The sequence below is a fragment of the Paraglaciecola sp. genome (genome assembly GCF_039964565.1).
Lineage (GTDB): Bacteria > Pseudomonadota > Gammaproteobacteria > Enterobacterales > Alteromonadaceae > Paraglaciecola.
The window spans coordinates 1-57671 of the sequence record NZ_JBDVXF010000045.1; the positions used below are offsets into that span (position 1 = coordinate 1).

60 protein-coding genes, 2 tRNA genes and 1 rRNA gene (1 of these 63 running past the window's edge) are annotated in these 57671 nt (G+C 41.6%); 17 read left to right on the forward strand and 46 right to left on the reverse strand.

The annotated features are described in order from the left end of the window. Positions 1–120 precede the first annotated feature (120 nt). From ABJK37_RS21800 to ABJK37_RS21810, 3 genes are all read right to left on the reverse strand, one after another. Positions 121–197, reverse strand: a tRNA-Ile gene (locus ABJK37_RS21800). 18 nt (positions 198–215) lie between these two features. Beyond that, positions 216–291, reverse strand: a tRNA-Ala gene (locus tag ABJK37_RS21805). Positions 292–491: 200 nt separating this feature from the next. Further along, positions 492–2024 (reverse strand): 16S ribosomal RNA (locus ABJK37_RS21810). A gap of 493 nt (positions 2025–2517) precedes the next feature. Here ABJK37_RS21810 and ABJK37_RS21815 point away from each other — a divergent pair. Continuing rightward, on the forward strand, positions 2518–3297 hold the full coding sequence (locus ABJK37_RS21815; RefSeq protein WP_348358263.1) for a hypothetical protein: 780 nt from the start codon (positions 2518–2520) through the stop codon (positions 3295–3297). 64 nt (positions 3298–3361) lie between these two features. On the opposite strand, the gene rplQ is transcribed toward ABJK37_RS21815, so the two are convergent. From rplQ to ABJK37_RS21915, 20 genes are all read right to left on the reverse strand, one after another. After that, positions 3362–3763, reverse strand: coding sequence for a 50S ribosomal protein L17 (gene rplQ / locus ABJK37_RS21820; protein WP_007625660.1), 402 nt, complete (start codon positions 3761–3763; stop codon positions 3362–3364). A gap of 40 nt (positions 3764–3803) precedes the next feature. Beyond that, positions 3804–4793 carry a DNA-directed RNA polymerase subunit alpha gene (gene rpoA, locus ABJK37_RS21825; RefSeq protein WP_215927687.1) on the reverse strand — a complete coding sequence of 330 codons (990 nt, stop codon included), beginning with the start codon at positions 4791–4793 and terminating at the stop codon, positions 3804–3806. 22 nt (positions 4794–4815) lie between these two features. Next, entirely contained in the window at positions 4816–5436 is a 621-nt protein-coding gene (gene rpsD, locus ABJK37_RS21830) for a 30S ribosomal protein S4 (RefSeq protein WP_007634242.1), read from the reverse strand. 24 nt (positions 5437–5460) lie between these two features. Then, positions 5461–5850, reverse strand: a complete 390-nt coding sequence (gene rpsK / locus ABJK37_RS21835) for a 30S ribosomal protein S11 (RefSeq protein ID WP_215927685.1) — start codon at positions 5848–5850, stop codon at positions 5461–5463. Positions 5851–5862: 12 nt separating this feature from the next. Beyond that, positions 5863–6219 carry a 30S ribosomal protein S13 gene (gene rpsM / locus ABJK37_RS21840; protein WP_215927682.1) on the reverse strand — a complete coding sequence of 119 codons (357 nt, stop codon included), beginning with the start codon at positions 6217–6219 and terminating at the stop codon, positions 5863–5865. A gap of 124 nt (positions 6220–6343) precedes the next feature. Beyond that, the gene (rpmJ, locus tag ABJK37_RS21845) at positions 6344–6460 is read right to left on the reverse strand and encodes a 50S ribosomal protein L36 (RefSeq protein ID WP_081587621.1); all 117 of its coding nucleotides are present in this window, start codon (positions 6458–6460) and stop codon (positions 6344–6346) included. Between the two features lie 37 nt (positions 6461–6497). Beyond that, positions 6498–7817, reverse strand: a complete 1320-nt coding sequence (gene secY, locus ABJK37_RS21850; protein WP_007625681.1) for a preprotein translocase subunit SecY — start codon at positions 7815–7817, stop codon at positions 6498–6500. 5 nt (positions 7818–7822) lie between these two features. After that, a complete protein-coding gene (rplO, locus tag ABJK37_RS21855) occupies positions 7823–8257 on the reverse strand; it encodes a 50S ribosomal protein L15 (RefSeq protein ID WP_215927680.1) in 435 nt (144 codons plus the stop codon). A 3-nt stretch (positions 8258–8260) separates the two neighbouring features. Continuing rightward, entirely contained in the window at positions 8261–8443 is a 183-nt protein-coding gene (gene rpmD / locus ABJK37_RS21860) for a 50S ribosomal protein L30 (RefSeq protein WP_215927678.1), read from the reverse strand. A 6-nt stretch (positions 8444–8449) separates the two neighbouring features. Continuing rightward, the gene (gene rpsE / locus ABJK37_RS21865; RefSeq protein WP_215927676.1) at positions 8450–8953 is read right to left on the reverse strand and encodes a 30S ribosomal protein S5; all 504 of its coding nucleotides are present in this window, start codon (positions 8951–8953) and stop codon (positions 8450–8452) included. A gap of 9 nt (positions 8954–8962) precedes the next feature. Beyond that, entirely contained in the window at positions 8963–9316 is a 354-nt protein-coding gene (gene rplR, locus ABJK37_RS21870) for a 50S ribosomal protein L18 (RefSeq protein WP_215927674.1), read from the reverse strand. Positions 9317–9328: 12 nt separating this feature from the next. Further along, positions 9329–9862: a 50S ribosomal protein L6 gene (gene rplF, locus ABJK37_RS21875; RefSeq protein WP_348358270.1), complete on the reverse strand. Its 534-nt coding sequence runs from the start codon at positions 9860–9862 to the stop codon at positions 9329–9331. Between the two features lie 10 nt (positions 9863–9872). Beyond that, the gene (gene rpsH / locus ABJK37_RS21880) at positions 9873–10265 is read right to left on the reverse strand and encodes a 30S ribosomal protein S8 (RefSeq protein WP_215927670.1); all 393 of its coding nucleotides are present in this window, start codon (positions 10263–10265) and stop codon (positions 9873–9875) included. Positions 10266–10277: 12 nt separating this feature from the next. Continuing rightward, positions 10278–10583, reverse strand: a complete 306-nt coding sequence (rpsN, locus tag ABJK37_RS21885) for a 30S ribosomal protein S14 (protein WP_215927668.1) — start codon at positions 10581–10583, stop codon at positions 10278–10280. A gap of 11 nt (positions 10584–10594) precedes the next feature. Next, a complete protein-coding gene (rplE, locus tag ABJK37_RS21890) occupies positions 10595–11134 on the reverse strand; it encodes a 50S ribosomal protein L5 (protein ID WP_215927666.1) in 540 nt (179 codons plus the stop codon). Between the two features lie 16 nt (positions 11135–11150). Beyond that, entirely contained in the window at positions 11151–11465 is a 315-nt protein-coding gene (rplX, locus tag ABJK37_RS21895; RefSeq protein WP_215927656.1) for a 50S ribosomal protein L24, read from the reverse strand. Between the two features lie 11 nt (positions 11466–11476). Next, positions 11477–11842 (reverse strand): 50S ribosomal protein L14, encoded by a 366-nt coding sequence (gene rplN / locus ABJK37_RS21900; RefSeq protein ID WP_158971317.1) that lies wholly within the window; start codon positions 11840–11842, stop codon positions 11477–11479. Between the two features lie 290 nt (positions 11843–12132). Continuing rightward, complete coding sequence (locus ABJK37_RS21905) at positions 12133–13491, reverse strand: DUF4397 domain-containing protein (RefSeq protein WP_348358273.1); 1359 nt, start codon at positions 13489–13491, stop codon at positions 12133–12135. A gap of 160 nt (positions 13492–13651) precedes the next feature. Continuing rightward, positions 13652–15292 carry an AMP-binding protein gene (locus tag ABJK37_RS21910; protein WP_348358275.1) on the reverse strand — a complete coding sequence of 547 codons (1641 nt, stop codon included), beginning with the start codon at positions 15290–15292 and terminating at the stop codon, positions 13652–13654. Positions 15293–15536: 244 nt separating this feature from the next. Continuing rightward, positions 15537–16427, reverse strand: a complete 891-nt coding sequence (locus ABJK37_RS21915) for a LysR substrate-binding domain-containing protein (protein ID WP_348358277.1) — start codon at positions 16425–16427, stop codon at positions 15537–15539. A 106-nt stretch (positions 16428–16533) separates the two neighbouring features. Between ABJK37_RS21915 and ABJK37_RS21920 the strand changes: the two genes are divergently transcribed. Continuing rightward, complete coding sequence (locus ABJK37_RS21920; RefSeq protein WP_348358279.1) at positions 16534–16878, forward strand: hypothetical protein; 345 nt, start codon at positions 16534–16536, stop codon at positions 16876–16878. A gap of 70 nt (positions 16879–16948) precedes the next feature. Here ABJK37_RS21920 and rlmB read toward each other — a convergent pair whose 3' ends face one another. From rlmB to ABJK37_RS21940, 4 genes are all read right to left on the reverse strand, one after another. Further along, positions 16949–17686, reverse strand: coding sequence for a 23S rRNA (guanosine(2251)-2'-O)-methyltransferase RlmB (rlmB, locus tag ABJK37_RS21925; protein ID WP_348358281.1), 738 nt, complete (start codon positions 17684–17686; stop codon positions 16949–16951). A 5-nt stretch (positions 17687–17691) separates the two neighbouring features. Then, a complete protein-coding gene (gene rnr, locus ABJK37_RS21930; protein ID WP_348358283.1) occupies positions 17692–20067 on the reverse strand; it encodes a ribonuclease R in 2376 nt (791 codons plus the stop codon). A 139-nt stretch (positions 20068–20206) separates the two neighbouring features. Further along, positions 20207–20833, reverse strand: a complete 627-nt coding sequence (locus ABJK37_RS21935) for a tetratricopeptide repeat protein (protein WP_348358285.1) — start codon at positions 20831–20833, stop codon at positions 20207–20209. 112 nt (positions 20834–20945) lie between these two features. Then, positions 20946–21182 carry a TIGR02647 family protein gene (locus ABJK37_RS21940; protein WP_348358287.1) on the reverse strand — a complete coding sequence of 79 codons (237 nt, stop codon included), beginning with the start codon at positions 21180–21182 and terminating at the stop codon, positions 20946–20948. A 249-nt stretch (positions 21183–21431) separates the two neighbouring features. On the opposite strand from ABJK37_RS21940, the gene fre reads away from it, so the two are divergent. Further along, positions 21432–22130 (forward strand): NAD(P)H-flavin reductase, encoded by a 699-nt coding sequence (gene fre, locus ABJK37_RS21945; protein WP_348358289.1) that lies wholly within the window; start codon positions 21432–21434, stop codon positions 22128–22130. Between the two features lie 68 nt (positions 22131–22198). Here fre and trmL read toward each other — a convergent pair whose 3' ends face one another. The 6 genes from trmL to ABJK37_RS21975 form a co-directional block, all read right to left on the reverse strand. Then, positions 22199–22663: a tRNA (uridine(34)/cytosine(34)/5-carboxymethylaminomethyluridine(34)-2'-O)-methyltransferase TrmL gene (gene trmL, locus ABJK37_RS21950; RefSeq protein WP_348358291.1), complete on the reverse strand. Its 465-nt coding sequence runs from the start codon at positions 22661–22663 to the stop codon at positions 22199–22201. Positions 22664–22766: 103 nt separating this feature from the next. Then, on the reverse strand, positions 22767–24170 hold the full coding sequence (locus tag ABJK37_RS21955; RefSeq protein ID WP_348358293.1) for a GAF domain-containing sensor histidine kinase: 1404 nt from the start codon (positions 24168–24170) through the stop codon (positions 22767–22769). Positions 24171–24297: 127 nt separating this feature from the next. Beyond that, positions 24298–25254, reverse strand: coding sequence for an alpha/beta fold hydrolase (locus ABJK37_RS21960; RefSeq protein ID WP_348358295.1), 957 nt, complete (start codon positions 25252–25254; stop codon positions 24298–24300). A gap of 86 nt (positions 25255–25340) precedes the next feature. After that, positions 25341–25772 carry a CBS domain-containing protein gene (locus tag ABJK37_RS21965; protein WP_348358297.1) on the reverse strand — a complete coding sequence of 144 codons (432 nt, stop codon included), beginning with the start codon at positions 25770–25772 and terminating at the stop codon, positions 25341–25343. A gap of 139 nt (positions 25773–25911) precedes the next feature. After that, positions 25912–27318: an ATP-binding protein gene (locus ABJK37_RS21970; protein ID WP_348358299.1), complete on the reverse strand. Its 1407-nt coding sequence runs from the start codon at positions 27316–27318 to the stop codon at positions 25912–25914. Beyond that, a complete protein-coding gene (locus tag ABJK37_RS21975; protein ID WP_348358301.1) occupies positions 27315–28010 on the reverse strand; it encodes a response regulator transcription factor in 696 nt (231 codons plus the stop codon). The genes ABJK37_RS21970 and ABJK37_RS21975 overlap by 4 nt, the downstream gene beginning before the upstream one ends. 149 nt (positions 28011–28159) lie before the next feature. Here ABJK37_RS21975 and ABJK37_RS21980 point away from each other — a divergent pair, with 149 nt between their 5' ends. Beyond that, entirely contained in the window at positions 28160–28981 is an 822-nt protein-coding gene (locus ABJK37_RS21980; RefSeq protein WP_348358303.1) for a Spy/CpxP family protein refolding chaperone, read from the forward strand. Positions 28982–29310: 329 nt separating this feature from the next. Continuing rightward, positions 29311–32499, forward strand: a complete 3189-nt coding sequence (locus ABJK37_RS21985; protein ID WP_348358305.1) for a glycoside hydrolase family 15 protein — start codon at positions 29311–29313, stop codon at positions 32497–32499. Positions 32500–32553: 54 nt separating this feature from the next. Here ABJK37_RS21985 and ABJK37_RS21990 read toward each other — a convergent pair whose 3' ends face one another. Beyond that, positions 32554–32961 carry a methylglyoxal synthase gene (locus ABJK37_RS21990; RefSeq protein ID WP_348358307.1) on the reverse strand — a complete coding sequence of 136 codons (408 nt, stop codon included), beginning with the start codon at positions 32959–32961 and terminating at the stop codon, positions 32554–32556. 57 nt (positions 32962–33018) lie between these two features. Beyond that, positions 33019–34164: an acetylornithine deacetylase gene (gene argE, locus ABJK37_RS21995; protein ID WP_348358309.1), complete on the reverse strand. Its 1146-nt coding sequence runs from the start codon at positions 34162–34164 to the stop codon at positions 33019–33021. Positions 34165–34497: 333 nt separating this feature from the next. Here argE and argC point away from each other — a divergent pair, with 333 nt between their 5' ends. The 7 genes from argC (at position 34498) to ABJK37_RS22030 (ending at position 42094) form a co-directional block, all read left to right on the forward strand. Further along, the gene (gene argC / locus ABJK37_RS22000; protein ID WP_348358311.1) at positions 34498–35514 is read left to right on the forward strand and encodes an N-acetyl-gamma-glutamyl-phosphate reductase; all 1017 of its coding nucleotides are present in this window, start codon (positions 34498–34500) and stop codon (positions 35512–35514) included. A 2-nt stretch (positions 35515–35516) separates the two neighbouring features. Next, complete coding sequence (gene argB, locus ABJK37_RS22005; protein WP_348358313.1) at positions 35517–36320, forward strand: acetylglutamate kinase; 804 nt, start codon at positions 35517–35519, stop codon at positions 36318–36320. A gap of 2 nt (positions 36321–36322) precedes the next feature. Beyond that, on the forward strand, positions 36323–37252 hold the full coding sequence (locus ABJK37_RS22010; protein ID WP_348358315.1) for an ornithine carbamoyltransferase: 930 nt from the start codon (positions 36323–36325) through the stop codon (positions 37250–37252). Positions 37253–37335: 83 nt separating this feature from the next. Continuing rightward, positions 37336–38583, forward strand: coding sequence for an argininosuccinate synthase (locus ABJK37_RS22015; RefSeq protein ID WP_215927599.1), 1248 nt, complete (start codon positions 37336–37338; stop codon positions 38581–38583). After that, entirely contained in the window at positions 38583–39953 is a 1371-nt protein-coding gene (gene argH / locus ABJK37_RS22020; protein WP_348358317.1) for an argininosuccinate lyase, read from the forward strand. Before ABJK37_RS22015 ends, argH begins: the two co-directional genes overlap by 1 nt. Positions 39954–39965: 12 nt before the next feature. Then, positions 39966–41276: an amino-acid N-acetyltransferase gene (argA, locus tag ABJK37_RS22025; protein ID WP_348358319.1), complete on the forward strand. Its 1311-nt coding sequence runs from the start codon at positions 39966–39968 to the stop codon at positions 41274–41276. 128 nt (positions 41277–41404) lie between these two features. Beyond that, positions 41405–42094: a peptidylprolyl isomerase gene (locus ABJK37_RS22030; RefSeq protein WP_348358321.1), complete on the forward strand. Its 690-nt coding sequence runs from the start codon at positions 41405–41407 to the stop codon at positions 42092–42094. A gap of 87 nt (positions 42095–42181) precedes the next feature. On the opposite strand, the gene ABJK37_RS22035 is transcribed toward ABJK37_RS22030, so the two are convergent. From ABJK37_RS22035 to zwf, 5 genes are read right to left on the reverse strand one after another with little or no spacing between them, the layout of a single operon-like run. Beyond that, positions 42182–42823 carry a bifunctional 4-hydroxy-2-oxoglutarate aldolase/2-dehydro-3-deoxy-phosphogluconate aldolase gene (locus ABJK37_RS22035; RefSeq protein WP_348358323.1) on the reverse strand — a complete coding sequence of 214 codons (642 nt, stop codon included), beginning with the start codon at positions 42821–42823 and terminating at the stop codon, positions 42182–42184. A gap of 5 nt (positions 42824–42828) precedes the next feature. After that, complete coding sequence (locus tag ABJK37_RS22040) at positions 42829–43782, reverse strand: glucokinase (RefSeq protein WP_348358823.1); 954 nt, start codon at positions 43780–43782, stop codon at positions 42829–42831. 1 nt (position 43783) lies between these two features. Next, the gene (gene edd, locus ABJK37_RS22045) at positions 43784–45604 is read right to left on the reverse strand and encodes a phosphogluconate dehydratase (protein ID WP_348358325.1); all 1821 of its coding nucleotides are present in this window, start codon (positions 45602–45604) and stop codon (positions 43784–43786) included. A 25-nt stretch (positions 45605–45629) separates the two neighbouring features. Then, a complete protein-coding gene (pgl, locus tag ABJK37_RS22050; protein WP_348358327.1) occupies positions 45630–46322 on the reverse strand; it encodes a 6-phosphogluconolactonase in 693 nt (230 codons plus the stop codon). Continuing rightward, complete coding sequence (zwf, locus tag ABJK37_RS22055) at positions 46322–47812, reverse strand: glucose-6-phosphate dehydrogenase (protein ID WP_348358329.1); 1491 nt, start codon at positions 47810–47812, stop codon at positions 46322–46324. The genes pgl and zwf overlap by 1 nt, the downstream gene beginning before the upstream one ends. Positions 47813–48096: 284 nt before the next feature. Between zwf and ABJK37_RS22060 the strand changes: the two genes are divergently transcribed. The 5 genes from ABJK37_RS22060 to ABJK37_RS22080 all read left to right on the forward strand — a co-directional run bounded on the left by ABJK37_RS22060 (position 48097) and on the right by ABJK37_RS22080 (position 53677). Further along, positions 48097–48948 carry a MurR/RpiR family transcriptional regulator gene (locus ABJK37_RS22060; protein WP_348358331.1) on the forward strand — a complete coding sequence of 284 codons (852 nt, stop codon included), beginning with the start codon at positions 48097–48099 and terminating at the stop codon, positions 48946–48948. Between the two features lie 269 nt (positions 48949–49217). Continuing rightward, a complete protein-coding gene (gene pyk, locus ABJK37_RS22065) occupies positions 49218–50651 on the forward strand; it encodes a pyruvate kinase (protein WP_348358333.1) in 1434 nt (477 codons plus the stop codon). A gap of 185 nt (positions 50652–50836) precedes the next feature. After that, positions 50837–52012, forward strand: coding sequence for a saccharopine dehydrogenase NADP-binding domain-containing protein (locus ABJK37_RS22070; RefSeq protein ID WP_348358335.1), 1176 nt, complete (start codon positions 50837–50839; stop codon positions 52010–52012). A gap of 546 nt (positions 52013–52558) precedes the next feature. Next, positions 52559–52975: an MAPEG family protein gene (locus ABJK37_RS22075; RefSeq protein WP_348358337.1), complete on the forward strand. Its 417-nt coding sequence runs from the start codon at positions 52559–52561 to the stop codon at positions 52973–52975. A 54-nt stretch (positions 52976–53029) separates the two neighbouring features. Beyond that, on the forward strand, positions 53030–53677 hold the full coding sequence (locus tag ABJK37_RS22080; protein WP_348358339.1) for an SDR family oxidoreductase: 648 nt from the start codon (positions 53030–53032) through the stop codon (positions 53675–53677). 226 nt (positions 53678–53903) lie between these two features. On the opposite strand, the gene ABJK37_RS22085 is transcribed toward ABJK37_RS22080, so the two are convergent. The 6 genes from ABJK37_RS22085 to ABJK37_RS22110 form a co-directional block, all read right to left on the reverse strand. Then, positions 53904–54290, reverse strand: coding sequence for a DUF3592 domain-containing protein (locus tag ABJK37_RS22085; RefSeq protein WP_348358341.1), 387 nt, complete (start codon positions 54288–54290; stop codon positions 53904–53906). 133 nt (positions 54291–54423) lie between these two features. Next, positions 54424–54891 (reverse strand): nuclear transport factor 2 family protein, encoded by a 468-nt coding sequence (locus ABJK37_RS22090; RefSeq protein ID WP_348358343.1) that lies wholly within the window; start codon positions 54889–54891, stop codon positions 54424–54426. 65 nt (positions 54892–54956) lie between these two features. Beyond that, positions 54957–55736: a PhzF family phenazine biosynthesis protein gene (locus ABJK37_RS22095; protein WP_348358345.1), complete on the reverse strand. Its 780-nt coding sequence runs from the start codon at positions 55734–55736 to the stop codon at positions 54957–54959. A 132-nt stretch (positions 55737–55868) separates the two neighbouring features. Further along, entirely contained in the window at positions 55869–56594 is a 726-nt protein-coding gene (locus tag ABJK37_RS22100; RefSeq protein ID WP_348358347.1) for a DUF2470 domain-containing protein, read from the reverse strand. Positions 56595–56612: 18 nt separating this feature from the next. Continuing rightward, positions 56613–57401, reverse strand: coding sequence for an ABC transporter ATP-binding protein (locus ABJK37_RS22105; RefSeq protein ID WP_348358349.1), 789 nt, complete (start codon positions 57399–57401; stop codon positions 56613–56615). Beyond that, on the reverse strand, positions 57394–57671 hold the end of the coding sequence (locus ABJK37_RS22110; protein ID WP_348358351.1) for an iron ABC transporter permease. It continues 814 nt past the right edge of the window; the window shows 278 of its 1092 coding nt (coding positions 815–1092); the start codon falls outside the window, past its right edge; the stop codon is at positions 57394–57396. The genes ABJK37_RS22105 and ABJK37_RS22110 overlap by 8 nt, the downstream gene beginning before the upstream one ends.

Genomic DNA, 57671 nt, shown 5'->3' on the forward strand with positions numbered 1-57671 from the left:
ACAATTAAGGTTTAAAAAACCTTAATCAATAAATACTGCTTGATACATTAAACAGTACACATTGATTAAGGTTACTTAATCTTATTAAAACCAAGAGCTTCAATTTTCGCTATGCGAAATTGGTAGGCTTGGGCAGACTTGAACTGCCGACCTCACCCTTATCAGGGGTGCGCTCTAACCAGCTGAGCTACAAGCCTATTATTGCGCAAGCAATTTGGTGGAGCTAAGCAGGATCGAACTGCTGACCTCCTGCGTGCAAGGCAGGCGCTCTCCCAGCTGAGCTATAGCCCCGTTCTTACTTCGTTTTTTCGTCCTATGCTGCGTCTTCGTCGTCGCTCATTCAGTCATGTACTGATGTACACTCCTTCACTCGCTTCTCCTGCGACTTGCCTAGAACAAAAAATCTCGTAATAACGAAATCTCTCGGTTCTCTTCATCAAAACAAAACAATCTGTGTGAACACTCAACGAAGCAAACGTTCGCCGTAATAGTAAGGAGGTGATCCAACCCCAGGTTCCCCTAGGGTTACCTTGTTACGACTTCACCCCAGTCATGAATCACAAAGTGGTAACCGTCCTCCCGAAGGTTAGACTAGCTACTTCTTTTGCAACCCACTCCCATGGTGTGACGGGCGGTGTGTACAAGGCCCGGGAACGTATTCACCGCAACATTCTGATTTGCGATTACTAGCGATTCCGACTTCATGGAGTCGAGTTGCAGACTCCAATCCGGACTACGACGAGCTTTAAGGGATCCGCTTACCCTCGCAGGTTCGCTTCCCTCTGTACTCGCCATTGTAGCACGTGTGTAGCCCTACTCGTAAGGGCCATGATGACTTGACGTCGTCCCCACCTTCCTCCGGTTTGTCACCGGCAGTCTCCTTAGAGTGCCCAACTTAAGGCTGGCAACTAAGGACAAGGGTTGCGCTCGTTGCGGGACTTAACCCAACATCTCACGACACGAGCTGACGACAGCCATGCAGCACCTGTATCAGAGTTCCCGAAGGCACCAATTCATCTCTGAAAAGTTCTCTGTATGTCAAGAGTAGGTAAGGTTCTTCGCGTTGCATCGAATTAAACCACATGCTCCACCGCTTGTGCGGGCCCCCGTCAATTCATTTGAGTTTTAACCTTGCGGCCGTACTCCCCAGGCGGTCTACTTATCGCGTTAGCTGCGCTACTCACGGATTAAATCCACAAACAGCTAGTAGACAGCGTTTACGGTGTGGACTACCAGGGTATCTAATCCTGTTCGCTACCCACACTTTCGCACATGAGCGTCAGTCTTTGGCCAGGGAGTCGCCTTCGCCACTGATGTTCCTTCTGATATCTACGCATTTCACCGCTACACCAGAAATTCCACTCCCCTCTCCAAGACTCTAGTCTGCCAGTTCTAAATGCTATTCCCAGGTTGAGCCCGGGGCTTTCACATCTAGCTTAACAAACCGCCTGCGTGCGCTTTACGCCCAGTAATTCCGATTAACGCTCGGACCCTCCGTATTACCGCGGCTGCTGGCACGGAGTTAGCCGGTCCTTCTTCTGTTGTTAACGTCACATCTAATGGGTATTAACCATCAAACTTTCCTCACAACTGAAAGTGCTTTACAACCCGAAGGCCTTCTTCACACACGCGGCATGGCTGCATCAGGGTTTCCCCCATTGTGCAATATTCCCCACTGCTGCCTCCCGTAGGAGTCTGGACCGTGTCTCAGTTCCAGTGTGGCTGATCTTCCTCTCAGAACAGCTAGAGATCGTCGCCTTGGTGAGCCTTTACCACACCAACTAGCTAATCTCGCTTAGGCCACTCTCTGGGCGGGAGCCGAAGCCCCCTTTGGTCCGTAGACGTCATGCGGTATTAGCTATCGTTTCCAATAGTTATCCCCCACCCAAAGGCATGTTCCTAAGTATTACTCACCCGTCCGCCACTCGACATCATCTAGCAAGCTAGACATGTTTCCGTTCGACTTGCATGTGTTAGGCCTGCCGCCAGCGTTCAATCTGAGCCATGATCAAACTCTTCAATTAAATATATAAATATGAATTTTTTTGGTGAACGCTCACTTCGTGAGTGTCCACACAGATTGTCTTGTTCTAATTGTTAAAGAGCATGCTAACTTCGTTAGCGGCTTAAGATGTTGTCCGTAGACCCTCTTAAGCGGGAGGCGCATATTACGCTATCTCCATTTGATGTCAACAATTTATTTAAAATAATTTCAAATTAAATCTCGCTGCATCCCGCATCAAACATAGCCTTGGCTAATTAGCAACTACTTAGAAATTCTAACTCGTTGCCAGAGTCCTAAGTGGTCTCCCTTGAAGCGAGGGCGCATTATAGAGATAACAGATATCCATGCAAGCTTTTTTTGAAAATTAATTGTTTTTTTGTATTAACTGACTATTTTTGCGTCTAGGTGCTTAAAGTGCATTCAATTATGTTAGATTGAATTATATATTGGCGATGATGTCTTAGATTATTGTTTAGCAAAGTTCTGATGTTGTAAACATGGGCGAGATAAAGATGAAAAATATTGTCGGGTTAGCGTTATCATTTAGTTCATTTGTTCTGATAGATAGTGCCTTAGCGAGTACCAGTACAGATGTGAAGGGATCCGCAAACATTCCTAATGAAATGAATGAAAGGTTTCTTCAAGTACAAGTAGAACAAAATGTCACCATTGGTAGAGCGATTAAAGCCATAGTGGGCCACTATCCGCAAAAAGCAGCGTCGATAGTAGATACAGCATTAGATTTGTATCCACAAAAATATAAGGAAATTATACACGCAGCGATATCTGCCCAGCCCACTTTAGCTGAAGAAGTGGTAAAGCTTGCATTAAATAAAGGAATAAGTAGTTGTACAAGCATAGTGGAAACAGCCATTAATGCCGACCCGAGTTATATTGACTTTGTGGTGACAGCCGCAGCCGATTCAACACCTGAAGAATTAAATGAAATAGTCAGGATTGCGGTGATTACCGAACCAGACTCGGCAGACTATATTGTACAATCCCTAGCGAAAGCACATCCCAGTAAGATCGTGGAAATATTGCAATCTGCAATAGGAGCAGTCCCTTTTGTTGGAGAGTATGTAGTTGAAGCACTACTAGCAGTATTTCCCAACGATGCTGAAACAGTTATCACTGCAGCAGTTCGAGAATCAAGTACAGAAAGAGAGCAAATAAGAAAAATAATCGAAACTGCACAAAACTCAGGTGTCAGCATAGAAGATTTAGAAACGTACGCGATAAATGGCGGAGCCACTACGGAAGAGCTTTCTCAAGCATTAGAAAACAAATAATAATTTTGTTTTAAAAATAAAAAAGCCAGACTTGTGTCTGGCTTTTTTAATTCAGTACGGTTGTTTATTCCGCTTCTGTCTCTTCAATCTCTTCGACTGCTTCAACTTCAGGGCGATCAACCAATTCAACATAAGCCATAGGTGCTTTATCACCAGTACGGAATCCACACTTCAAAATGCGGATATAGCCACCTGGACGCTCTTCATAGCGAGGTCCAAGTTCGTTGAACAATTTACCAACAACTTCTTTATCACCAGTACGAGCCATTGCCAAACGGCGATTAGCTACACTGTCTTGCTTAGCAAGTGTGATTAGAGGTTCAATTACGCGACGCAATTCTTTCGCCTTTGGTAGAGTTGTTTTAATTAACTCATGTTTTACCAAAGAACCAGCCATGTTTTTAAACATAGCTTGACGATGACTGCTGTTACGATTTAACTGACGACCACTTTTACGATGGCGCATAGTTTTATCCTTCTTTACAAATCAGGTTTAAAAAACCTAATTAATCTTTTTCAGCGATTGACTCTGGTGGCCAGTTTTCTAGACGCATGCCTAGAGACAGTCCACGAGAAGCTAGCACATCTTTAATCTCTGTAAGAGACTTTTTACCTAAGTTAGGAGTTTTTAACAACTCAACTTCAGTACGTTGTACTAGGTCACCAATATATTGAATGGCTTCGGCTTTCAAACAGTTAGCTGAACGTACAGTTAGCTCAAGGTCATCAACTGGACGAAGTAAAATCGGATCAAATTCCGGTTTTTCTTCTTTTTCAACTGGCTCAGAAATATCACGCAATTCCACAAATGCGTCTAACTGCTCAGCTAAAATAGTAGCTGCGCGACGAATTGCTTCTTCCGGATCAATTGTGCCATTTGTTTCCATATCGATGATCAACTTATCAAGGTCAGTTCGTTGCTCAACTCGAGCAGACTCAACATTGTAAGATATACGATCAACAGGGCTGTATGAAGCATCCACTAATAAACGACCAATAGGACGATCATCTTCTTCTGAAGAGCGACGAGTTGATGCAGGAACATAACCTCGACCCATTTCTACTTTAATACGCATGCTAAGTTCAGCTTCGCCAGTTAAAGTACAAACCACATGGTCAGGGTTAACAATTTCCACATCGCCATCATGCTGGATATCACCAGCTAATACTGGGCCCGCACCGGATTTCACTAAAGTTAGTGTTGCTTCAGTTTTGCCTTCAAGACGCACGGCTAAACCTTTAAGGTTAAGCAATATCTCAATAACATCTTCCTGAACGCCTTCTTTGGTGCTGTATTCATGCAACACACCATCGATTTCAACTTCTGTTACAGCACATCCTGGCATTGAAGACAATAAGATGCGACGCAACGCGTTACCTAGCGTATGGCCAAACCCACGTTCTAAAGGTTCAAGTGTGACCTTTGCGCGAGTTGACGAGACGTTATCAATTTCAACTAATCTTGGTTTTAAGAATTCAGTTACAGAACCCGACATTGTTTCCTCTCTTCTTTAAGCTTTACTTAGAGTAAAGTTCGACGATCAACTGTTCGTTAATATCTGCAGACAAATCAGTTCTTTCAGGAACACGTTTAAATGTGCCTTCCATCTTTTTATTGTCTACTTCAATCCAAGTTGGTTTTTCTCTCTGATCTGCTAGTTCCAATGCAGCAACAATACGTGCTTGCTTTTTCGCTTTCTCACGAACTGAAACAACATCATCAGCAGAAACGTTAAAAGAAGGAACGTTAACAACTTTACCGTTAACCAAAATGGCTTTATGGCTCACTAGTTGACGTGCTTCTGCACGAGTACTAGCAAATCCAATACGGTATACTACATTGTCTAGACGCTGCTCTAAAAGCTGTAACAAGTTTTCACCTGTATTGCCTTTTAAGCGTGCTGCTTCTTTATAATAGTTACGGAATTGCTTTTCCAATACACCGTACATACGACGTACTTTTTGCTTTTCACGTAACTGAACACCGTAATCAGACAAACGGCCACGACGGGCGCCATGTTGACCAGGTGCGGTATCTATTTTACATTTCGATTCGATTGCTCGAACGCCGCTTTTAAGGAATAAATCTGTTCCTTCGCGACGGCTAAGTTTGAGTTTTGGACCCAAATATCTTGCCATGATCTTTCTCCAACTGTCCGTCGATTAAACGCGACGTTTTTTCGGTGGACGACAACCGTTGTGAGGAATAGGTGTCACATCGGTAATATTAGTGATTTTATAACCAGCAGCGTTCAAAGCTCGGATCGCAGATTCACGACCTGGACCTGGGCCCTTAACGAACACTTCTATGTTTTTCAAACCGTAATCCTGAGCGGCTATTCCAGCGCGTTCAGCAGCTACTTGCGCAGCAAAAGGGGTAGATTTACGTGAACCACGGAAACCAGAACCACCTGATGTTGCCCATGACAGAGCGTTGCCCTGACGGTCAGTAATAGTCACTATTGTATTGTTGAAAGAGGCATGAATATGAGCCATACCATCAGCAACTTGACGTTTTACGCGCTTACGCGTTTTGGTTGGTGCTTTAGCCATAATATCCCCCGCTTATCGTTTTATTGCTTTGCGAGGACCTTTACGGGTACGCGCATTAGTTTTAGTGCGCTGACCACGTAGAGGAAGACTACGACGGTGGCGAATACCACGGAAGCAACCTAAGTCCATCAAACGTTTAATACTCATTGATACTTCACGGCGAAGGTCACCTTCAACTGTGAACTTAGCGACTTCATCACGAAGCTTATCAATCTGTTCTTCATCAAGATCTTTAATCTTGGTTGTCTCTGCAACACCAGCAGCTACACAAATGCTTTTCGCACGTGTAGAGCCAACACCGTAAATTGCTGATAAAGCAATTACTGTATGTTTGTGCTCAGGGATGTTAATGCCAGCGATACGGGCCATTAACAGTACTCCTCATATTTAATAGTCATCAGCCTAAAAAGCCCGATAGGATACTTACCCAACGACTAAATTGCAATTAAGGATTGAGGCGCTAGAGTATCTAGACGACCCCCAATCCAGTCGATTAACCTTGCCTTTGCTTATGCTTAAGGTCAGAACTGCAAATCACACGCACAACACCGTTGCGCTTAACGACTTTACAGTTACGGCAAATCCGCTTGACGGATGCACGAACTTTCATTTCATCACTCCGTAAATCGCTAACTTATCGACTAGGTCTAACGACCGTAGCCTTTAAGATTAGCTTTTTTAAGAACAGACTCATATTGATTAGACATCAAATGGGTCTGCACCTGCGCCATGAAATCCATGATTACCACTACCATAATTAGCAATGATGTACCGCCAAAATAGAACGGAACGTTCCAAGCGATTAACATGAACTCAGGCACTAAACATATAAAGGTTATGTAAAGTGCACCAGCCAAAGTTAGGCGTGTCATCACTTTATCAACATATTTAGATGTTTGTTCACCTGGACGAATACCTGGAACAAAAGCGCCAGATTTCTTTAAGTTATCTGCTGTTTCGCGAGGGTTAAATACCAACGCAGTATAGAAGAAACAAAAGAAAATAATCGTCGCAGCATACAACATCACATACAAAGGTTGTCCAGGGGACAACTGCAGCGCTACGTCTTGTAACCAAGACAACGACTCATTCTGACCAAACCAATTTGCAATAGTGCCCGGAAACAAAATAATACTTGATGCAAAAATTGGAGGAATAACACCTGCCATGTTCACTTTCAAAGGTAAATGCGTGCTTTGTGCAGCAAAAACCTTACGACCTTGTTGACGCTTAGCATAATTAACAACAATTCGTCGTTGACCACGCTCTACAAACACCACAAAGTAAGTAACGGCAATAATAATTACGCCTACTAACATCAAGAACAATAAGTTCAGTTCACCTTGTCTTGCTTGCTCAGCAACATTACCTAATGCTGAGGGCAAACCAGAAACAATACCGGCAAAAATCAGAATAGAGATACCGTTACCAATACCTCTCTCTGTAATTTGTTCACCTAACCACATTAAGAACATAGTTCCCGTGACTAAGCTTATCCATGCTGTAAAGTAAAAACCAAAACCAGGGTTAATCACCAAACCTTGTATAAGATTTGGCAAATTCGTCGCGATCCCAACTGCTTGGAAAGAAGCCAACACCAACGTGAAATAACGTGTGTATTGACTAATTTTACGACGTCCGGCTTCGCCTTCCTTTTTCAGCTCCATCATCGGTGGATGCATATGAGACATCAACTGAATAATAATTGAAGCTGTAATATAAGGCATGATGCCTAGGGCTAGAACTGACGCGCGTTCAAGAGCACCACCGGAGAACATGTTAAACATTTCTACGATTGTACCTTTCTGTTGCTCGAATAACTGAGCTAACACCGCAGCGTCAATACCAGGAATAGGTACGTAAGAACCCAACCTAAATACTATGATCGCACCAAGTACGAACAACAATCTTGATTTAAGCTCGCTCAAGCCGCCTTTAGCGCTTGAATCCTGTCCTGGTTTAGCCATCTAGCCTATTCCTCTACTTTACCGCCAGCTGCCTTGATTGACTCAAGAGCGCCTTTTGATACCTTTAAACCACTAACCGTTACGGCACGTGAAATTTCACCACTTTTCATCACTTTAACGAACAACATTTCTTTTTTAACAAGACCTGCTGCTTTTAAAGTTTCAAGTGAAACCACATCGCCTTCTACTTTTGCAATTTCGCTCAACGTAACTTGGTCAGAAACCATAGATTTACGAGAAGTGAAACCGAACTTAGGAAGTCGACGTTGGATTGGCATTTGCCCGCCTTCAAAACCAGGTTTTACAGAACCGCCTGAGCGAGACTTTTGACCTTTGTGACCACGGCCACCAGTTTTTCCAAGACCAGAGCCCATACCACGGCCCACACGTTTACCAGAATTTTTTGCTCCAGGTGCAGGAGCCAAAGTATTTAAATACATCTCTTACTCCTCCACTACTTCAACCATGTAAAATACACGGTTGATCATGCCACGGACAGAAGGGGTATCTTCTAATTCACGAACATGACCGATTTTGCGTAGACCTAAACCTGTAAGCGTTGCTTTATGTTTAGGTAGACGACCGATAGAGCTTTTTGTTTGCTTTACTTTAATCATCTTTGCCATGTTCATTTACCCCAAAATTTCTGATACAGACAATCCACGTTTAGCAGCAACTGATTCAGGCGAATTCATTTCTGTCAACGCATTAATAGTTGCACGCACAACGTTAATTGGATTGGTAGATCCGTAACATTTTGAAAGTACGTTTTGTACACCCGACACTTCAAGTACTGCACGCATCGCACCACCGGCGATAATACCAGTACCTTCAGATGCTGGCTGCATGTAAACTTTAGAGCCTGAGTGACGACCTTTTATTGGGTGCTGTAGCGTGTTGCCATTAAGATCAACAGTCACAATATTGCGACGTGCTTTTTCCATAGCTTTTTGAATCGCAGCAGGCACTTCACGTGCTTTACCGTAACCAAAACCTACACGACCATTTCCGTCACCTACTACTGTCAAAGCAGTAAAGCTAAAGATACGACCACCCTTAACTACTTTAGATACACGGTTGACGGCAATTAGCTTTTCTAACAGATCACCACCGTTTTGAACTTCTACTTTAGCCATAATTAACTCCTAGAACTGAAGACCAGCTTCGCGAGCTGCATCAGCCAATGCTTTAACACGACCGTGATATTTAAACCCACTACGGTCAAAAGCAACTGATTTGATGCCTTTTTCAATAGCGCGTTCTGCGATCGCTTTGCCAATAGCTGCTGCTGCCGCTGAATTACCTGTGCCTTTAAGGCTACCAGCTAGTTCAGTTTCAACTGTTGAAGCCGACGCCAATACTTCAGAACCACTTGGAGCGATTAACTGAGCATATATGTGACGCGGTGTGCGATTAACAACCAAGCGATGCGCAGCCAATTCACTAATTTTTTTACGTGCACGAGTAGCGCGACGTAAACGAGCTGATTTTTTATCCATCGTACTAACTCCTTACTTCTTCTTAGCTTCTTTACGACGCACAACTTCATCAGCGTAACGAACACCTTTACCTTTATAAGGCTCTGGCGGACGGTATGCGCGGATGTTAGCTGCAACCTGACCTATCAACTGCTTATCAACGCCTTTAACGATGATTTCAGTTTGACTAGGAGTTTCAACAGAAATACCTTCAGGCATTTCGTATGCTACAGGGTGTGAGAAACCTAGCGTCAAATTTAGTTTTTTACCTTGTGCTTGCGCACGGTAACCAACACCGTTTAACAACAATTTCTTCTCAAAACCTTCAGCAACACCAACAATCATGTTGTTCAACAAAGAGCGAGCGGTACCAGCTTGAGCCCAACCATTTACTGCACCTTCACGAGGTTTAGCAACCAATTGGTTTTCTTCTTGTACTACTTCAACCGCTTCGTTAAACACACGAGTAAGTGTGCCATTTTTACCTTTAACTGTGATTTCTTGACCGGCAATAGAAATTTCTACACCAGACAACACATCAACAGGAGCTTTTGCTATACGTGACATTTGATTCCCCTTACGCTACGTAGCCGATGATCTCACCACCCATACCCGCTTTACGCGCTGCACGGTCAGTCATCACACCTTTAGAGGTAGACACGATAGCTACACCTAAACCACCCATTACTTTTGGCAACTCATCTTTTTTCTTATAGATGCGTAGACCAGGGCGACTTACGCGCTCAATGCTCTCGATTACTTTTTTGCCTTCGAAGTACTTTAACGTTACTTCTAATACCGGCTTTACGTCACCAGACACAGCAAAATCAGAAACATAACCTTCTTCTTTAAGCACTGCTGCAATAGCAACTCGTACTTTAGATGAAGGCATAGTGACAGAAACCTTGCTAGCCATCTGGCCATTACGTACGCGGGTAAACATATCCGCGATAGGATCTTGCATACTCATATTAGCTACCCCTTACCAACTGGCTTTTTTCAAGCCAGGCACTTCACCGCGCATCGCTGCTTCACGCAACTTGATACGACTCATGCCAAACTTGCGTAGGAAACCATGTGGACGACCTGTAATGTTGCAGCGATTACGCTTACGACTTACAGATGAATCACGTGGCAGTTGTTGTAGCTTAAGAACAGCGTCCCAACGTTCTTCGTCAGAAGAGTTGACATCGCTGATAGTTGCTTTAAGTGCTGCGCGTTTTGCTGCGAACTTAACAACTAGCTTCGCACGTTTTACTTCGCGCGCTTTCATTGATTCTTTTGCCATAACCCTACACCTTACTTTTTAAACGGGAAGTTAAACGCGCTTAATAAAGCGTGTGCTTCCGCATCGGTTTGTGCGCTGGTAGTGATAGTAATATCCATACCGCGTATCTTATCCACTTTATCGAAGTCGATTTCAGGGAAGATAATTTGCTCACGAACGCCCATGCTATAGTTACCACGACCATCGAATGACTTAGGATTTAAGCCACGGAAATCGCGGATACGAGGAATTGCTATTGAAACTAAACGTTCAAAGAATTCCCACATACGTTCACCACGTAGGGTTACTTTACAGCCAATCGGATAACCTTCACGGATTTTAAAACCCGCTACAGATTTGCGAGCAACAGTTACAATAGGCTTTTGACCTGCAATTGCTTGCATGTCAGCCGTGGCATTTTCTAATACCTTCTTGTCCGCTACCGCTTCACCTAAACCCATGTTTAAAGTGATTTTATCAATCCGAGGGACTTGCATGACGCTTTTGTAGTTGAACTGCTTAGCAAGTTCCGCTACAACTGTGTCTTTATAGTAATCATGCAGTTTCGCCATCGTACTCTCCAATTTTTTAAACTAGTTCGCCGTCTGATTTGAAGAAACGTACTTTCTTCTCACCTTCAAGACGGAAACCCACACGATCTGCTTTACCCGTTTTCGAGTTGTAGATCGCTACATTTGATACGTGAATCGATGCTTCTTTCTCAACAATACCACCCGCTTCACCCAATTGAGGGTTAGGCTTTGTGTGTTTCTTGATAATGTTCACACCTTCAACGATTAGACGGTTAGCCGCAGGAATAACTTTAAGCACTTTGCCTTGTTTTCCTTTGTCTTTACCTGCCAAAACGATGATTTCATCATCACGACGAATTTTATTAGCCATATCGTGACTCCTTATAATACCTCAGGGGCTAGCGAGACAATTTTCATGTTATTCACACGAAGTTCTCGAGTAACCGGACCAAAGATACGCGTACCAATCGGTTGCTTGTTTGCATTAAGCAAAACAGCTGCGTTGCTGTCGAAACGGATCGAAGATCCATCAGGACGACGAACGCCTTTTCTAGTACGCACCACCACTGCAGTTAGTACATCACCTTTTTTTACTTTACCGCGAGGAATTGCTTCCTTTACAGTAACTTTAATGATGTCACCAATATGTGCATAACGGCGATGCGAGCCACCAAGAACCTTAATACACTGAACCCTGCGAGCGCCAGAATTATCGGCAACATCCAGGTTAGTTTGCATTTGGATCATGTTAGTGCTCCGCTATTAAAATTAAGACTCTCCCGAGTCGTTTCACTGCAAAAAAACAGCACTTAGCTGCTTTTTTATACATACCCCAGTTAAAAGGGCGCGAAATACTAACAGAAAACACTATGCAGCGATAGTGCAATATTCAAAAAATACTAATAAAGATGGCGTTTTGTCTCTCAGGGCGTCATTTAACCAAAGAGTGTGTATGCAGGACGGATAATTCAAGGCTATGTACTTTTTATTAAATAAAAAAAAAGCCTCCGAAGAGGCCCTTTTACGCTAAGTTAAGATCATTTGAGTATAGAAATCTTGAAACCTGTAGCCGAGTCATCTGTTTTTTCAACTGTGATGATATAGTTAACTTCTTCATTAATACCTAACAATTCAGTTCTATCGAGAAGTATCTGAGTATCATTGCTATCATCAAATACCGCAATCAATTCATAGAAGTCGCTAGGTAAAATAATACTTCTACTTTCTTCGAAGTCCAAACCAGCAACTTGGTACTCAGCACTTTCAATGGTTTCGTCTTGACGGACAAAATAGAAATCAATGTCAAAATAATCAGGTACTAAGTTTACTATTTGTAATTGATGATCGAACACTTGTGGCAAGTTACTCTCTTTAAATGAAATTGAGTTGAGCTGAGCGTCTTCATCTCGATACAGGATGATGGCCTTACTCTCACCTTGATTCAAGGTTACTAATCGATTGTTGAATGCTTCGTCATCTAGCGTAGCTGTTAGTCGATAGTCGCCAAATTCAACTTCATTAAAAGCGCTTACAGTATTTGCACTCAGCGTGGTATCAACACTGGTACCGTCGTTTCCGGCTAGACTTAGACTGACGGCTGTTTCGTCATCTAAACTGTTGTATATGCGGTATTGGCCGGTGGCGTCTTCATCTGCGTAATTGGCTACAGCAGAAGAGTTTATAATTAAATCTACCACTACGTTATCTTGAATTGCACCAGAAGTGGTTCGTAGTACTAGTACATATTCGGTGTCGAAGGCAAAACTAATAGTCGCGCTTTCATAAAACGGTTCATTTGAACCCGGTTCTGTTAGATAGAGAATATATTCACCTTCTTCAAAATAATCACTATCTGAATCTGGGTCCCAATAATCTAACTCATCAAACTGTTGGTAGTTGATAGTACCTAATGGGCTAGCTGCGCTAAATGGTTCACCTGCAGCACTCATATACAGGTCATATCCCGCCGTCCCCGTTATAACTGAAGTAGCAAATAAGCGAAAATGATCTTCAAGGTCTTCACGAGTAAAACGATTAGCAATAAAAGAAGGGGCTTCATAGTCACCACTTAAAATCATTAGTACTTTTTCACCATCGGATAGGTCAACTGTGACCTCTTCCAACGTCACTTTTTGATCATCAGCGTCGATTCGGTAAAACTCCAAGTCTACATCACCGCTTTCTGCAGTAATGAGCCCCGAGGCATCGCCATAAGTAGCCGTACCAAGTGTATTCCCATCTACTTCTGCAATTAATGTCGCGGCGCTATTTGCTGAACCATTATAGAATTGTAAATATGAGTCAACGAATTCTGTGTCATTGTTGTCGCTTGAGCTTCCACAAGCACTGAGTAACAAAATGGAAAGAAGGGAAATGGGTTTGAACACTTTTTTCATAGGGGTTTCCAACATTAACGAAATTATTCATTAATAGTAAGGAAAACACAGCCTTAAGTTCGGCGCTTTACGCAAGCTTTACAATCTTTACAAATCTTTACGATTTCATTGCTTGGTTACGCCGAACTATTTACAAATGGCACTCCATATAAGGTTGTTTTTATTGTTGCTTCGAAATTTTGCCTCGCAGCTCCCCATTTATTAAGCTATCGTATTGCTCTTCAAGGTTATGCCTTTTTAACTTAAGGGTAGGAGTCAAAAGTCCATTATCAACAGTCCACTCATCTTTCATGATTACAAGATGGTCGAGCACAGCATGGCTCTCAAGCGTTGCATTTACTTCATTTAAGGTAGCCAACAAACTCTGTTCAATCTCATCTGCATCTTGCTTCAAAGCCTCTAAAGACAATACCACCAATCCGATAGGTTGCTTCAACTGCGAACCAGTTACGCATACTTGTTCAATAGATGAGTTAGCCATCAATTTTGATTCGATAGGAACTGGGGCTATATATTTGCCTTTTGCGGTTTTGAAGATCTCTTTTAGTCGACCGGTAATTTTAATGTACCCATCACTATCAATAGAACCTTTATCTCCAGTCTTCAGATAACCATCTTCTGTTAACACCTCAGCAGTTTTCTCTGGCTCTAAGTAATATTCTTTCATATTACAAGGCCCTTTAACTTGGATTTCGCCATCTTCAGCAATACGTATATCTACACCTTTATACGCTCTACCAATACAGCCGATTTTATCTGCTCTAAACGGCACACAACTTGTGCCATAAGCACTGTTTTCTGTCATCCCCCAGCCTTCAGAAATGTTAACACCAATCTTTCTGAACCATTCTAAGGTAGAAGCAGGAATAGGCGCTGAACCACTGGCGCAAAGTCGGGCTTTACCTAAACCTAACTTGGTACGGATTTTTTTACTGACTAAACCCGACACAACCGGTATCCGTAGCAAAAAGTCGAGTTTCTTTTGTGGCATGTTGGCTAACACCCCCATTTGGAAGCGAGTCCACAAACGAGGTACAGAAATAAACAACGTAGGCTCTGTCGCATTCACATCTCTAGAAAACGTATCCAAAGATTCTAAAAAGTTAATTCGCATACCCGAGTAAAAACTCGCAATCTCTACCAATACTCGTTCAGTAATATGCGCTAAAGGTAAATAACTAAGTATGCGGTCATTTTGATCCACTGTTAACTCGTCTAATGAATTCGACGCAGCCCAGCATATAGACTCATAGTTATGAACTACACCTTTTGGGTTACCTGTACTACCAGAGGTATAAACTATGGTCATTATCGAATCTAGCGCTGGGACGGGCTTATCCATATAGGGTTCAGCTTGTAATATTTCATCCCATTGTTTGTCGGCAGGAATGTTAGGATAGGGAAATGCCAACTTAGTAATATTTCCATCAATCGCTGCGACTTGTTTCTCAGTATCATCTAGTTTACCCACAAATATTACAGGGCATTGAGCATGATCCAATACATAACGAATAGTCTTTTCTCCCGCTGTGGAATATATAGGCACAGAGACATGGCCTGCCAACATGATAGCCAAATCCGTTATGAACCATTCGGCACAGTTTTTTGACAAAATGGCGATATTACTACCTTTAGGTAATTCCATTGCTAGCAAGACTGCCGCGACCTTTCGAGCTTGAAGCGCAGTTTCGCGCCAAGTAAAGTCTTTGGTGACACCTTCAACAGGCTGCTTCAAATATACAGTTTCTGGATGCGTTTCTTCCCATTGATAAAACATTTCTAGGGGTGTTGCTAATGTCATGTTAAATACCTAATGTTATGTCTGATGGTATTTATAACTATTGTGAGGGGATAGATCAATCGTTGATTCATAACAAGTTGTTAACGAATAAAAAAGCATCTTAACAAGAGATCGTTATCAAAGTCTGCACCAGTTTTTTTGGTTTATACTTTCCAATTTATTTCAATTATAGAAGCGCAACTTTTAATCCAAATTTATAGAAAAACAAGGCTCTCTAGCATCGAGTTTACTACCTTTTTTTAAATTAATTAATTTCCTGCAACGCTTCGATTAACCATTTTTCAAATAACTGAACCTTAGGTTTCTTGAAATGATGACTAGGCGCAACTAAGTAATACGAATAAGCACTAGGATGGCTAAATTCAAAAAGAGGCATTAATTGTCCCCGCTGTATTTGCTGATATATTAAATTGTAACGCAACACGGCGAATCCTTGGCCAGCTAGGGCTGCATCTATAATAGTGACTGTAGAATCGTCAACCTCTAGAATTTTTTTAAAGCTATTTTCCTGAAGGTTGTTCCTTGTTAAGAATACTTGCCATGCTTCTCCCGTAACAGGACCACTTTCTTCTAAAAGAGGTAACTTACATAATTTTTGAGGCGTTAAATCAGGTTCAATTAAACTCGGATGGCATACCAAAACGTATCTGTCATTTAGAAGAAACCGGCTTTCTAACCCCAAATAATTGCCTTTGCCAAAACGGATAGCAAGATCAATGTCGGTGCCAGAAAAATCCCTGAGTGTATTGCAGGGTTCAAGCCTAACTCTGATTTCAGGATGCTGTTCCTGGAAAAACTGTAATCTTGGTACCAGCCATCGGGTTGACAAAGATTCTACAACCGTGACGTTGAGAACGTCAGGATTAGCGTCCTCAGACAGCAGTGCCACCCCCTTATTAAAATGCTCAAAACCGGCTTGAATATGCGGCAAAAAGCGCTTTCCTTCTTCTGTTAGCGAGACTTGTCGTGTTCCCCGATTAAATAGCTGAACTCCAAGGTGAAGTTCCAAAGTTTTAATATGTTGACTAATAGCAGCTTGTGTTACGAATAATTGCTCCGCTGCGACTTTAAAACTTAAGGTTTGTGCAGCGCTTAGAAAGTATCGCAAAGAATTCAATGGCGGTAATTTTGGCAAACCTGCCTCCATAGTTAAGTTTTTCTAAATCATATTTAAGTTTTGATAGTTTGTCTAACTGTAAACCGAGTCTTATATTTGGTTTCCCAACAACAGGAGAATCCCAATGAACAAGCACCACTTCAAAAATTATGGTTTATTAAAAGTATTCACAATAGCTTTAGCACTACTTCTTACTTCGAATAATAGTTTAGCTGAACTTAATCAAATACAAAAAGTGTATACACAAAAAGGCTATCCGTACGGAGGATTAGTAGATCGTTCCGAACAAGTCACAATATTGTATACAGTCAGCTCAGATACCATCAGCTGTCGAGTGGAAGTCGCCTACAATGGTCAAATTTGGAAAGGTGAACAGAGAAATACAAGCTTAAACAAATTCACTCAAAAGCCTTTGCATTCTTGCTTGGACCGAGAACAAGCGAAAAAGCTACTAGCAAAAACATTTTAAATTATTGTGTATTTTCATTTATACATCCAGGGCTGGGAGCACCCCAATGGTACTCCCATTTTATTTTCTTTTAGGCTCTCTGCCTAACAATCTCATATAAGCACACCCCAGTCGCCACAGAAACGTTGAGACTAGAAACTGAGCCTGCCATAGGAAGCTTAATCAATTCGTCACAATGCTCTCGCGTTAAGCGCCGCATACCTTTACCTTCAGCTCCCATAACCAGCGCCATAGGTCCATTGAGTTTACAATCATAGATATTATTTTCGGCTTCACCTGCAGTGCCCACTATCCAAACTCCTGCATCTTGGAGATCTCGCAGCGTTCTAGCTAGGTTCGTTACTTGTACCAACGGAATTACGTCCGCTGCGCCACACGCGACCTTTCGTACCACCGGAGTCAGGGCCGCGGACTTATCTTTTGGCACCACTACAGCATCGACACCAGCTGCATCGGCAGTACGTAAACATGCTCCTAAATTATGAGGATCGGTTACACCGTCTAAGATAAGCAGAAAAGGTAATTTACTCGACTCGACAAGTGTCGCTAAATCATTTTCATTGTATTGCTTAGCAGGTTTTACTTTAGCGACCACACCTTGATGTTGCCCCCCCTCTACTTTGTCATCTAGTGTTTTACGTTGACAGAATTGAACTGATGCCCCAAAACGTCGCGCTTGACTAACAATATCGTGAATACTTTTGTCGTCTCTGCCTTTAAGTACAAATAGTTCAATTAAACGCTCAGGTTCGCGCGAAATAACAGATTCTAGAGCGTGAATACCATATAACCATTCTTGTTGTGCCATAGGCGTTATTTCCTCTTTCTAGATGTGCTTGTTGGTTTACTGCGAGCCGTTTTCGACTTGGATTGAGCGCGACTTTTACGCGTCGCAGGATTTTTAGTCGACTTAGTCGCGGATTCTGGTTTAGCCGTTGTTTCTTTCACATTTCGGCCTGATTTCTTAGCCCGCGAAGGTTTCCTTGCCGCTGTTTTTTTAATTTTTTTACGTTCAGCGCCATCCAACAAAAAATCTATTTTTCGTTCATCTAAGTTAACTGAGGCCACTTTCACCTCAACTGGATCGCCTAAACGATATACGGTTCCAAAACTCTCCCCAATTAGATGCTGTTTCACTTCGTCGTATCTAAAATAATCTTTCTCTAAAGAAGTAATATGTACCAAACCGTCAATATGGAATTCAGTCAATCGAACAAAAAAACCAAAGTTAGTGACTGATGCAATCACACCAGAAAACACATCACCTACATGATCCAGCATAAATTCACATTTAAGCCAATCAGACACATCTCGAGTCGCATCATCTGCCCGGCGCTCTGTCATCGAACATTGCTCACCTAGGGCTTCGACTTCGTCAGCAGTATACACTTTACCGCCAGATTTACTTTTACGCTGGTTTTGTTTATCGATAATGCCTTTTAACGCTCGATGCACAACGAGGTCAGGATACCGTCGAATAGGTGAAGTAAAATGAGCGTAAGCTTCTAGGGCTAAACCAAAATGGCCAATATTTTCATGGTCATAAACGGCTTGTTTCATAGACCTCAACAACATAGTTTGAATCAGTTCTTGATCCGCTCTTCCCTGAACTTTTTCAATCACCGCCGTGAAATCTTGTGGCGATACATCGTCATGGCCTATTTGGTGAGTAATTCCGACTTCTGAAAGATAGGATAAAAACGCTCCAAGGCGATCTGAATCTGGTTTGTCATGAATACGATACAACGCTTCTGCTTGATTCTTCGACAGTGTTTTTGCAGCCGACACGTTTGCTAAAATCATACATTCTTCAATTAGCTTGTGCGCATCATTGCGAGTTACTGGCACAATATTGTCAATCTTACGCTGCGCGTTAAAGACAAACTTGCTTTCCTGAGTTTCAAATTCGATTGCACCTCTTTTATTACGAGTGCGTTTCAAAGCGCGGTACATATCATGCAAGTTTTTAAGGTGGGGCACTTGTTCTGCATAACGCTTATGCAGCTCAGGATTACCTTGCAAAATATCCCATACTTTGGTGTAAGTTAGCCTTGCGTGAGAATTCATTACAGCTTCGTAAAATTGATATTCCATTAACATGCCTGTTTTACTTATGGTCATTTCACAAACCATACATAAACGGTCAACTTGAGGATTAAGGGAACACAAACCATTGGATAATACCTCAGGCAACATTGGGACTACCTGTTCAGGAAAATATACAGAATTCCCTCGATTTTGTGCTTCACTGTCAAGCGCCGTTCCTGGTCGCACGTAGTAACTTACATCCGCAATGGCCACCCATAATTGCCAGCCACCATCATCTAATGGTTCGCAAAACACTGCATCGTCAAAATCACGTGCATCTTCACCATCTATGGTTACCAGTGGTAACTGCCTTAAATCTACACGACCTTGCATCGCTTCTTCAGGGACTTGCTCATTGAGCCCCTGCACTTGTTTCGCTACCCCTTTTGGCCATTGATGCGGAATATCAAAGGTGCGAAGCGCCATGTCAATTTCCATGCCGGGAGCCATATGTTCCCCCAACACTTCGATAATTTTACCAATAGCATTGACTCGTTTTCGAGGACGTTGAACAATTTCTACTACAACGATATGCCCTTGTCTGGCTCCGTTGGTTTGTTCTTTGGGTATCATGATTTCGTGATTAATGCGGCTGTCATCAGGAATAACCACACCCACATTATTTTCAAAAAAGTAACGTCCTACAATGGGCTCTGAACGAGGTTCAACAATTTTAGCTATTCTGGCTTCTTGTCTACCGCGATTATCTGTACCGCTTTCTTTAACTAGCACTACATCACCATGTAACACCATAGCCATTTGTGCATTATGAATAAATAGGTCTTTTTCGCCGTCTTCGCGTTTTAAAAAACCGAAACCATCTCGATGACCAATTACTCGACCTTGTATAAGATCTTCGGTCCTAAGTTTTGCGTATTTTTTGTCACGATTGAATTCAACTTGTCCTTCACGCTCCATTGCACGCAGTCGACGTTGAATGCCAATACGACTGTCCTCATCTTTCGCATCAAGTAACTGACAAAATTCTAAGAAAGATAATGGCCTTTTAGCCTTGACTAAAAGTTCCAGTAAATACTCGCGGCTAGCTACCGGCTTTTCGTATTTTTCTTTTTCGCGTTGGTAAAATGGGTCGTCGCTCATAGGGCGAAGAATTTCCTGACTAAATATTGTATGGCTGCAAGTATAACGAAATGAACACACACAAATGTGAATTTTTTCAGGCTATATGTGTATTTGTAGAAAACTGCGTTCCATAGGTTCGAAATAGAGGTGTGGTTAATTAGAAATTAAGGGGTCTTCTTGCATTACGTACCGCTTTGGGATGCATCAGTTTTTCTAAACCTTGCATACATTGTGCAATTTTAGCGTGAGTTGGCTTGTCTGCGGTAATTGCATTGTACAACCAATGATAGGCATCTTCATAATCATAAGGGCTTCCATATCCCTCAATGAATAATTCCGCCAATTGAATTTGAGCCTTCAAGTGTCCTAATACAGAGGCTTCACGCAAAAAAACCACTGCCTTTTCTTTATCTTGTTGAACCAGCTTTCCCTGAGAATAATAGCGACCTAATTGCTCTAATCCGGCAGACAATCCCTGCTCTGCTGCTTGATGCATAAAGTGAACACCTCGTTCAGGGTCACTGTCGACACACACGCCCCAGGCCAACATATCTCCCCACAAAAACTGATAGCTAGGTATTTTTAAGACTTCTGCTCGAGCCTGAATATCCTGTACTAACTGGCAATTGTCTAAAACTACTCGGCTCAAATGTTCATTTTTGTTAATTAAACCAAGTAACTCATCCTGCGAATATAACTGGACAGCTTTAATTTCATCTGCTGAATGAGCAGACATGGCAGAAGCTAAGGCAAAACAGATTAATAGTGATTTAAATAAATGCATAACAAAAACTAGTTTTTACAATTCTCTATGTATCGGCAACCGCGGTGAAATAATAAATATTTAGGGCAATAACCCCTAAATATTTATTAGATTAAAAGTTACATTCTCTTTGCTATTTATCGGTCAACGCCATTCGTACAATTTGAGCATGCTCGAATAAATCGTGACCTAGGTCGGTTAGATATCCACCATCTGGCAAAGTCACGATCCCCTTGTCAAACAGCCTTTTAGCCGCTGCAATCACGTCAGCTTCAGCATCATGATGAATTTTTAATCCTTGCATTAAACTCTTGTTTGGAAACTTCAGCAATAGGTTTAATTCTGCAATCATATCAGACGTAAATGTCATTTTTATTCCTCTTAAATTGGGCCCTTAATTTCCGTAAACAGAATGGGCTTGAATTAGGTTTAAGTGGAACATCACGCTCTTTTGCAGAACTCCCACTAAAAACCTAGCACTTCTCGTTAATTACAACTCGTATAAAATCAGTCAGTTGTTTATAATCCACTGCTTGAGCCTAAAGCCCAAACCGATGAATATCAAAGGTTATTTCAAATAATCGTATTCAAGTAGTATTAATTTAACCAGAAGAATTCCATGCAAATAATTCAGTGTAAGGTAGAAAAAGTTGAAGCCCTTACAAATACCATTAAACGTGTTGTATTAATTCCAGAACACTCACTTAATTTTGTTGCCGGCCAATACCTGCAAGTAGTGATGGGCAAAGATGATAAACGCCCTTTTTCAATCGCCAACGCCCCGAGAAAAGATGGCACGATTGAGTTGCATATAGGTGCTGAACCTGGAAATCATTATTCAGGTCAAGTCATCGAAAAAATGCTTAAAGATAAATCTATCCAAGTAGAAGGTGGATTAGGAAAAGCCTGTCTTAGTCAGACCGATACGCAAGCAACTATATTGTTGGCAGGGGGCACTGGATTTTCTTATGTTTACTCGATCTTGCAACAAATACTCAGTCAACCATTACAGGCTCCGGTAATATTATATTGGGGTACACGCACACTGAATGACATGTATGCGTTTGAGGAACTTACAACACTTGCTAATCAACACCCCTTATTTACCTTTATTCCAGTAATTGAAACTCCTGAACAGGATTGGGCAGGCAAAACCGGGTGGGTGCACAAGGCCGTGCTAGAAGACATTGCAGACTTATCGACTTACCAAGTATTTGTTGCTGGACGTTTTGAAATGGCGAAAGTGGTACGCGACGATTTTACTAAACAAGGATTGCAAATGAGCAACTTGTTCGGCGACGCTTACGCGTTTATCTAAGACTAAACAAAAAGAACCCACCCCATAGTAGTATGGGATGGGTTTTAGCGAAATTTACCTGAAAAGATTTACACGGCGCCGTTAAATTCCATCTGCCGCCATGCTTCATATACAAAGACAGACACTGCGTTTGACAAATTCATACTGCGACTTTCCGGTAACATAGGGATCCGTACTCGTTGTTCTGGTGGCAACGACTCAATAATTTCATTAGGTAAACCACGCGTTTCAGGACCAAACAATAACGCGTCACCTTGTTGGTACTCTGCTTCTGCAAAAAAGGCTTTACCTTTAGTGGTGCACGCAAATATCCGTTTAGGTGAACGACTCTCAATATACGTTTGCAAATTGGGGTAACGCCGTACCTTTGCAAATTCATGATAATCGAGACCTGCTCGACGTACTTTTTTGTCATCCCAATCAAATCCAAGGGGTTCAATTAAATGTAAGCCAAAACCAGTATTGGCGCATAGACGGATAATGTTACCGGTATTTGGGGGAATTTCTGGCTGGTAGAGAACGATATCAAGCATAAGGAAACTTTCGATTATTGGTAATCAATCGATATTAACAAAAAAATAGCGAAACAGTTTAGGGTTTAGCCCCTAAGCTAAGTTATTTAGGTGTGCAACCTCGTTAAACACTTTTAGGGATCGTCATTTTGTACCTAACGCCGACAGGGGAATCAACCAGCTCTATTTGACCTTTATAGATATTGCTAATGATGTTACTGACGATATTTAATCCTAGCCCCATTTTTCCTGAGCCCCTTTGTGTAGAAAAAAAGGGTTGAAATACCTTCTCGGCTTCCTGTTTGTTTATACCCCTACCATTATCATGATAAGTCACATGAATATTCTGGGGATCTTGCACTACAGAAATGAATACCTTACCTTGCTGATTTTCGAATCCGTGAGATACCGAATTATCAAGTAATTGTGACAGTAGTTGAAAGAATGAAGCCTGAGAAACACACACCACACCATCTTCCACTTCACTTTCTAGGACAACCTTAGGATATTTAAGGCGAGTGTATTCGCTAAATTGTTCGATAAATTTTGGCATCTCAAACTCGCATACTTGATCTACCACTTTTTCAGTATCTATTTCAGAAAACCGTTCCAATAAATCTGAGGCACGAGTTAAGTTATTGAAGGTTAAATCAATAGAATTTGACAAAGCATTCAATGCTTGCATCGCACTACTTTTGCTTAGTCTCCCTTCAGCTATATCTTTTGACAACGATGTGACAATTTGACTACTACTTGAGTTAGAAGTGATGGCTACACCCAGCGGTGTATTAATCTCATGAGCGATTCCCATCAGCAACATAGTGGTGATGTTGGCTTTTTCGGCATTAATATCACGCAAATTCGCCACTTTTTGTTGTTCTAATACTAAAGACAAATTTTTGTTAGCTTCAATAAGTTGGGTGTTGCGTTCATCCACCGTCTGACTCAATTGTATATTCGCATCAAGTAGTTCCTGCCTATTACTAAAGTTTTCGAATACAATAGCGGCTAAGTTCGCACAGGTTTCAATATAAGCAAGGTCTTCTTCTGTCGGCGCATTAGGGTATTCGTAATACATTGCAAAAGTACCATAGACTTTTTCGTGACTACCCATAATTGGCTCTGACCAACAAGACTGTAGGCCAACGCTTAACGCTAAGTCTTTATACTGCGCCCAATTAGGGTCTGAATTAATATCTGTGACAATGACGCGTTTTTTTGAAAACGCAGCGGTTCCGCAGGATCCGACCCCCATCCCAATTTTCAATCCATCTAAAGCGTTGCAATAATCAGTAGGTACCGAGACTGTCGCAATAGGATGTAAGGTTGCGTTTTCTTGATCGAGTAACAGCACTGAACTTTTCATCTCAGGATTGTAGATTTCGGATTTTTCACATAGCAATTTAAGTACAACTTCAATACTGTCGCCTCTGGCAACACTACGTAGCACTTCAGAGCGTCCCGCTTCCAGCTCGATAGCTCGTTGTAAATAATCTAAATCATCTCGACTAATATTTATTTTAGGCATAAATTTCAGTTTGTTTATATAATGTTACGAAGCGAGTTTTATAACGACTCGATTCTGCTGTAACGATTGAAGAATGAAACAAGGAATTCTTCTAATACCACCAAATATAGCTAACTGATGTATACCATTACTCCTTGAAGAAATCCAAAATAGCAGTCAAACAAGGTACTCTAAATTTGTCTTGTTCTGCTAACAATTCATGTTTTGCACCTTCAATCACTTGCAGTTTAGCATGGCGCATTTTTGCCACCACTCGAGTTTGTCGATTGTTATCTACAACATGATCCGCTCCCGCTTGAATCACTAAGGCAGAAATAGGGAAGCGCTCCACATTCAGCTCAATTTCATTCATTGCCTCGCCAGCCACTTTAAGCCAGTGCCCAGACACACCACCTAGTTGAACTCGTGTTGCATGTTGGTATTCCTGACGAAAGATTTTATATCTAACTTCGCTGTGGGTGAGCTCGTTAGCAGAAAATGGCAGGCTATCATAATTTTTTTGCCCCCAAAAATAGCTTTCTTTTGAATGAAGGATAGCGTGTAGCTCCAATAAAAGATTAGCAAACCAACTCGGTAAAGCAGGACGAATGCCAAACATTGGGGCCGAAAAGGCAACTTTGTGAAACAACTCAGGGTAGCGTAACACTGTCAAAGCACCTATCGCCCCTCCCATCGAATGACACAACAAATTCGGTTTATGTTGTGACTTAGGTGTGACTATCTCATCAATAAACTGTTTCAAGTCATCAACGTAGTCATTAAAACTCAACACATAACCAGTATGTGGGTTATCTAACATACGTCCTGATACCCCCTGGCCTCTGTGATCATGTATAAATACCGAATAACCATTTTGATAGAGATCATAGATTAGCTCCTTATATTTGATCGCACTTTCAATTCGTCCAGAGGCAATCACTATGCTACCAATTGGATGAGAATGCAGCGCAACAACATAGGCAATTTCTACTTTATCTATGCCTGCAAAAGATCCCTGTTGCACGATATTTTGCCAAAAGGGCTCAATGGAGGAGAGATACACTGACTCTAGATTATCTTCAGCGCACAGTGAGTATTGAGACATCTAAAAATCCTACTATTAGATTTAATATAAAACGACTATGGGTATATCAGCGCAGGCTTTTTAAATACCACTGTTATAGAGTTGTTCTATTGGGTTTTATTAAGTTTTTTATTGTGGTTGGCTTCAATCACTTTGAGGATATCACGCCAACTTATAATTCCAACAGGAACGTTCTCTGCATTCACTATTGGTATACAGGAAATATTGTGGTGATTAAACAGGCTAATTGCTTCATATACATTGGCGGTGGGTGCTAGCGAAATAGGTTTTCTACTCATGATTTGGTGCACCTTTTTATTCAAGGTATACTTATCATTGGGTTTTTCTTGAATAGTACCAATAAAAGGGCTAATTGATTTAAGTAAATCACGGTCTGATATTACCCCGTAAAGCTTAGCGTTTTCTACCACCAACAAATGATGGAACTTAGCATTCTCAAAAACATGTTTGACCATTTTCAGAGTGTCGTCCATAGTCACAGTCACCACAGCTTTACTCATGATTTTCTCAACTAACATCTCCTCCCCCGCCCCCCTTTAAAATAATTCGCCCAATAAGGTAACCCTACCACTGAATCAGTTGCAATAAAAAGCGCCGAGCTTTTTAATTCCCATTACTACAAACCTGCACACGCAGCTGCAATTTAACCTTTGCCATTTAACTTTTATCATAAGGTATGGATATCTTCACACGCAACCCACCTTGAGGTTTATTGCTGGCCTCTATAAAACCTTGATGCTTAGCTATGGCACGTTGGGCAATTGCCAAACCTAATCCTACGCCACCACTGTTTCTATCTCGAGCAGTAGATTCGCGATAAAAGGCTTCAAATATTCTATCCAATTGACTTTCTTCGATACCGTTTCCATCATCTTCGATTATCCAAACTACGCAATCTTGTTGTTTTGAAACAGAAACTTCGATGAGATGATTTGAGTAGTAAATGGCATTACGTAAGATATTTTCAATTGCACTGCATAATAACTGTGGCTCTGCATAAATACTGATATTTTCTCCAACCTGATAAATTAACTTTTTATCTTTTTGCGCAGCTTCAAATTGTGCATCTTCCATAAGAGGAGTCATTATTTTTTCAAGACTAACCGACTCTAAATTTTGAATAGGCTGTTTATTATCCAGTCTAGATAACAACAATACTTGAGAAATCATCTCTTCAATTTTTAGTGACTCTTTTTCGATTCTTTCTAACGCGGCCAACATATTGGCCGACATATCAGACTCATTCTGTTGCTGGGCAATGCCAATGGACAACTGCAAACGAGTCAGAGGAGTACGTAGTTCGTGCGAAATATCTGCTAATAATCTCTTCTGACTGCTAAGTAAACTTTCGACCTGTTCAGACATATAATTGAAATCCCGCCCAAGTTGACCAATTTCATCTAAACGCTTACTCGTTTTAGCGACACGTACTCCCATTTCACCTGCTGCCATTTGTTTAGATGCGAGGCTGAGTTGTGCGATTGGATTGAGTAGACCACGTACAAACAAATAACATAGCCCCATACTGATGGTGATCAAAAACAGAATAAAAATCCCCGGATATTCGTGACGCACCACACGTAAACTACCACCCGGTCTAGGGGCGACCATAAATAGCATGTATTTAGCTTTTTCTATCGTTATTATGCCTGGACCAACAATAGACAGGCCTGCGACATCCAAGAATAGCGGCGAGCTCTGCAAATTAAAATCATCAAACATTTCGTTTTTAAATCTTCTGCTCCTAGCCACGCTATGCACAATTTCCCGTGTCGCTGGATCAAATAAAACTAAACTAAAACGGTTTCGGCTACTGACTTTATTTAACAACTTTTTAAGCTCGAAACCTTTTTCGCTCCTATCAATTTGTTTTTGTATTTTATTCGTCAATATTCTTAAATCTTTATGCTGCATTGAATTCAATGGACGATAACTAGCCTCAGAACCTAGTTGGTTAGCTAACCAAATTGAACTAATAAAGATCAATAAAGTGGCTAACCAAAACCACAAAAACACCTTAAAGAATAAACTCTTAGCTGGATTGAACCGACTTAGCCGTATCATGCAGGCACCACATACAGATAACCAGCGCCGCGATGAGTTTTGATTTTTTCTTCAGGACTAAAAACAGCTAATTTTTTGCGAAGATTACTCACATGCATATCTATACTGCGGTCAAATGCCGCCAGTTTTTTACCCAACACTTTTTCACTGATGTCTTCTTTACTGACTAAACTGCCGCTATTGACCATTAAAAGATGTAAAATTGAATATTCGGTACCGGTTAATTCGACAATATTGTTTGCACAGGTCACCTGCTGCGCCGCCGGGGAGAGTTCAACATTACCTAAAATTAAATTTTGCTGCACATTGCCGCTTGGTAATAAAGCCATTCTACGCACCAATGCTTTTATTCTTGCTGACAACTCTCTGTGATTAAAAGGTTTAGCTAAATAATCATCGGCACCCATTTCTAGGCCAAATATTTTATCGTAATCATCTCCCTTAGCCGTCAGCATTAACACTGGGGTAAGGTGACTAACTCGGAGTTTTTTTAATACTTCAAAACCGTCTAGTTTAGGTAACATGACGTCCAATAAAATAAGGTCGTAATGTTTGTTAGAGGTCGCTAAACTTAAACCGGCTTCTCCATCATGGGCCACATCTATTTCGTATCCTTGGGGTGTGAGGTATTCTTTTAATAACTCGGTTAACTCCAAGTCATCGTCGATAAATAATAGTTTTTTAGCAGGCATATCTGTCCTCAAGTATTCGAAAGCTGATGACACTATAACTCAGTGTATATTGTCCAACATGGTGCATTTACACAAGCTTTACATTCCCTTTGCGTTTCTTTGCATTACATTCGCTAGACTTACTAGCAACTAAACAAGAGGACGAAAATATGAGAACTTTTAAGACGTTAGTTAAAACTACATTAACACCTATTGCGCTATGTTTAACGCTTGCCATAGCAGCACCTACATTGGCTAAGAAAGGACATCATCAAAAGCATGATGGAATGCGACAAATTTTATCTGAATTATCTTTAACGGATACTCAAAAGCAAGATATCAAACAGATTTTAAAACAAAACCGAGAAGACCGAGACGTATATAGCGCCGATGGAAAATCATTGCAAACAGATCTTCGTAGCTTAGTTCAATCCTCAGAGTGGGACCAAGAAGCGGTAGAAAGTGCTATCTCTCAACGTCAATCTCTAATGCAAGAAAAAGCACTACAACGAGCAACCAGTAAGCACCAGGTTTGGAACTTATTGACCGAAACTCAACAAGCTGAATTTGTAGCACAGCTAGAAGCTCATAAAGCCAAGCGGGATGCCAAAAATTCCGACAGAAAAGGAAAAGGTAAGCGAAAAGGCAAGATGCTAAAACGTCTTGATTTATCTGATGCGCAGCTTGCCTCTGTAGAAGCCATTAAAACGGCAGAGAAGGAAAATAGCAAAGCAATCAAGACTAAATTACAACAGTATAAACAAGCTGAGCAGTCACTAATTCAAAGTGCAGAATTTAGTGCTGACACATGGCAAGCCCTTAACAGTGAGTATCAATCTGACTTTGAGGCTATGGCTCTACTAAAGACCAAAAGTAAACATGATATTTGGAATGTTATGACTTCGGAGCAACAAACCAAAATGATAGAAAAATTTGAAAAGTTTAAGAACAAAAAGAAGGGTAAAAAACACCGTAAACAAGAATCTGTTTAAATAACGAACCCATCTTTAACAACCGCATTTATTGCGGTTGTTTCATTTGTAGAGGTAGGGATCGCCCTTATAAAATATCGGAAAATATCTACCTAAAACACCTACAACATTGCTTAGGTAAGTTTTTGCCTTAATAAACCATATTAGATGGTACTTCACTGCTTAGACTAATTTAACGTCATTGCTCCAGGATATATCAAAATAATCCATCTCCAAGTTGGCTAAAACATCAAATAACGCTGGCTACCAGTTACATTAGCGATCAATAATTTAGGCTAATAGTTAAACTAAACTTTCTTGAATAGATTACTGGGCGATAAGGAGCCATTATGCAAGACATCGAATTACGAACCAGTCTTGAGCAATATTATGGCCAAATTCAATCGGTCATACTCGATAAACAACACCCAATATCAGGTCTACTCCCCGCCAGTACAGCGGTGACCGTGCATGGTAATTACCAAGATGCATGGGTTCGCGACAACGTCTACAGTATTTTGGCTGTATGGGGCCTTGCTTTAGCTTATCGTAACTTAGACGACGACGGCGGACGAGGTTTCGAACTGCAACAACGCACAGTAAAATTGATGCGCGCGTTGTTGCGTTCAATGATGGCGCAGTCGGCTAAAGTTGAAAAATTTAAGAAGAGTCGACAACCCATAGACGCGTTACATGCCAAATACGATACGGCCACTGGCGATAGTGTTGTGGGTGATGATGAATGGGGGCATTTGCAAGTCGATGCGACGTCTGTGTTTCTATTAACTCTAACTCAAATGATTGCCTCTGGACTAGAGATAATCTGGACCAACGAAGAAGTCAGTTTTGTACAAAATTTAGTGTATTACATTGAACGGGCTTACCGCACACCCGATTTTGGTATTTGGGAACGAGGAGCCAAAAGTAATAGTGGTAATGTGGAGTTAAATGCCAGTTCGCTAGGCATGGCTAAGGCCGCCTTAGAGGCACTATCTGGCTTCAATCTATTTGGTGCAAAAGGTTCACAATCTAGTGTTATACACGTCATACCTGACAATATTGCTCAGTCTAATATTACCTTAACTACCATGTTGCCTCGGGAATCCAATACCAAAGAAACCGATGCGGCCTTACTTAGCATTGTTGGCTATCCCGCTTTTGCAGTCGACGATCCGGTGCTTGCAGACAAAGTGCGTAACGATATTATCAGCAAATTAGAAGGTAACTATGGGCTCAAGCGTTTTTTGCGAGACGGGCATCAAACCTCTCTCGAAGATGAAGGCAGGTTGCACTACGAAGAGCAAGAATTGAAGCAATTTGAACATATCGAATCGGAGTGGCCGCTGTTTTACACTTATTTGTATTTAGACGCTATTTTTCGCGATGATAGCCAACAAATAGCCCATTATCGCGCTAAACTTGATGCGGTTTTGGTAGAGCAAAATGGTCAAAAGTTATTACCTGAATTGTATTTTGTTACTGAAGATTGTGTCGAACAAGAGCGTTTAAATCCTGGCTCACAGCAACGTGAGCCCAATGACAACGTACCTTTGGTATGGGCGCAAAGTTTGTATTTGCTAGGATGTTTGCTCCAAGACGGACTGTTACGTCCGGGGGATTTGGACCCTCTCGGTCGCAGACAATACAAAATACCTAAAAAGCCAGTCGTCCAGCTTATGTTTTTAGCTGAAGACCCAGTATTGCAACAAGAATTAGAAGCTCATGGCGTGCCAACTCAAGCTCTATCGGATATCTCACCGGTACAGGTCTACCGCCCTGAAGATATTGCAAGCATACATGCGCAAATAGGTAAATGTGAAGTATTGGGGCTTTCTGGACGCACGCCTAGAAAACTTAAAAGCTTAACCACCAGCCGTGTCTATATGATGGGCAAACAAAGAGCAATTTGTCTGACACCTTCATTTATTCAGCGCGACTTTTTCCTCAGTTACGATATTGAATTTTTGGTGCGGCGTTTTAAGTCAGAGCTTAAATATCTGTACCGCAATTGGACAGAGTTAGGCAGACCAACGGTAACAGTTCTACTCACTCACAACTTATTGGATACCGATCGCACCACCTTTTATGCCCTGATGAAAGAGATAGCCAGCGGTGAAGTAGACTCAATTCCTGTGCGTCACGACATTATGGCTCAGTTAATCAACACTGCCGCGGTTGAACATGTTGAGTATTTAAAGGATCTCACCTTACCAGAAAGGCCACTAGACAACCTCATGTCTCAATCTTGTGTATTGACCTTAGCGGGCAAACACAAACAATTGTCACCGAACGAAGAACTTGACATTGCCTTGAGCAAGGACATTGGTCTATTACAAGGGAAGTTGACCGAAGCCACTAACTTGTATCAACAAATTGCGTTGCTAACAAAGTTGGTTGAGCTACAAGCTATAGATTCTACAATATCACTTCATAACCAAAGACGAAGTTTGCATGACTTAATTGAAGAGGTGTATGCCCAAGCAGGACGATTGCGACTTTGGTCAGTATTGCGCCAAGCGGCAGGGTTACTTGGTAAAATTGATGGTGACATTGGTTTAGCTGTTGGTGATTTACTTGTTGCTCAGAAATTTATCCAAGTGGGTCGCTCCTATCACGATGAGTCCTTGATAACACGACCGTTAACTGACGAAGAATTGATGCAGCGGGTCGTGCAATTTTGCCGTGAAGATGTCCGAGATCAAGTCCTTACTCAAGAAGTACTGTTGTATCTGGGCCTATTAATTAAAGCTAGACCTGAATTATTCCGCGAACTATTAACATTACGAGTGAGTCTGTTGATAGTGTTGCTCACCAGTCAAATTACTAGAGCTAATAACACCACATCAGACGAGGCCTATGAAATATTAATGGATATGCCTCCTTCTGAAATTCAATCACGCTTAGAGGCAGTATTAGAGAACTATCAAACCCTAGCAGATCTTCCTCAAAAACTCGAAGCGCTACATGCCCAAGGTAATGTTGAAGAACTCAATTGGCAACAAAACTTGGGGTTAGAGCAGCTAAAAACACCTAATGATGGTTGGTTAGCCTGGCGCCAACACCAAGGCATACTCGACCGTCGATCTGCGGACTTTCTAGCTCAAATTTGGAGTGTTTTAAAACACACTAGCGGGCTAGTTATTGGCAACAAAATGGATAAACGCAATCGACTTAGTAGTGACTTAGTGTTGAGCGATATGACCGAGGGAGAGCAAGCATTCGCATTATTAATCGAGCATATGTTTAATAATATTCACTCTGCTGAGTATCGACAACTCACCATTGAAACACTCACAGCCTTAGCTAGTTTCTTCAAACAAAATCCTAGTTTAAAAGTGGAGGAAGCCATTGTAATTGACGTAACTATCGGCCATGCGGTCAATCTAGCTTACGTTGAGGAATTTCCAGAAAGACAACAGCACTATGATGAACATAAAAGTCATGCGTGGGAGCGTTTTTATCAACAATCTCCAGCTCATAGCACAACCTTTATCATTTCGGCCTTGAATCATCTGTTAACTGTCCGGCCAGTTGAGTAAAACTTTAAATGCCACTGAGCTTTATTCACTAACGCTCAGTGGTATTCTATGCTTTCACAAATTTGGAATTTCGCGCTGATATTCTTCACCTGTAAACGCAGTTGAAGTCATTAGCATATCTGCTGTCGACACATTACAAGCGACGGGTACATTCCACACCGAGCACAATCTTAATAATGCTTTTACGTCAGGATCATGGGGAGCCGGATTAAGAGGATCCCAAAAAAATATCAAACAATCTAACTTCCCTTCTGCGATTAGTGCGCCTATTTGTTGGTCCCCTCCTAATGGGCCACTCTTAAAACAGTGAATTGCGAGTCCTAGTTCTTTTTGTAATAAACCTCCGGTAGTGCCGGTTGCGACTAATTTATGTTTACTCAATTCAGTTTTATGCACCAAAGACCACTTAATTAAATCTGGCTTTTTATGATCATGGGCAACCAAAGCGATAGTTTTTTGCATTTTGTTTCAAACCTTAATTCAAAAAATTTCAATCTAGCATTTATATAACAAGCTGGGTTAGCAACACACTTTGTGAATCATTTGCTGCAAAATATGCACCGTTGGATTAACGTAGTCCAACGAAATAAATTCGTCAGGTTGATGCGCTTGATTAATGCTACCTGGCCCTAAAACAATGGTGTCGCAGCCTAGTTGATTAATAAATGGGGCTTCAGTTGCATAATTGGCACTTTGAAATTTTTTACCTGTGAGTTGTTCAGCTAGCGCTAAAATATTTTGTTCATCTCGGCACGCAAAAGCAGGGGCTGTTGGATACATCAAATCCAAACTTAGGCGATTGGGATATTTGATTTTTACTGGTGCTAATGCTTCGTCAATTAATGCAAGCGCTTGCTCATCGCTCAATTCTGGCACGGCGCGCAAGTCAAAATTAAGTTTGCAGTGTCCACAAATTCGATTTTCACCGTCGCCACCATGAATATGCCCTAAATTCATAGTGACATGGGGTACGCTAAACGCCTCGTCATGAAACTTCGCTTTTAATCGGTTTTGTAAATCCATTAGCTGACCAATCGCCTGATACATTATTTCAATGGCATTCACGCCTTTGTCAGGGTCGCTAGAGTGCCCTGCTTTTCCTTGGATATTTAAACTTTGGGCGATATGTCCTTTATGTTTATAAATTGGAACGAGTTCTGTTGGCTCACCAATAATCGCCATATTAGGCTTTATTAGCTGTTGCTCGGCAAAAAAACGCGCCCCAGCCATTGACGTTTCCTCGTCAGCGGTGGCAAGTACATACAAGGGTTTTTTCAATTTATTGAGGGGAATAGTTTTTAACGCCTCAAGAATGAAAGCAAAAAAACCTTTCATATCACAACTACCTAAGCCAAATAATTTTCCATCTGCCTGTTTGACTTTAAATGGGTCAGACTGCCAAGCCCCTTCATCAAAAGGTACAGTGTCTGAGTGACCACAAAGCAGTAATCCCCCTTCACCGCTGCCTATTTTGGCTAACATATTAAATTTATTACGAGTACTAGGTACTTTCTGAATAGTTATGGAAAACCCTAGTTCGCTAAACCAACCCGATAGCATCGCTATTAATGGCTCATTTGATTGATCTATTTTTTCATCAAATGCACTAATTGACGGGCATTCAATGATTTCTTTATAGTGTTCTAAGAAAGATAAATTTGGCATAAACACTCAATTAAATAATTATTCACTTTTATTGCATAAATATATAACACATGACATTATATAGGCCAATCAAAATCGACTATTCGTAAATGTCGATTATTGAAGACACTTATTACTTTAACTTGTTTTGGTTAGATAACGTATATGTACCCATTTATATTCCAGTTTATTTCCCTGCCTAGCTTCGCCAGCTTGTTGTTTCGACGATAGTCGATGCTGTAGCGTATAGCTCACTCTTTGCTTTAAACTAACTGTTTGAGCAAAGAGTGCTTTTTATTTTTATCCTCATAATTTAGTACAATGCTCACATTGAGCCTTTAGAGAAAATTTCCAATGATCAAAACCTGTATTATCGGAGCCAGTGGTTATACTGGCGCTGAATTGGCCGCTTTAGTCCATGGCCATACTCAATTTGAATTAGCCGCTTTGTACGTTTCCAGCAATAGTGCAGATGCGGGGAAATCTTTGGGAGATATTCACCCACAGTTTTTTAATCTAATAACACTACCTCTTCAGCCTATAGATGAGAACAATTTATCAGTCTTATCTGACAGCTTTGATTTAATATTTCTAGCCACCCCGCATGAAGCTAGCCATAAGTGGATGAAAGAGTTGTGTGGCAAAAAAGCCATAATAATGGACTTATCTGGTGCTTTTAGGATCAAAGACAAAGTCAAATTCGCTGACTATTATGGCTTTGAACATCACGCTGATAAGCTATTAGCACAAGCCGTGTATGGCCTAGCAGATTGGCATCAAGAACAAATTAGTGACGCAAACTTGGTTGCGGTACCGGGATGTTATCCAACGGCTTCTTTAACTGCGCTCAAGCCTTTACAGAAAAATGCCTTAATTGATAGCACTCATCTACCCATTATCAACGCAGTATCCGGCGTCTCTGGAGCTGGTAGAAAGGCTTCATTAAACAGTAGCTTTACGGAAGTAAGCTTGCATGCTTACGGAGTGTTAGGCCACAGGCATCAACCAGAAATTGCCGATTATTTAGGTACTGAGGTCATTTTTACTCCTCATTTAGGTAATTTCAAACGTGGTATCTTGGCAACCATTACCATTAAAACTGCAGATAAGGTAACGGAACAACAAATAGCAGAGGCGTATCAACAAGCTTACCAAGACAATCCAATTATAAGGCTCAGAAACACTTGGCCTAAAATAGATGATGTAGTAGGTACACCATACTGTGACCTGTTTTGGAAATTGGACAATAAAACTGGCTATTTGGTGGTTACTAGTGCCATAGATAATTTATTAAAAGGCGCAGCCTCACAAGCATTACAATGTGCTAATTTACGTTTTGGTTTTGACTCACATATGGGATTAGTGAATTAACAATGAGTAATAAAAATATACTGGTCATCAAGGTGGGTGGCGCATTTATGCAGGCAGAGGATTCTGCTCTGGCATTGCTAACGACAATCCGCGAACTGCAGCAGAATTACATTGTAGTGTTGGTTCACGGTGGTGGTGCCATGGTGGAAGAATTATTGTTTGCACTTAATCTTAGCAGTCAAAAAATCGATGGTTTAAGGGTCACTCCCAAAGAACATATGCCTTACATCACGGGTGCGCTTGCTGGCACTGCGAATAAACAGCTTTGCGGATTAGCTATCAAAGCCGGCATCAGTCCAGTTGGACTCAGTTTGTTAGACGGAAAGATGTGTAAAGCAAGTATTATGCGTGAAGAATTAGGAGCTGTGGGTTCAGTTGAAGCGGGGGATGCTACGTTGTTGAAAGCTTTAGCAGCCACACATATGTTACCGATTATTAGTTCAATAGGTGCGGATAGTGACGGAAACCTACTTAATGTAAATGCAGACCAAGCTGCTACAGTTATAGCGCAATTATTGGACGCTGAGTTATTGCTGTTGTCTGACGTACCAGGTGTTTTAGACGCCAATAAAAATTTAATTGGTCAGTTAGATTCCGAGCATATAAATTCTCTCATTGCACAAAACGTAATCCGTGATGGTATGATAGTCAAAGTCAATGCCGCATTGACGGCGGCTAATAGCTTAGGTCAAAGCGTGACTATTGCCAGCTGGAAAGATTCAGAAAAGCTGCTAGGTTTGTTGCAACAGCAAGCAATAGGCAGCAAAATCTCCCCCCAAACAAATACACCTACTAACAAGGCTTGATTATGAAACAAGATCTACTTTCATTTAGAGATTGGACCGCAGACCAATTACACAGTTTATTAGCTTTGGCTAAAACCATAAAAAGTAACCCTGCGGGATATCGAACAGCTCTAGATGGCAAATCGATAGTTGCCTTGTTTGAAAAACCTTCATTACGCACCCGAGTAAGTTTTGATATTGGTATCAATAAGTTAGGTGGTCATATGGTGTATCTTGATAGCCAATCCAATAAATTGGCAGGTAGGGAAGATGTCAAAGACATGGGTGCCAATCTAGCTTGCTGGGCCGACGCTATTGTCTCTCGAGTATTTGCCCACAGCACTTTAGAACAATTGGCTGAGTCAGCTAGCGTACCTGTAATCAATGCACTGTGTGATACATACCATCCCTGCCAAGCCGTAGCGGACTACTTGACTATTAGTGAACATTACGATGATTTAAGCCAAGTAAAGTTAGCCTACATTGGTGATGGAAACAACGTTACTCATTCATTGATGTTAGTCGGCGTCGCCCTTGGTTGCGAAGTTATAGTGATTACGCCTAAAGGATACGAAGTGGATCCTAAGATAATCGAGTTGACCGAACAACGTGCAACGCTATACGGCGGAAAGTTAACTGTCAGTACCGATGTTAATGCAGCTCTAGGTGCACAAGTATTGTACACAGACACATGGTTATCTATGGGTGATGACACACCTCTAGCTGAAATAAAGGACACATTTTCTGGCTACGAAATTACCGAAGAATTAATGGAAAAAACCGGCGCCGATTACGTTATGCATTGTCAACCTGCGCATCGCGATCTAGAAATCAGCGGCAGCTTAATTGACGGTGAGCAGTCCTTGTTAATGCAACAAGCTGAAAATAGAATGCATGGCCAGAATGCGGTTTTAGTCGAGTTGTTAGCAAAAGACTTTGAACCTAGAAACTAGCGTTAAACAAATTGTAAAAACAAATAATGGGTAAAGGATGAGTAATTCATCGCTTTATTAAAAAATTAAAGATAGGAAACATCATGGCAATTGCAAAAAACAAACCCATCAAAAAGGTGGTACTAGCGTACTCAGGCGGATTAGATACTTCGGCGATCATTCCGTGGTTAATCGAAAACTACAAGTGCGAGGTTATCGCCTTTGCTGCAGATGTCGGTCAAGGTGATGAAGAACTAGTTGGATTGCGTGAAAAGGCGCTAAAAACTGGCGCTAGCGAATGTTATATCGTCGATTTAAAAGAACAATTTGTTTCCGACTACATTTATCCCACCATTACGACTGGCGCGGTGTACGAAGGTGAATATTTACTTGGTACTTCAATGGCCAGGCCGATCATTGCGAAGGCACAAGTAGAACTAGCCCTTAGCATCGGAGCCGATGCACTATGTCATGGTTGTACTGGTAAAGGAAACGACCAAGTACGTTTTGAAGGCACGTTTGCCGCCCTCGCACCGGAGCTTACGGTAATTGCGCCATGGCGTGAGTGGGATATGGTATCTCGTGAAGACTTACTAAACTATTTAGCCGAGCGTGAAATCGAAACCACTGCCTCGGTCACTAAGATATATAGCCGTGATGCTAATGCATGGCATATCTCCCATGAAGGGGGAGAACTAGAAGATCCATGGTGTGAGCCTACGAAACAAATTTGGACCATGACAGTCGATCCTGAAGATGCTCCAGACGAAGCAGAACGTGTCCAACTAAGCTTTGAAGAAGGTAAGCTCACTAAAGTAAATGGTGAAACCCTAACGCCATACGGCGTATTGATGAAACTTAACAGCATTGCCGCTGCACATGGTGTGGGTCGAATTGATATTGTGGAAAACCGCTTAGTAGGCATGAAGTCTCGCGGTTGTTACGAAACACCAGGCGGTACAGTGATGATGAAAGCCTATAAAGCACTAGAGTGTTTAGTGCTTGATAAAGCTTCACTTAAATACCGTGAACAAATTGGTTTAGAATATTCTCATGTAATGTATGACGGACGTTGGTTTACTGCGTTAAACGATGCCTTGTTAGCCGGTGCCGCAAGTTTTGCTCAGAAAGTGACGGGCGAAATTGTCGTCAAACTTTATAAAGGTCAAGCCACAGTCACCCAAAGAAGCTCACCGAATAGTCTCTATTCTGAAGATTTTGCCACCTTCGGTGCTGACGATGTTTACGATCAACGCCATGCCGAAGGTTTTATTCGTTTATTCAGTTTGTCTAGTCGCATCGATGCGCTGAATAAACGTGGGTTAGCTTACAAAAACACAGGTATCGAATAATGAGTTTGTGGGGCGGACGTTTCCAAGACGGCAGCAGTGCGATGTTTAGGAGGGTGAACGATTCGTTGCCCTTCGACCGTGCACTTGCGAGTCAAGATATTCGTGGTTCAATTGCTTGGTCCAAAGCCATTTATAAGGCTGGTGTGTTAACGCAAAGCGAGCAACAGCAGCTTGAAGATGCACTTCAAGCTTTGTTGGTTAAAGCCGAAGCTGGCACCTTAGATTTCGAAGCAAGTAATGAAGAAGACATCCATAGTTTTGTCGAAGCCACGTTAATAGAGCAACTTGGCGATATTGCCCGCAAATTACACACGGGTCGTAGTCGAAATGACCAAGTGGCCACCGACTTTAAACTGTGGACTCGTGAACACATTGACCTTTTAATTGACGATATAGAAAACGTTAAAAGGTCTTTAGTTGGCACGGCGAGCAACAACAAAACGGTTATCTTGCCGGGTTACACCCACTTACAGCGAGCTCAACCAGTACGTTACCCACACTGGTGTTTGGCATATGTTGAAATGTTTAAGCGTGATCTTAGTCGTTTACGAGACTTACGCGTACGCTTAAATCAATCACCACTTGGCTGCGGTGCGCTTGCAGGTACAACCTACCCTATTGACCGCCATGAAATTGCCAGCGACTTAGGTTTTGATAGTCCCTGCTTAAATAGCTTAGATGCGGTATCTGATCGTGACTTTGTATTGGAACTTTTATTTGTTGCCAGTACTAGCATGATGCATATGTCACGTATGGCGGAAGACTTAATTTTCTTCAACTCTGGTGAGGCGGGCTTTATTACCTTAGGCGATGAGGTGACGTCAGGATCTTCATTGATGCCCCAAAAGAAAAACCCTGATGCTCTCGAACTGATGCGTGGCAAATGTGGCCGAGTATTCGGCAGTTTGCAAGGCATGTTGGTTACTATGAAGGGCTTACCTCTTGCCTATAACAAAGATATGCAAGAAGACAAAGAAGGTTTGCTTGATGCAGTTACACAGTGGCACATCTGCTTATGTATCGCTTGCGAAGTCGTAGATAGCATTCAGTTAGACGCTGAGCGATGCGCTAAAGCCGCCCGCGAAGGCTATGCCAATGCAACCGAACTAGCTGACTATCTCGTGGCAAAAGGTATCCCCTTTAGAACGGCCCACGATATCTCTGGTCAAGTGGTACTGGCAGCGTTAGAACAGAAAAAAGCCATCGAAGAAATGAGTGTTGCTGAATTAAAACAGTACTCGGACTTAATTGAAGACGATGTCTACGAAATATTACAACTCGAATATTTAGTAGATAAACGTAACATTTTAGGTGGCACAGGTATCGAACCCGTTACAGCAGCCTTAAACGCTGAACTAGCTCAAAGTTAATAAGGACAAATTGTGGTCGTCTCACATATCGATAGCGTAAAAATCATTCGTAATTCCGCGCCTTACATCAACGCTCATAGGGGTAAAACCTTCGTTTTGATGTTTGGTGGTGAAGCTATCGAAGAAGCTAACTTTGCTAATATCATTCACGATATTGCTTTGTTAAATAGCTTAGGCGTACGTTTAGTTTTAGTACATGGTGCGCGACCACAAATTGATCAAAGAGTCGCTTTGAGAAGCCTGCCTAAACGGTTTCATCAAGAAATTCGAATCACAGACAAACAAACCCTTGAGTGCGTCAAAGACGCGGCAGGTTCAGTGCGAGCCCAAGTAGAAGCACTATTAACAATGGGACTGGCTAACTCCCCCATGCATGGAGCTCATATTCGAGTGTGCTCTGGCAACTTAGTAGTCGCAATGCCTGTAGGTGTCCGTGACGGAGTGGATTTTGAAAATACCGGTGTTGTAAGACGTATTGATGTCGACGGTATTAACGACCATCTAAATGACGGCTCCATAGTGTTGTTATCTCCAATGGGATATTCATCAACTGGAGAGGTGTTTAATTTGTCTCACGAAGACGTGGCGACAAAGGCAGCCATTGCGCTCAAAGCCGACAAACTTATATTATTTAATCATCAAGACGGCATTGTAAGTCAAGAAGGACGGTTATTACGGAATTTAGAACTACACGAACTCTACGATATGTTAGAAGAGCCTTTTTACGCTGCTGAAAAACAATCGCTACAAGCTATTGTATCGAGTTTGCAAGCAGGCATTAGCCGTTGTCATACCGTAAGTTATCGTCAGGATGGCGCTTTACTACAAGAGTTATTTACCCGTGATGGCGCTGGTTCATTGGTGTCGCAAACGTCTTACGAACAACTACGCCAAGCTAACATTGAAGATGTGGGTGGGATCCTAAAATTAATCAAACCCTTAGAAGAAAAAGGCATTTTGGTAAAACGTTCTAGGGAACACCTAGAGCAAGAAATCACCCAATTTGCCTTGATTGAACGTGATGGTATGACTATCGCGTGTGCCGCTCTCTATCCATACGCAGAAGAAAAAATGGGAGAATTAGCCTGTGTCGCTACCCATTACGATTATCGTGGCGGTAACAGAGGCGAGCGACTATTAGACTCAATCAAACGACAAGCTCGAGCTCAAGGTTTGCAATCTATTTTTGTGCTCACAACCGTCACTTCACATTGGTTTCAAGAACAAGGCTTTGTTCGAGCCAGTTTAGAAGACTTACCTGATAAAAAGAAACAGCTATACAATTTTCAGCGTAATTCCAAAGTGTTTGTATTACCCCTTTAGACACGCCAAATTATGGTAAAAAAACGGTTGCCCATTGCGAATTAGCCGGCCTACTTTGTGGACAGGTTGTTTTTAGAACATCAAAAAATCAACTTTCCACACCCACCCAAAATGTTTAAGCTATGGCGATGAATACTTCAATCAATAGGTCAACAATGTATCCAAACCTGATCCGCAAACCAATAATTTTCACTGGCATTTTTATTAGCATTCTATTTAGCGGTTGCGATCTATTTCAAGACCAAGCAATCAAACAGACCCAACAATTTATTACCCAACAGAACATTGATAAAACTCAAGAGAACTGGAAAACATCGTTACCTCAGCCCCCTGAATTTGGGTTTGACCCCGGCAAAACTTATCTATGGCAGTTAACAACGAGTCACGGTGACATTAGCATTGAATTAATGCCTGACATTGCCCCTAAACATGTGTCTAGCACCTTATATTTAACCTCCCTTGGATTTTATGACAACACTATATTCCATCGTGTTATTCCCGGGTTTATGGCGCAAGGTGGAGATCCTCTGGGAACCGGACGCGGCAATCCAGGTTACAAATACGCTGGTGAGTTTAGTGATACCACCAAACATAATAAAGGTGGGTTGCTGAGTATGGCAAATTCTGGCCCCGACACAGATGGCAGTCAGTTTTTCATCACTTTCACAGCAACGCCTTGGTTAGATGGTAAACACACAATTTTCGGTGAAGTTACTCAAGGTCTAGACGTGTTGGAAAAAATAGAAAAGCTTGGCTCCAGAAGTGGTAAAGTCAGCGAAGAAATTTCAATCATTAAAGCAACTATTGCTGTGAAATAAGTTGCTTTAATACTAAATGCTTCCTGTAATTCATAGACAATAAAAAAGTCGCTTAAGCGACTTTTTTATTTCAGTGGCAAAACATTTCTAATTTGCGCCTGCAACCGCCTGTTTAGCAAGTTCAGTAATTTTATCCCACTCACCGTTAGCCATGGCGTCTTCTGGCGCTAACCATGAACCACCAGCACAACGCACACTGGGCAAAGCTAAATAATCATTATAATTACTTGGGCTTATACCGCCAGTAGGGCAAAACTTAATATCAGGGAATGGACCACCAATCGCTTTAAGGGCTTTCACGCCACCTGAGGCTTCGGCAGGGAAGAATTTCAAATGTGTATAGCCATGATCAACAGCGGTCATCAATTCTGAAATTGATGAAATGCCAGGAATCAATGCAATACTGCCTTCGTTTCCAGCTTTTAACAAATCAGTAGTCAATCCAGGACTAATAGCAAACTTAGCACCCGCATCTATAACTTGTTGCAACTGTTGACGATTTGTCACCGTTCCAGCGCCTATGATTGCTTCCGGCACTTCTTTGGCAATCTTAGCAATTACTTGTAACGCGGCTTCAGTGCGCAATGTCACTTCTAAAACACGAATACCACCAGCGATTAGTGCTTTCGCTAAAGGTACAGCATGTTCAACATCTTTAATTACCAATACTGGCACAACTGGCCCTTGGCTGAATATTTCTTCTGATGTCATTTTCCAATTCTTAGTCATTGCATTTAACCTTTACAATTTTGATTTAAATAAGCCATAGCACCAATCAAACCATGATCAGGCTCGGTAATAATGAAAGTCGGGATGCCAGCTACGTAGTCACGAAATCGACCTTTGGCCTCAAAACGTTTCCGAAAATCACTTTGTTTAATAAAATTGGTGAAACGGGGGGCAATGCCACCTCCAATATACACGCCACCACGTGTCCCTAAATTAAGGGCAAGGTTTCCTGCAAAGCTACCCAAGATTTTGCAGAATTGGTTCAAAGTAGCCTCGCTTAAAGCGCAACTACCATCAAGAGCTCGTTCAGTGATATCAGCTGGATCATCCAAAGGTGCGGCTAGATTTTTGTACTTCGCAATTGCTTGATAGATATGCACTAAACCACGACCAGACATGACTTCCTCTGCAGAGGCATGACCCATCTTATCGGTTAGAAATTGCCAAATAGCGATATCGACCTCGTCTATTGGCGCAAAGTCTACATGGCCACCCTCTCCGTCTAACGCCAACCAACCACCGGCAGTATGGGTTAAGTGTTTGACTCCTAACCCTGTGCCAGGTCCAAACACTGCAATATTGTCTAAGTCGACTGATTGACCTTGTCCAACTTGTTCTTTTTGTTGGTCCGTTAACACCGTAACTGCATGGGCAACTGCGGTAAAATCATTGATCACTCCCAACCAATGCAAGCCTAATTCAGTTTTGAGTTGAGAAATTGAAAACTGCCAATGATTGTTAGTCATTGAAACTAAATCCGCCGTCACTGGACATGCCACGCCTAGACATCCCGCGGTAAATTCCAAATCAGGAAATTCAGCAATATATGCCTCAATAGCCCCATTAATGGTTTTATAGTCGCTACATAGATATTTTTTGATATGGCTTAGTGACCCGTTTTCAATCAAAGCCAAACGAATATTAGTCCCACCAACATCTGCTACAAACCTAGCCATGATATTAATCCTGACCAAAAAATAATGAACAAGCACCTTGCTCAGCACCGGTTAAGGTGGTGCGCATACCGGCAAACATCTCTCGGCCCATGCCAATTTGGTGTTTGGCTACATCAGTCACTTTAGCTTTTCTATTCGCTAAGTCTTGTTCACTAATTAACACATCCATCGCACCTGTTTGGGTGTTCAATTCAATCAGATCACCGGTTTGTATTTTAGATAATATTCCGCCTTTAGTCGCTTCTGGCGTGACATGAATGGCGGCGGGTACTTTACCCGAAGCGCCAGACATACGACCATCAGTCACTAGTGCCACATGAAAACCGCGATCTTGTAGTACCGCCAAAGGTGGCGTCAAGCTGTGTAGCTCAGGCATTCCAATGGCCGAAGGCCCCTGAAAACGCACCACTACCACACAATCTTTATCGAGCTCACCAGCTTTGAATGCCGCATGTAATTCAAACTGATCTTCAAACACCACTGCAGGGGCTTTAATTTTACAATGGGGCTCTCGTAATGCTGATGTTTTCATAACAGCACGTCCCAAGTTCCCACTCAATACAGATAAACCACCGTCTACCTTAAATGGCTCACTCACACTCGCAACAACCTGTTTATCAAAAGATTCTGTGGGACCGTCACGCCATACCAGTTCACCATTTTCTAATATTGGTTCTTTGGTATATTGCTCCAAACCTTCGCCACATATGGTATTCACATCATTGTGTAACAAGCCATTTTCTAACAATTCTCTAATCAACAACGCCATTCCGCCAGCCGCGGTAAAATGATTAATATCAGCTGAGCCATTGGGGTAAATGCGAGTTAACAAAGGTACAGCTTTAGATATATCAGCAAAGTCATCCCAATTAATGATAATGCCAGCAGCTTTCGCTACCGCGACCAAATGCATAGTGTGGTTGGTTGAGCCACCTGTGGCCAGTAACCCTACCAAACCATTAACTATCGCTTTAGCATCCACTATATGCCCGATAGGACGATACTCGCTACCTAAATCAGTAATACGCGTCACTTGTCGCGCTGCGGCATCGGTTAACGCATCTCTTAATGGTGTACCTGGATTCACAAAAGATGACCCTGGTAAGTGTAACCCCATTATTTCTACAACCAATTGGTTACTGTTTGCGGTACCGTAGAAAGTACAAGTACCAGCCGAATGATAAGATTTAGACTCAGCGTCTAATAACTCTTCACGGCCTACTTTGCCTTGTGCATACAGTTGGCGAACACGCGCTTTCTCTTTATTAGGAATACCTGAAGGCATAGGCCCCGCTGGGACAAATACTGTAGGTAAATGTCCAAAGCTCAATCCACCCATCAATAAGCCAGGTACAATTTTGTCGCAAATACCTAACATCAAGGTACCATCAAACATATTATGGGAAAGTGAGACTGCAGTAGCCATTGCTATAATGTCGCGGCTCATCAAACTTAAGTCCATCCCTGGCGTGCCTTGAGTCACACCATCACACATTGCCGGCACACCACCGGCAAATTGAGCAACACTGCCAACAGCACCGATTGCCTGTTTTAATCTCGCAGGATAGTTTTCATAAGGTTGATGCGCAGACAACATATCATTATACGAAGATACAATAGCGATATTCGCTTTGGTCATACTGCGCAAGTCGGCTTTTTCTTCTGAGCCACAAGCGGCAAATCCATGTGCTAAGTTACCACAAGACAACACCCCACGATGAGGACCTTGCAAACGCGCACTTTCAATTTTATCTAAATAACTTTTACGCGAATCTTGACTGCGCTGAATAATTCGGTCTGTGACTTCTTGAATAACGGGATTCATGGATTTTCCTATAACTAAAATTTTTTCAGGGTGCCCAAACAAGCTCTACATCGGCGTTGTTAATGACGGCTCTGATTGGCATAACTAAAGCATCATCATCGGACAGTACCGTATCTAACACCTCTTTTTTGCTCTCTCCTGTGAGATGCAAAAATATTTGGTTACTGTTTAGTAGCGCTGGCAGAGTTAATGACATACGTTGATTAGGAGCAGTCGTTGGCTGTACCGCGATATAGGCTTTACCTGATTCAAGATCCAAGCCTTCAGCAATTTGCTCAGAACATGGAAACAAAGAAGCGGTATGCCCATCTTCTCCCATACCTAAAATCAGTACGTCGAATGGAGTGTGCATTTTTTGTAGATTTTCAGTACAAGTTGTCACTGCATCTTCAGCATTGCCATGATAAGTTTTTAAAGGAACAAAATTGGCATTTGCAGCATTATTAATCAGTAACTTTGTACGTAACATTTTTTCGTTCGAGGCGTCGTCAGTATTGTCTACCCAACGTTCATCCGCCAAACTCACATCAACTTTATCCCACTCTAAATGAGCTTTAGACAACGCCCCGAAAAGCTCCGCAGGTGTGCGACCACCTGAGACAACTAAGCTTGCGCGTCCATTTTCCTCAATACCATCCCTGAGTAACTTTACAATTTTACGTGTAAAGGCAGTATTGAGTTGTTCGGTTGTTCTAAATTTAGATTGTGTCAATGCCATTATTTTTTCCCCATGCGGCTTTCGTACCAAGCTCTGTCTTCGCGAGCCAATAGCGCAATCGACGCTACGGGTCCCCAAGTACCAGCTTGGTATGGTTCAGGTGGTTCATTACTGATTTTCCAAGCAGCTAGGATACCATCTACCCATTTCCATGCAGCCTCTACTTCGTCTCGACGCACGAATAGGGCTTGATTACCTAACATCACTTCTAACAACAATTTTTCATATGCATCTGCTATGCGTTCATCTTTAAAAGTGTCAGAAAAACTCAAATTCAATTTAGATTTTTGTAAATCCATTGAACTCTTTCCAGTTAGTCCAGGCACTTTGTTCATGACTGTCACTTCAACCCCTTCGTCAGGTTGTAAACGAATAGTCAGTTTGTTGGGTGGTAACTGAGGAAAACTATCTTTAAACAAGTTATGAGGTTGACGTTTAAAGTAGATAACTACCTCACTGGTTTTATCTGGTAAGCGTTTCCCGGTGCGTAAATAGAATGGCACACCAGCCCAACGCCAGTTGTCTAATTCGACTTTGAGGGCAATGAAGGTTTCTGTCTCACTTGAGGTATTGGCATCGGCTTCATCTAAGTAACCCGGCACTTCTTGGCCTTTAACAAAACCTCCAACGTACTGCCCACGAACCGTGTTTTCACGAACATTGCTCGCATTAATAGGTCGTAGAGATTTAAGTACCTTAAGTTTTTCGTCACGAATACTGTCTGCATCCAAATTAGCAGGAGGCTCCATAGCGATTAGCGTGAGAATCTGTAACAGGTGATTTTGAACCATGTCGCGCATTTGACCAGCTTCGTCAAAGTATCCCCAACGCCCCTCAATACCTACAGATTCAGCAACACTAATTTGTACATGATCAATACAGTTATGATCCCAATTGGTTGCAAAAATTGAATTTGCGAACCGCAATGCGATTAGATTTAGAACCGTTTCTTTTCCTAAATAATGATCAATTCGATAGATTTGTGATTCGTCAAAAAACTCGGCGACTTGGTCATTAATCACTTTAGATGATTCTAAGTTGTGTCCAATTGGTTTTTCCAATACGACTCGCATACTTTTGTCGATAATTTTCGCAGCTTTAAGTCCTAGGCAAATATCCCCAAAAATCGATGGGGGGGTTGCGAAATAACAAACCATCATTCGTTTTGGATCTACATGATCTTTAAACGCTTTGTAGCTAGCGATATCTTTCATATCAACTTGTACGTAGTCTAGTTTTTCTGAAAACCGCGCCCACGTTTCTTGACACACAGCTTCTTTAGTAAATTTTTCAATATTCTCTTTTACAAGTGCAACGTAATCTTCTTTACTGATATCTTGACGCGCTACGCCAATCACTTTTGTTTCGGCGTGCATCAAATCAGATTTTTCGAGTTGATATAAAGAAGGTAAAAGTTTACGTCTGGCTAAATCGCCTTGTGTGCCAAACAATACGAAATCACAAGGTTCGAACGAATTTTCCAAAACCATTTTTTCTGCCTACTAATATTTTGATTGATTGTGTTAATTGTTATAACAAAATACGGTTACAAGCTAATCAACAACCCATAACGTAAAATTTAACATTAAATGTAGTAATTTTACAACTTTTCACGAGGCTCATACCGCCAAATTACAAGAAATAACGGTTTTCAGTCCATTAATCCGAAAGATTTCCTGTTAAAAAATTACAACTATAGTATTCTGGCGCTAATGAGCCGATGTAAATTCTGGCCTTTTAGTGAAACCATTATAATGAAGTTTTTGATGCGCGCATGAATATTCTAGAAAAAATAACCCAGCATAATGCCGTCTTTAGTAAGTCGGAACGCAAAGTTGCAGAGGTCATACTAGCGAATCCGCAAACCGCGATTCACAGTAGCATAGCCACACTAGCGAAAATGTCAGGTGTAAGTGAACCTACAGTCAACCGCTTTTGCCGTAGGTTAGACACTAAAGGCTATCCTGATTTTAAATTACATTTGGCTCAAAGTCTTGCTAATGGTACGCCTTATGTAAACCGCCACGTTGAAGAAAATGACGGCCCAGAAGAATATACTCACAAAATATTTGAATCCACTATGGCCTCTTTGGAAGTTGCAAGGCAATCAGCTGATATCGCAACAATAAACCGCGCCGTAGACTTATTAACTCAGGCCCAAAAGATATCTTTCTTTGGATTAGGAGCCTCAGCTTCTGTAGCCCACGATGCCTTAAATAAATTTTTCCGTTTTAATGTTCCTGTCATCTACTTCGAAGATATTATCATGCAACGTATGAGCTGCATGAATTCTGGCGAAGGGGATGTAGTGGTGCTCATTTCCCACACAGGCAGAACTAAGAGCCTAGTAGAAATAGCCCAAATAGCCCGTGGAAACGATGCAACTGTGATGGGCATTACGTCTAAAGACAGTCCTTTGGCTAAAGAATGTAACTTAGTGTTATCTCTTGAAGTGCCAGAAGATACAGACATGTATATGCCTATGGCCTCAAGGATTGCACAGCTAATACTCATCGACATATTGGCAACTGGTTTTACGCTTAGAAGAGGCAACAAATTTAGAGAAAATCTGAAACGAGTGAAAGATACTTTACGAGGATCAAGGTTTGATAAACGTAGTAATTAATGTAAATAGTTACCTTATTCTAATAAAATAGAGCCAACAGGCTCTTTTTTATTAGAATAATTTCACTTTTTGGTCGTTTTGCACTACCATTTTCGTAATAAAATTACACTTTTGTTAATTTATAACTATTTTATTTTTGTAGACATCCACAAAAGTAACTAACGCCTTAAAAAAGGCTATGCTTAATTTATTGAACTGAGCCTGTCTTAAATAGCAAGTGCTGCATGAGATAGGTAACAAACGCGCCATAACAACAGAGTAACCAAACTATGTTAAGAAGAACAAAAATACTCGCTACATTAGGTCCATCTACAGATACAGTGGAGCAAATAGAAGCGATTATTAAAGCTGGAACCAATGTGGTTCGCATGAACTTTTCTCATGGAACGGCCGAAGATCACATTAATCGCGCCAACAAAGTGCGTAATGCCGCTAAAAAGTTAGGTAAATACGTTGCCATTTTAGGTGATTTACAAGGACCTAAGATCCGCGTATCTAAATTCGCAGACGGTCCAATCAAATTGAAAATTGGCGATCACTTCATTCTTGATGCCGACATGGGCAAAGAAGACGGCAACCAACAGGCTGTGGGTATCGATTATAAAGCATTGCCTCAAGATGTAGTCAAAGGTGATTTATTATTGCTTGATGATGGACGTATTCAGCTGGTTGTGACTAGCGTAGAAGGTAATAAAGTCCATACTGAAGTGACTGTTGCTGGCAAGTTATCGAACAACAAAGGTATTAACCGCCAAGGTGGTGGCTTGTCGGCTGAAGCACTGACAGCTAAAGATAAAGAAGACATAGTGACCGCAGCAAAAATTGGTGTCGACTACTTAGCAGTCTCGTTCCCACGTTCAGGCGATGATTTACGTTATGCCCGTCAACTTGCTGAAAAAGCAGGTTGCAATGCCATGATTTGTGCCAAAGTAGAGCGTGCTGAAACAGTCGCCTCTGACGAAGCCATCGACGACATTATTGAAGCCTCTGACGCAGTGATGGTAGCCCGTGGTGATTTAGGCGTTGAGATTGGTGATGCTGAATTAGTAGGCGTACAGAAAAAACTCATCGCACGATCGCGTCAACTAAATAAAGTGGTCATCACTGCCACACAAATGATGGAATCAATGATCACCAGCCCCATGCCAACCCGTGCAGAAGTCATGGACGTGGCGAATGCGGTGCTAGATGGTACTGATGCGGTTATGTTATCAGCCGAAACTGCGGCGGGTGAGTTTCCTGTTGAAACTGTAGAAGCAATGGCAAGAGTATGTGTAGGCGCAGAAACACACCCTAGTGTGACTGTATCTAAACATAGAATGGATGAAGCATTTCATTCGGTCAGTGAAACCGTCGCATTAAGTGCGGTCTACTCAGCCAATCATTTAAGTACAATAAAGGCAATTGTAGCCTTAACTGAAAGTGGCAGTACGCCATTGTTGATGTCACGTATCACTACATCTTTGTCAATTTATGCCCTATCTAGACATGAAAGTACATTAAACAAAATGGCGTTATACCGCGGTGTTAAACCAGTCTTTTTTGATTCTCGTGGCAGTAACCCGGGTAAACTGAAAGACGACGTAGTTGCCGTGTTATTAGAAAAAGGTATTTTGGAATCTGGCGACCAATTCATCATGACTTACGGTGATGTAATGGAAACCGTGGGTGGCACCAATGCTTGTAAGATTGTTACAGCCTAAGAAACATTTAGACTAGCATTGTCTAGTTTTTATCCCAAATAAGAAACGAGTCGCTAGACTCGTTTTTTTTTGCGGCATCCTCCAACACCCATTAATAAAAAATATAGTTTTCCATTACCTAAATAAATTAAAATTATAGATAATCCCTATTAAACTCAACACACAAAAAGTAATAGGAATGGGTAATGAGTACAAATAAAAAGTTCGATATTGTTATTTATGGTGCAACTGGCTTTACCGGCCGTTTAGTCGCTGAATATTTAGTTAAGCAATACGCCGATGATAAATCACTTAAATGGGCGATGGCGGGAAGAAGCGCTGAAAAGCTTGCCCAAGTTCGTGATGAAATAGGCGCTCCTGCTGATACCCCTTTAGTGATAGCCGACTCCGATGACTTAAGTTCTATTCAAGCCATGTTAGACGATACAAAATTGGTATTAACCACTGTGGGTCCCTATCAGCTATATGGCTCTGAATTAGTGGCAATGTGTGCAAAATCAGGTGTCGATTATGTTGACTTATGTGGTGAACCAGTATGGATGAGTGAGATGATCCCTGCTCATCAAGAAGCCGCAAAAGCCAGTGGAGCACGTATCGTGTTTTCATGTGGTTTTGATTCTATTCCTTCTGACCTCGGGGTATATCACTTACAACAACTGGCTAAAGAACAATTTGGTCACCCAATGCCAAGAGTCAGATGTCGCGTTAGAAAAATGAAAGGCACGTTCTCGGGTGGTACCGCTGCAAGTCTAAAAGCCACCCTAGTTGCAGCAAAACAAGATCCAACTAAAATGAAGGCGCTGCTTAATCCCTTTTCTCTGACTCCTGGATTTACTGGTGCCGAACAACCTTTTGGCAATAAGCCCTACTACGAAGAAGATTTGGGTACTTGGGTCACTCCTTTTGTGATGGCAGCTATCAATACCCGTAACGTACAACGCTCCAACTTTTTGTTGGATAGCGAGTATGGCGACGATTTTGTGTATGACGAAATGTTTATGACCGGCCCAGGTGAAAAAGGCGAAGCGATTGCCAATGCCATGGCCAATGACAAAAGCATGGGTGGTGAGGGCGGACCTAAACCAGGTGAAGGCCCTAGCAAAGAAGAGCGAGAAGCTGGTTTTTACGACTTGTTATACGTAGGATCGGATGCTCAAGGCAACCAAATAAATGTTTCGGTCAAAGGTGATAGAGATCCAGGTTATGGCTCAACCTCTAAAATCATTGCTGAATCTGCTATCTGCTTGGTCAAAGATTCGCAGCAAACTCAAGGTGGCATTTGGACTACCGCTCCCGCTATGGGCGACAAGTTAATCAAACGCCTTGTAGCGAATGCAGGGTTAACCTTTACTCAAGAATAAGCTTTAAGTAGCAGGGCTCGTGATATTTGCGAGCCCTTAATTGCTTTTTTCCACGCGCGGAAACCTAGCTGAAAACTAGCGCTACATTCATATACTTTTGCCTTGCTTAACAAATATCACTTGCATCAAAACCACCGGAGCCGCTGCTGTTGTTTGCTTTAACTGTAACGGCTCAATACTAAGCTTAGAAGCGTCGCCTTGCTGGTCGTTGATTTGTTACTCCATGACCTAACTAGGCCATGTGTCTTGAACTTCCCTTTTCAAATTAGATTCTTGTTTGCCAGTTATCCGCAGATCACGGAGAAAGTACTGGTTCGAGTGAATAAAGCAATTAGCAGGTCAAACTCTATCTTTAAAAAGTCTCTGTATATAAAGTGCACCAAAGCGGTTCGCCTACTGAACCTTTCAGTAATTCTTATCGTCAACGCTGTAAAAATTACACACCTCTATCTTTCAAAAATAAATAATCCATATAAATCAATTGTTTATTTGAGGTACATATATTGCTTTCTTATGTTTCTAACTTGACATCAAGGAAACAATTTTATGATTGCGCTTGCACACTCTGTTTACTTTGCATTTTATCTATATCTAATAGTGGTATTGATTCAGTGGCTAGTGGCCACATTTTCTAAAGCCAATCAGCCTTCAGCAGTGCCGGGGAAACTAAGCGAAGATTTATCCCATGATAGTTTTGTTTTTAGAGCTCACCGCACATTTCATAACACTTTAGAAAACAGCGCACTATTTATTGGTAGCGTTTTATTCGCCTTTTCTATTAATTATCAAAGCCCGCTGTTTGCCATCGCTGTATGGATATATGTGCTTGCGCGGTTGATACATATGGCACTTTACTACGTTATCGCGACGGAAAAAAATCCCAGCCCTAGAACCTATTTTTTCTTAATTGGACTACTCGCCAACGTATTCATATTGGTACTAATAGGGATCAGATTAATTTAAGTAAACTCTGCAAAGACTCAGAAATTTATACACAACTTTACATAAGGAAAACAAATGAAAAATACATTGATTATCGGCGCAAGTGGGCAAATAGGTAAAAAACTAACCCAACTGATGGTTAACAATCAGCAAAACGTTGTTGCCCTTGTTCGCGACAAAAGCAAATTATCAGATATTAAAGGCGAGTATCTTGCCATCGTAGAAGGCGACCTGAAAGAAGACTTTAGCCATGGGTTTAATCAAAGTGCAAGCAAACAGTGGGATACAGTTGTGTTTGTAGCCGGATCAGGGGGAAGTACCGGACCTGACCAAACCTTACTGATCGATTTATGGGCAGCTTGCCGGGCAGTAGATTATGCTAAAGTCAATAATGTTAAGCATTTTGTTATGGTTAGCTCAATTGGAGCAGATAAACCAGAAAAAGGGCCAGAACAGATGCAACCCTATTTAGTTGCTAAACATATGGCCGACGAACATCTAATCAATAGTGGTCTGCTTTACTCTATTATTCGTCCTGGCTCGTTAACCGATTCTGACCCTAGCTCAAAATTCACCTCTGAGCGGCCAGCGCAGAAAGACCAAGCAACTATTACCCGAGGTGACGTTGCCAAAGCATTGTTGTTTTGTGTTAATCACCCTCCAACAGACAATACTATTGTCGAACTATTTAATGGTGACAAACCAATCAAAGAGGTTTTATAACCATGGCCAGAGCTTTTACCACGGTTTTTACCAAAAAACCCATTATAAATGTTTAGGTCAAATGCTTAGATTTCCGTTTTTATCATGGCTGTCTGCATAAAAAGTGGTCACTTAACGTTTTCCCAAAAACCAAAGCGAGGTCCCATAGATTTACATAGCAGGAAACAATACTGGCATTGTTTAAAATAGAAAAGGCCGTGTCACCCTACTTCTGGAGCTAAGTGTCTCAACGAAACACCCCAAAATAAAATGCCGGTATTGAAAGAACAATAAACAAAAGACCTAAACCGTAACCGTTGCCTTTGGCTAATCGCGCGTTTTCTTCGTCACCTTGTTGGTATAATAAATCGGCATTATGGCCTACAGGGATGACTTTAGAGTGAAACGATGTCTTTGATTTAATTTCATAACGTTTGCCTTTGATTGTTAACTCAAAAATAGGGCGAAACATCTTACTTTTATAATTGTTAGTACTTTTAGAAAAGTATTCATCATAACGCAGGATCCTACCCTTGGCTTTTGTCGCGTTTTTATTAAACCGCTGATTGTCATATATAATATAGGCACCAACTGCAGCAAATACAGCGCCCCCTACTAATGGAATAATATTCATGTACTTATCCTAGTTCATTGGCGAGTTGAAACTTTTTTGGCTGTAAAACATGTCCCCAATCAAAACAGCAGCCCTCTACATTCTTTAGAAATTCTGCCCCTCATGTTGACCTCTTGATACCTAGCAACTGAGGTTAGTTTCCGTATCTACGTATTACTGATACCTTTCCATTTTCTAGTTCTAAAACGTCTAAAACTTCTTTGCTATAGCTAAATTCTGAACCGTCTGCGCGCAACCCTTTAGCTGCAAAAGTGTGCTTAAGTGCGACTACATTGTGACCAACAAAATATTCGACAATTTTACCCTGATATTCGCTATGCGCACCTAAATATCGTGACATGCCTTTGCGCATTAATGCTTTACCGTCGGGCGCTCGTGAGTCATCAGGTGCATTGGGTAAATGTTGGTTACCAACGTCTTCTGTTAAAAACGACAAATAAAATTCTAAGTCTTCATTAGAAGCCTTAGGTAGCTGTGTATTGGTCATGGCTCGATAATATTGTTCTACAAAGTTATCGTAATCAAATGGCTCACTACTGGCTAAAGCAGATGAAGAAAAAAAAGTAACAACTAACGCTACAATTGAAAAACACTTTTTCATTGGCATTCCCTACATTAAGTTAATATGACGATTCGTTAAGTGTTACGAATAATTGGTTAAGACAGCTAAAGAGTAATCTGACCACGCATATAGTCGACAGCTCTGCCTTTTAATAACACTCTCTCGCCTGAGAGTTGGCATGCAACTAGACCGGTCCTTGGTGATAATTGTTTGGCTTTTAAATTATCTTTGGTGAGCTTTTGTGACCAATAGGGGGCTAATTCACAATGGGCCGAGCCGGTTACTGGGTCTTCATCTACATTGAGTTTTGGAAAAAAACAACGACTCACAAAATCAACGTCAGTGCCCCTTGCGGTTACTACCACTCCTCTAAGATCTAAAGCTTTCCATAACGCTAAATCTGGCAACAGAGTCTGGACTGCAGTTTCATCTTCAAGCTCAAGAATGTAGTCAAATGCTGCCGAAACAGCTTTAGGTTTAATGCCTAACCCCAACAATAGTTGTTCGGGAGCTAAAACAGGTGTGGGCATCGATGCAGGAAAGTCCATTACTAACCCACTGGCTTTGTTAGTTACAATTAACTCGCCGCTTTTGGTCACAAAACAAATGTCAGATTTTTGATAACTCAAATGCGTAAACAACACGTGAGCCGCGGCTAACGTGGCATGTCCGCATAAGTCGACTTCATGGGATGGGGTAAACCAACGTAATTGAAACTTATCCTCGATAGCCACAAAAAACGCTGTTTCAGATAAATTATTGGCCTGTGCAATATTTTGCAATAACTCGTCAGGCAACCAAGTATTGAGTGGGCAAACGGCGGCAGGATTTCCTGTAAAAACTTCATCGCCAAAAGCGTCGATTTGAAAGATATCTATTTGCATTTAATTTTAAATTCTATGGCGACTCTCTCTATGCTAACCATTTTTACATCGACTTCATACCAATTGTGTAACTTAAGACAAGAGTTGATTATGTCCCATTGTCTTAAGTGTTTATTTTCGTAGTAAAGCAAATTAGCAAGCTTCGGGCGTCAGTGCTGCTCTAGCTTTGTGGGTTGCTTTGACCAATTGTTCTCGTACCTGAGTCGATGTGATGCAAGGCAAATCAAATGGCCAATAGTAAATTTTGTTGTCTGCTTGTACATGCACACCTTCACAAAACGCAGAAAGCATCTTAATGTTTTTAGCCTCAATATTAAATTGATGGGATAATAATAATTGCATTGCTTCTTGATGATCTTCATTCATGTGATTCACGATGCCATCACTGACCTTGGACCAGTCAGCTAACTCACGATTCCAATCTTCTTTGTTAATCCAGTGAATTTTTCCAAATCCACCAATGTATCTAACTCGTTTTGTGGCAATTTTGTAGAACATAAAATCATGGGTTTGCTGGTATCCTTCTGCTTGAGGAAAGAAGCTGAAGTATTGTTGTACGACTAAAGCGTCATCAATCAAATGCGCATCTCCCAACACAGTCACCCTGCCCGAAGCTTGAGAGTCATCTGCCAAGTGATCAAATATAGTCATAGAGACTTTATGGTTCGCTTGGATATTCCGGGTATGTTGCGCTATTTGACTAATATAAATAACCAAGTCCCCCTCTGGGGTCATAAAATAAGGCACGATCGAACCAAATGGGTAGCCTTCAACAGTCTGAGAATGGGTACTAAGCACGCCTGAATGCTGTTGACGAACTAGCGTTTTCGCATCAGAAATATAAGTTTGTTTTTTCATATTAACTCCTAGAGAAAATTAATGAGTGATATAAGGCACTGAGCCAGTCTGCGGAATCAGTTTGGGCGTGACTCCAAAACAGTCGGATAAGTTGGCTATTGTGATAACGTCTTTGGCTTGGCCTTTCGCTAAACATCGGCCTTGTGCGAGCATTAAAACTTGGGTGGCATAAGGCAACACTAAGTTCATGTCATGGCTCACACACACCACAGCTAAGCCTTGCTGGCAAAATTCTTGAACAAGGTCCATCATGGCTTTTTGAAAACGAAAATCCAAAGCCGATGTAGGTTCGTCAAGCAATAACAATTTGTTTTCATACACATAATCAGTGCACTTTTGATTACTGTTGGGCAGTAGCTGTAACAAGGCTTTTGCAATAAACACGCGTTGACGCTCGCCTCCCGACAAACTGCGCACATCACGTCCAAACAAATGACTAATGTTAAGTTTTTCAGCCAATTGACAAATTAACAGCGTACTTTGTTGCTCAGTTTCTAATTGGTCGGCACGTGCTAGTTTCAACAAATTTTCGGTTAAAAAAGCGAAATGCACTTGGTTACTTTGCGCCACAAAAGCACGCTCTTTGGCCAGCGCTTGAATAGGCCATTGTTTTAAACATTTTTGCTGAAACCTAATGCTGCCAGTAGTTTGTTGATGAAGACCTGCAACACAACGGAGTAACGTTGATTTTCCACAACCATTTTCACCAATGACAGTGACAAAATCGCCGCTATTTAACGACAAAGAAATATCTTGAAGAATGGTCTTCTCTCGATAATTGAGAGAAATTTCTTTCATTTCAAACATAGCTGGATTGCCCTTTACCTTTGGCCAATAAATACAAAAAGAAGGGAGCGCCAACGGCAGAAGTCACTATGCCAATGGGGATTTCTAAAGGAGGAAATAATGCGCGGGATATAATGTCAGCCAGCAACATCAATACCGCACCAAGCACACCGCAAGCCGGCATTAAATATCGATGATCTGCGCCAAACAGGCTCCGAGCAATATGCGGAACCACTAAGCCAACAAACCCAATAATGCCGCAAAGTGCCGTAGCAAGAGCAACTGAAAACG

Coding starts and splice junctions, on each gene's coding strand:
- ABJK37_RS21815 (WP_348358263.1), top strand. CDS start 2,518: ATGAAAAATATTGTCGGGTTAGCGTTATCATTTAGTTCATTTGTTCTG.
- rplQ (WP_007625660.1), bottom strand. CDS start 3,763: ATGCGCCATCGTAAAAGTGGTCGTCAGTTAAATCGTAACAGCAGTCAT.
- rpoA (WP_215927687.1), bottom strand. CDS start 4,793: ATGTCGGGTTCTGTAACTGAATTCTTAAAACCAAGATTAGTTGAAATT.
- rpsD (WP_007634242.1), bottom strand. CDS start 5,436: ATGGCAAGATATTTGGGTCCAAAACTCAAACTTAGCCGTCGCGAAGGA.
- rpsK (WP_215927685.1), bottom strand. CDS start 5,850: ATGGCTAAAGCACCAACCAAAACGCGTAAGCGCGTAAAACGTCAAGTT.
- rpsM (WP_215927682.1), bottom strand. CDS start 6,219: ATGGCCCGTATCGCTGGCATTAACATCCCTGAGCACAAACATACAGTA.
- rpmJ (WP_081587621.1), bottom strand. CDS start 6,460: ATGAAAGTTCGTGCATCCGTCAAGCGGATTTGCCGTAACTGTAAAGTC.
- secY (WP_007625681.1), bottom strand. CDS start 7,817: ATGGCTAAACCAGGACAGGATTCAAGCGCTAAAGGCGGCTTGAGCGAG.
- rplO (WP_215927680.1), bottom strand. CDS start 8,257: ATGTATTTAAATACTTTGGCTCCTGCACCTGGAGCAAAAAATTCTGGT.
- rpmD (WP_215927678.1), bottom strand. CDS start 8,443: ATGGCAAAGATGATTAAAGTAAAGCAAACAAAAAGCTCTATCGGTCGT.
- rpsE (WP_215927676.1), bottom strand. CDS start 8,953: ATGGCTAAAGTAGAAGTTCAAAACGGTGGTGATCTGTTAGAAAAGCTA.
- rplR (WP_215927674.1), bottom strand. CDS start 9,316: ATGGATAAAAAATCAGCTCGTTTACGTCGCGCTACTCGTGCACGTAAA.
- rplF (WP_348358270.1), bottom strand. CDS start 9,862: ATGTCACGTATAGCAAAAGCTCCTGTTGATGTGTTGTCTGGTGTAGAA.
- rpsH (WP_215927670.1), bottom strand. CDS start 10,265: ATGAGTATGCAAGATCCTATCGCGGATATGTTTACCCGCGTACGTAAT.
- rpsN (WP_215927668.1), bottom strand. CDS start 10,583: ATGGCAAAAGAATCAATGAAAGCGCGCGAAGTAAAACGTGCGAAGCTA.
- rplE (WP_215927666.1), bottom strand. CDS start 11,134: ATGGCGAAACTGCATGATTACTATAAAGACACAGTTGTAGCGGAACTT.
- rplX (WP_215927656.1), bottom strand. CDS start 11,465: ATGGCTAATAAAATTCGTCGTGATGATGAAATCATCGTTTTGGCAGGT.
- rplN (WP_158971317.1), bottom strand. CDS start 11,842: ATGATCCAAATGCAAACTAACCTGGATGTTGCCGATAATTCTGGCGCT.
- ABJK37_RS21905 (WP_348358273.1), bottom strand. CDS start 13,491: ATGAAAAAAGTGTTCAAACCCATTTCCCTTCTTTCCATTTTGTTACTC.
- ABJK37_RS21910 (WP_348358275.1), bottom strand. CDS start 15,292: ATGACATTAGCAACACCCCTAGAAATGTTTTATCAATGGGAAGAAACG.
- ABJK37_RS21920 (WP_348358279.1), top strand. CDS start 16,534: ATGAACAAGCACCACTTCAAAAATTATGGTTTATTAAAAGTATTCACA.
- rlmB (WP_348358281.1), bottom strand. CDS start 17,686: ATGGCACAACAAGAATGGTTATATGGTATTCACGCTCTAGAATCTGTT.
- rnr (WP_348358283.1), bottom strand. CDS start 20,067: ATGAGCGACGACCCATTTTACCAACGCGAAAAAGAAAAATACGAAAAG.
- ABJK37_RS21935 (WP_348358285.1), bottom strand. CDS start 20,833: ATGCATTTATTTAAATCACTATTAATCTGTTTTGCCTTAGCTTCTGCC.
- ABJK37_RS21940 (WP_348358287.1), bottom strand. CDS start 21,182: ATGACATTTACGTCTGATATGATTGCAGAATTAAACCTATTGCTGAAG.
- fre (WP_348358289.1), top strand. CDS start 21,432: ATGCAAATAATTCAGTGTAAGGTAGAAAAAGTTGAAGCCCTTACAAAT.
- trmL (WP_348358291.1), bottom strand. CDS start 22,663: ATGCTTGATATCGTTCTCTACCAGCCAGAAATTCCCCCAAATACCGGT.
- ABJK37_RS21955 (WP_348358293.1), bottom strand. CDS start 24,170: ATGCCTAAAATAAATATTAGTCGAGATGATTTAGATTATTTACAACGA.
- ABJK37_RS21960 (WP_348358295.1), bottom strand. CDS start 25,254: ATGTCTCAATACTCACTGTGCGCTGAAGATAATCTAGAGTCAGTGTAT.
- ABJK37_RS21965 (WP_348358297.1), bottom strand. CDS start 25,772: ATGTTAGTTGAGAAAATCATGAGTAAAGCTGTGGTGACTGTGACTATG.
- ABJK37_RS21970 (WP_348358299.1), bottom strand. CDS start 27,318: ATGATACGGCTAAGTCGGTTCAATCCAGCTAAGAGTTTATTCTTTAAG.
- ABJK37_RS21975 (WP_348358301.1), bottom strand. CDS start 28,010: ATGCCTGCTAAAAAACTATTATTTATCGACGATGACTTGGAGTTAACC.
- ABJK37_RS21980 (WP_348358303.1), top strand. CDS start 28,160: ATGAGAACTTTTAAGACGTTAGTTAAAACTACATTAACACCTATTGCG.
- ABJK37_RS21985 (WP_348358305.1), top strand. CDS start 29,311: ATGCAAGACATCGAATTACGAACCAGTCTTGAGCAATATTATGGCCAA.
- ABJK37_RS21990 (WP_348358307.1), bottom strand. CDS start 32,961: ATGCAAAAAACTATCGCTTTGGTTGCCCATGATCATAAAAAGCCAGAT.
- argE (WP_348358309.1), bottom strand. CDS start 34,164: ATGCCAAATTTATCTTTCTTAGAACACTATAAAGAAATCATTGAATGC.
- argC (WP_348358311.1), top strand. CDS start 34,498: ATGATCAAAACCTGTATTATCGGAGCCAGTGGTTATACTGGCGCTGAA.
- argB (WP_348358313.1), top strand. CDS start 35,517: ATGAGTAATAAAAATATACTGGTCATCAAGGTGGGTGGCGCATTTATG.
- ABJK37_RS22010 (WP_348358315.1), top strand. CDS start 36,323: ATGAAACAAGATCTACTTTCATTTAGAGATTGGACCGCAGACCAATTA.
- ABJK37_RS22015 (WP_215927599.1), top strand. CDS start 37,336: ATGGCAATTGCAAAAAACAAACCCATCAAAAAGGTGGTACTAGCGTAC.
- argH (WP_348358317.1), top strand. CDS start 38,583: ATGAGTTTGTGGGGCGGACGTTTCCAAGACGGCAGCAGTGCGATGTTT.
- ABJK37_RS22030 (WP_348358321.1), top strand. CDS start 41,405: ATGAATACTTCAATCAATAGGTCAACAATGTATCCAAACCTGATCCGC.
- ABJK37_RS22035 (WP_348358323.1), bottom strand. CDS start 42,823: ATGACTAAGAATTGGAAAATGACATCAGAAGAAATATTCAGCCAAGGG.
- edd (WP_348358325.1), bottom strand. CDS start 45,604: ATGAATCCCGTTATTCAAGAAGTCACAGACCGAATTATTCAGCGCAGT.
- pgl (WP_348358327.1), bottom strand. CDS start 46,322: ATGGCATTGACACAATCTAAATTTAGAACAACCGAACAACTCAATACT.
- zwf (WP_348358329.1), bottom strand. CDS start 47,812: ATGGTTTTGGAAAATTCGTTCGAACCTTGTGATTTCGTATTGTTTGGC.
- ABJK37_RS22060 (WP_348358331.1), top strand. CDS start 48,097: ATGAATATTCTAGAAAAAATAACCCAGCATAATGCCGTCTTTAGTAAG.
- pyk (WP_348358333.1), top strand. CDS start 49,218: ATGTTAAGAAGAACAAAAATACTCGCTACATTAGGTCCATCTACAGAT.
- ABJK37_RS22070 (WP_348358335.1), top strand. CDS start 50,837: ATGAGTACAAATAAAAAGTTCGATATTGTTATTTATGGTGCAACTGGC.
- ABJK37_RS22075 (WP_348358337.1), top strand. CDS start 52,559: ATGATTGCGCTTGCACACTCTGTTTACTTTGCATTTTATCTATATCTA.
- ABJK37_RS22080 (WP_348358339.1), top strand. CDS start 53,030: ATGAAAAATACATTGATTATCGGCGCAAGTGGGCAAATAGGTAAAAAA.
- ABJK37_RS22085 (WP_348358341.1), bottom strand. CDS start 54,290: ATGAATATTATTCCATTAGTAGGGGGCGCTGTATTTGCTGCAGTTGGT.
- ABJK37_RS22090 (WP_348358343.1), bottom strand. CDS start 54,891: ATGAAAAAGTGTTTTTCAATTGTAGCGTTAGTTGTTACTTTTTTTTCT.
- ABJK37_RS22095 (WP_348358345.1), bottom strand. CDS start 55,736: ATGCAAATAGATATCTTTCAAATCGACGCTTTTGGCGATGAAGTTTTT.
- ABJK37_RS22100 (WP_348358347.1), bottom strand. CDS start 56,594: ATGAAAAAACAAACTTATATTTCTGATGCGAAAACGCTAGTTCGTCAA.
- ABJK37_RS22105 (WP_348358349.1), bottom strand. CDS start 57,401: ATGTTTGAAATGAAAGAAATTTCTCTCAATTATCGAGAGAAGACCATT.